Source organism: Pseudomonas sp. PONIH3 (genome assembly GCF_002934345.1).
GTDB classification, from domain to species: Bacteria; Pseudomonadota; Gammaproteobacteria; order Pseudomonadales; family Pseudomonadaceae; genus Aquipseudomonas; species Aquipseudomonas soli.
In genome coordinates, this window is sequence record NZ_CP026386.1 from 2161743 (window position 1) to 2216537 (window position 54795).

General features: G+C 62.9%; 62 protein-coding genes, 3 tRNA genes and 1 pseudogene (2 of these 66 running past the window's edge). 21 read left to right on the forward strand and 45 right to left on the reverse strand.

Annotated features, from left to right (window positions below; genetic code table 11):
- Positions 1-125: the 5' end (the start) of a Dps family protein gene (locus C3F42_RS09855; RefSeq protein WP_028690591.1), read on the reverse strand. It extends 349 nt beyond the left edge of the window; only the first 125 of its 474 coding nucleotides appear in the window; it begins with the start codon at positions 123-125; the stop codon falls past the left edge of the window.
- Between the two features lie 280 nt (positions 126-405).
- Between C3F42_RS09855 and C3F42_RS30090 the strand changes: the two genes are divergently transcribed.
- On the forward strand, positions 406-999 hold the full coding sequence (locus C3F42_RS30090; RefSeq protein ID WP_023628702.1) for a cold shock domain-containing protein: 594 nt from the start codon (positions 406-408) through the stop codon (positions 997-999).
- A 19-nt stretch (positions 1000-1018) separates the two neighbouring features.
- Here the strand turns inward: C3F42_RS30090 and C3F42_RS09865 are convergent, their stop codons facing one another.
- Both C3F42_RS09865 and C3F42_RS09870 read right to left on the reverse strand, forming a co-directional pair.
- Complete coding sequence (locus C3F42_RS09865) at positions 1019-1231, reverse strand: SlyX family protein (RefSeq protein WP_232888061.1); 213 nt, start codon at positions 1229-1231, stop codon at positions 1019-1021.
- A 2-nt stretch (positions 1232-1233) separates the two neighbouring features.
- Positions 1234-1653 (reverse strand): HIT domain-containing protein, encoded by a 420-nt coding sequence (locus C3F42_RS09870; protein ID WP_104444364.1) that lies wholly within the window; start codon positions 1651-1653, stop codon positions 1234-1236.
- Positions 1654-2396: 743 nt separating this feature from the next.
- On the opposite strand from C3F42_RS09870, the gene C3F42_RS09875 reads away from it, so the two are divergent.
- The 4 genes from C3F42_RS09875 (at position 2397) to C3F42_RS09890 (ending at position 7683) form a co-directional block, all read left to right on the forward strand.
- Positions 2397-3425 carry an IS30 family transposase gene (locus C3F42_RS09875; protein ID WP_100774681.1) on the forward strand — a complete coding sequence of 343 codons (1029 nt, stop codon included), beginning with the start codon at positions 2397-2399 and terminating at the stop codon, positions 3423-3425.
- 106 nt (positions 3426-3531) lie between these two features.
- Positions 3532-4836 (forward strand): OprD family porin, encoded by a 1305-nt coding sequence (locus tag C3F42_RS09880; RefSeq protein WP_094010092.1) that lies wholly within the window; start codon positions 3532-3534, stop codon positions 4834-4836.
- A gap of 156 nt (positions 4837-4992) precedes the next feature.
- On the forward strand, positions 4993-6708 hold the full coding sequence (locus C3F42_RS09885; RefSeq protein ID WP_038705582.1) for a proline--tRNA ligase: 1716 nt from the start codon (positions 4993-4995) through the stop codon (positions 6706-6708).
- A gap of 21 nt (positions 6709-6729) precedes the next feature.
- Positions 6730-7683, forward strand: coding sequence for a hypothetical protein (locus tag C3F42_RS09890; RefSeq protein WP_031314425.1), 954 nt, complete (start codon positions 6730-6732; stop codon positions 7681-7683).
- A 35-nt stretch (positions 7684-7718) separates the two neighbouring features.
- Here the strand turns inward: C3F42_RS09890 and dinB are convergent, their stop codons facing one another.
- On the reverse strand, positions 7719-8777 hold the full coding sequence (dinB, locus tag C3F42_RS09895; RefSeq protein ID WP_167335925.1) for a DNA polymerase IV: 1059 nt from the start codon (positions 8775-8777) through the stop codon (positions 7719-7721).
- Between the two features lie 210 nt (positions 8778-8987).
- Here dinB and C3F42_RS09900 point away from each other — a divergent pair.
- The 5 genes from C3F42_RS09900 to C3F42_RS09920 all read left to right on the forward strand — a co-directional run bounded on the left by C3F42_RS09900 (position 8988) and on the right by C3F42_RS09920 (position 13660).
- Positions 8988-9064, forward strand: a tRNA-Met gene (locus C3F42_RS09900).
- 136 nt (positions 9065-9200) lie between these two features.
- Positions 9201-9277: transfer RNA gene (locus tag C3F42_RS09905), tRNA-Met, on the forward strand.
- A 123-nt stretch (positions 9278-9400) separates the two neighbouring features.
- A tRNA-Met gene (locus C3F42_RS09910) sits at positions 9401-9477 on the forward strand.
- A 248-nt stretch (positions 9478-9725) separates the two neighbouring features.
- The gene (gene mprF / locus C3F42_RS09915) at positions 9726-12368 is read left to right on the forward strand and encodes a bifunctional lysylphosphatidylglycerol flippase/synthetase MprF (protein ID WP_094010094.1); all 2643 of its coding nucleotides are present in this window, start codon (positions 9726-9728) and stop codon (positions 12366-12368) included.
- The gene (locus C3F42_RS09920) at positions 12368-13660 is read left to right on the forward strand and encodes a virulence factor family protein (protein ID WP_094010095.1); all 1293 of its coding nucleotides are present in this window, start codon (positions 12368-12370) and stop codon (positions 13658-13660) included. Before mprF ends, C3F42_RS09920 begins: the two co-directional genes overlap by 1 nt.
- A gap of 102 nt (positions 13661-13762) precedes the next feature.
- Here the strand turns inward: C3F42_RS09920 and C3F42_RS09925 are convergent, their stop codons facing one another.
- Positions 13763-15673, reverse strand: a complete 1911-nt coding sequence (locus tag C3F42_RS09925; RefSeq protein WP_023631037.1) for a potassium transporter Kup — start codon at positions 15671-15673, stop codon at positions 13763-13765.
- Between the two features lie 235 nt (positions 15674-15908).
- Between C3F42_RS09925 and rimO the strand changes: the two genes are divergently transcribed.
- The 5 genes from rimO (at position 15909) to tsaA (ending at position 19827) form a co-directional block, all read left to right on the forward strand.
- The gene (gene rimO / locus C3F42_RS09930; protein ID WP_031315328.1) at positions 15909-17240 is read left to right on the forward strand and encodes a 30S ribosomal protein S12 methylthiotransferase RimO; all 1332 of its coding nucleotides are present in this window, start codon (positions 15909-15911) and stop codon (positions 17238-17240) included.
- Between the two features lie 85 nt (positions 17241-17325).
- Positions 17326-17784 (forward strand): GNAT family N-acetyltransferase, encoded by a 459-nt coding sequence (locus C3F42_RS09935; RefSeq protein WP_104444365.1) that lies wholly within the window; start codon positions 17326-17328, stop codon positions 17782-17784.
- A gap of 121 nt (positions 17785-17905) precedes the next feature.
- Positions 17906-18616, forward strand: coding sequence for an rRNA pseudouridine synthase (locus tag C3F42_RS09940; protein ID WP_023631040.1), 711 nt, complete (start codon positions 17906-17908; stop codon positions 18614-18616).
- A gap of 110 nt (positions 18617-18726) precedes the next feature.
- Positions 18727-19128 (forward strand): DUF1456 family protein, encoded by a 402-nt coding sequence (locus tag C3F42_RS09945; protein WP_371920589.1) that lies wholly within the window; start codon positions 18727-18729, stop codon positions 19126-19128.
- Positions 19129-19134: 6 nt separating this feature from the next.
- Positions 19135-19827, forward strand: a complete 693-nt coding sequence (gene tsaA / locus C3F42_RS09950; protein ID WP_094010098.1) for a tRNA (N6-threonylcarbamoyladenosine(37)-N6)-methyltransferase TrmO — start codon at positions 19135-19137, stop codon at positions 19825-19827.
- Positions 19828-19905: 78 nt separating this feature from the next.
- On the opposite strand, the gene fpr is transcribed toward tsaA, so the two are convergent.
- Positions 19906-20685, reverse strand: coding sequence for a ferredoxin-NADP reductase (gene fpr / locus C3F42_RS09955; protein WP_011535180.1), 780 nt, complete (start codon positions 20683-20685; stop codon positions 19906-19908).
- A gap of 120 nt (positions 20686-20805) precedes the next feature.
- Here fpr and finR point away from each other — a divergent pair, with 120 nt between their 5' ends.
- A complete protein-coding gene (gene finR, locus C3F42_RS09960; protein ID WP_023631043.1) occupies positions 20806-21732 on the forward strand; it encodes a LysR family transcriptional regulator FinR in 927 nt (308 codons plus the stop codon).
- A 3-nt stretch (positions 21733-21735) separates the two neighbouring features.
- On the opposite strand, the gene C3F42_RS09965 is transcribed toward finR, so the two are convergent.
- From C3F42_RS09965 to C3F42_RS09975, 3 genes are all read right to left on the reverse strand, one after another.
- Entirely contained in the window at positions 21736-22101 is a 366-nt protein-coding gene (locus tag C3F42_RS09965; RefSeq protein ID WP_023631044.1) for a diacylglycerol kinase, read from the reverse strand.
- 77 nt (positions 22102-22178) lie between these two features.
- Positions 22179-22829, reverse strand: a complete 651-nt coding sequence (erdR, locus tag C3F42_RS09970) for a response regulator transcription factor ErdR (protein WP_023631045.1) — start codon at positions 22827-22829, stop codon at positions 22179-22181.
- 257 nt (positions 22830-23086) lie between these two features.
- Complete coding sequence (locus C3F42_RS09975) at positions 23087-23797, reverse strand: tRNA-uridine aminocarboxypropyltransferase (RefSeq protein ID WP_094010099.1); 711 nt, start codon at positions 23795-23797, stop codon at positions 23087-23089.
- Positions 23798-24011: 214 nt separating this feature from the next.
- On the opposite strand from C3F42_RS09975, the gene C3F42_RS09980 reads away from it, so the two are divergent.
- Complete coding sequence (locus C3F42_RS09980; RefSeq protein WP_023631047.1) at positions 24012-24431, forward strand: quorum-sensing-regulated virulence factor family protein; 420 nt, start codon at positions 24012-24014, stop codon at positions 24429-24431.
- Position 24432: 1 nt separating this feature from the next.
- Here C3F42_RS09980 and C3F42_RS09985 read toward each other — a convergent pair whose 3' ends face one another.
- On the reverse strand, positions 24433-24639 hold the full coding sequence (locus C3F42_RS09985; RefSeq protein WP_031315330.1) for a hypothetical protein: 207 nt from the start codon (positions 24637-24639) through the stop codon (positions 24433-24435).
- Positions 24640-24943: 304 nt separating this feature from the next.
- On the opposite strand from C3F42_RS09985, the gene C3F42_RS09990 reads away from it, so the two are divergent.
- Positions 24944-26062, forward strand: a complete 1119-nt coding sequence (locus C3F42_RS09990; RefSeq protein ID WP_094010100.1) for an LOG family protein — start codon at positions 24944-24946, stop codon at positions 26060-26062.
- Between the two features lie 69 nt (positions 26063-26131).
- Here the strand turns inward: C3F42_RS09990 and recX are convergent, their stop codons facing one another.
- The 24 genes from recX to C3F42_RS10110 form a co-directional block, all read right to left on the reverse strand.
- A complete protein-coding gene (gene recX, locus C3F42_RS09995; RefSeq protein ID WP_104444366.1) occupies positions 26132-26602 on the reverse strand; it encodes a recombination regulator RecX in 471 nt (156 codons plus the stop codon).
- Positions 26603-26611: 9 nt separating this feature from the next.
- Complete coding sequence (recA, locus tag C3F42_RS10000; RefSeq protein ID WP_028690616.1) at positions 26612-27688, reverse strand: recombinase RecA; 1077 nt, start codon at positions 27686-27688, stop codon at positions 26612-26614.
- A gap of 104 nt (positions 27689-27792) precedes the next feature.
- Positions 27793-28275, reverse strand: coding sequence for a CinA family protein (locus C3F42_RS10005; protein WP_038705579.1), 483 nt, complete (start codon positions 28273-28275; stop codon positions 27793-27795).
- Between the two features lie 59 nt (positions 28276-28334).
- Positions 28335-28796 carry a lysis system i-spanin subunit Rz gene (locus tag C3F42_RS10010; protein WP_052062245.1) on the reverse strand — a complete coding sequence of 154 codons (462 nt, stop codon included), beginning with the start codon at positions 28794-28796 and terminating at the stop codon, positions 28335-28337.
- 32 nt (positions 28797-28828) lie between these two features.
- On the reverse strand, positions 28829-29380 hold the full coding sequence (locus C3F42_RS10015; RefSeq protein ID WP_094010102.1) for a glycoside hydrolase family 19 protein: 552 nt from the start codon (positions 29378-29380) through the stop codon (positions 28829-28831).
- On the reverse strand, positions 29367-29576 hold the full coding sequence (locus tag C3F42_RS10020) for a Com family DNA-binding transcriptional regulator (protein ID WP_023632757.1): 210 nt from the start codon (positions 29574-29576) through the stop codon (positions 29367-29369). Before C3F42_RS10020 ends, C3F42_RS10015 begins: the two co-directional genes overlap by 14 nt.
- Positions 29577-29669: 93 nt before the next feature.
- The gene (locus C3F42_RS10025; protein ID WP_094010103.1) at positions 29670-30704 is read right to left on the reverse strand and encodes a phage late control D family protein; all 1035 of its coding nucleotides are present in this window, start codon (positions 30702-30704) and stop codon (positions 29670-29672) included.
- 16 nt (positions 30705-30720) lie between these two features.
- Positions 30721-30927 (reverse strand): tail protein X, encoded by a 207-nt coding sequence (locus C3F42_RS10030; RefSeq protein ID WP_023628890.1) that lies wholly within the window; start codon positions 30925-30927, stop codon positions 30721-30723.
- The gene (locus tag C3F42_RS10035; protein ID WP_094010104.1) at positions 30902-31747 is read right to left on the reverse strand and encodes a phage tail protein; all 846 of its coding nucleotides are present in this window, start codon (positions 31745-31747) and stop codon (positions 30902-30904) included. Before C3F42_RS10035 ends, C3F42_RS10030 begins: the two co-directional genes overlap by 26 nt.
- A gap of 11 nt (positions 31748-31758) precedes the next feature.
- Positions 31759-33513: a hypothetical protein gene (locus C3F42_RS10040; RefSeq protein WP_143067512.1), complete on the reverse strand. Its 1755-nt coding sequence runs from the start codon at positions 33511-33513 to the stop codon at positions 31759-31761.
- 336 nt (positions 33514-33849) lie between these two features.
- The gene (locus C3F42_RS10045; RefSeq protein WP_094010106.1) at positions 33850-34152 is read right to left on the reverse strand and encodes a phage tail assembly protein; all 303 of its coding nucleotides are present in this window, start codon (positions 34150-34152) and stop codon (positions 33850-33852) included.
- A 12-nt stretch (positions 34153-34164) separates the two neighbouring features.
- A complete protein-coding gene (locus C3F42_RS10050) occupies positions 34165-34674 on the reverse strand; it encodes a phage major tail tube protein (RefSeq protein WP_023628885.1) in 510 nt (169 codons plus the stop codon).
- A gap of 13 nt (positions 34675-34687) precedes the next feature.
- Entirely contained in the window at positions 34688-35854 is a 1167-nt protein-coding gene (locus C3F42_RS10055; protein WP_094010107.1) for a phage tail sheath family protein, read from the reverse strand.
- 102 nt (positions 35855-35956) lie between these two features.
- A complete protein-coding gene (locus C3F42_RS10060) occupies positions 35957-36664 on the reverse strand; it encodes a tail fiber assembly protein (protein WP_094010108.1) in 708 nt (235 codons plus the stop codon).
- An 8-nt stretch (positions 36665-36672) separates the two neighbouring features.
- Positions 36673-38307, reverse strand: a complete 1635-nt coding sequence (locus tag C3F42_RS10065; RefSeq protein WP_094010109.1) for a phage tail protein — start codon at positions 38305-38307, stop codon at positions 36673-36675.
- Positions 38300-38908: a phage tail protein I gene (locus tag C3F42_RS10070; RefSeq protein ID WP_094010110.1), complete on the reverse strand. Its 609-nt coding sequence runs from the start codon at positions 38906-38908 to the stop codon at positions 38300-38302. Before C3F42_RS10070 ends, C3F42_RS10065 begins: the two co-directional genes overlap by 8 nt.
- Before the next feature lies 1 nt (position 38909).
- A complete protein-coding gene (locus C3F42_RS10075) occupies positions 38910-39791 on the reverse strand; it encodes a baseplate J/gp47 family protein (protein WP_094010111.1) in 882 nt (293 codons plus the stop codon).
- Positions 39788-40114 (reverse strand): GPW/gp25 family protein, encoded by a 327-nt coding sequence (locus tag C3F42_RS10080; RefSeq protein ID WP_094010112.1) that lies wholly within the window; start codon positions 40112-40114, stop codon positions 39788-39790. The genes C3F42_RS10075 and C3F42_RS10080 overlap by 4 nt, the downstream gene beginning before the upstream one ends.
- A gap of 176 nt (positions 40115-40290) precedes the next feature.
- Entirely contained in the window at positions 40291-40935 is a 645-nt protein-coding gene (locus tag C3F42_RS10085) for a hypothetical protein (RefSeq protein WP_094010113.1), read from the reverse strand.
- 19 nt (positions 40936-40954) lie between these two features.
- Positions 40955-41515: a phage baseplate assembly protein V gene (locus tag C3F42_RS10090; RefSeq protein ID WP_038705573.1), complete on the reverse strand. Its 561-nt coding sequence runs from the start codon at positions 41513-41515 to the stop codon at positions 40955-40957.
- Positions 41512-42009 carry a hypothetical protein gene (locus tag C3F42_RS10095; RefSeq protein WP_094010114.1) on the reverse strand — a complete coding sequence of 166 codons (498 nt, stop codon included), beginning with the start codon at positions 42007-42009 and terminating at the stop codon, positions 41512-41514. Before C3F42_RS10095 ends, C3F42_RS10090 begins: the two co-directional genes overlap by 4 nt.
- Positions 42010-42071: 62 nt before the next feature.
- Positions 42072-42902: a putidacin L1 family lectin-like bacteriocin gene (locus tag C3F42_RS10100; protein WP_052062174.1), complete on the reverse strand. Its 831-nt coding sequence runs from the start codon at positions 42900-42902 to the stop codon at positions 42072-42074.
- Positions 42903-42912: 10 nt separating this feature from the next.
- Positions 42913-43101 carry a Com family DNA-binding transcriptional regulator gene (locus C3F42_RS10105; RefSeq protein WP_023631957.1) on the reverse strand — a complete coding sequence of 63 codons (189 nt, stop codon included), beginning with the start codon at positions 43099-43101 and terminating at the stop codon, positions 42913-42915.
- 24 nt (positions 43102-43125) lie between these two features.
- Positions 43126-43473 carry a phage holin family protein gene (locus tag C3F42_RS10110; RefSeq protein ID WP_038705571.1) on the reverse strand — a complete coding sequence of 116 codons (348 nt, stop codon included), beginning with the start codon at positions 43471-43473 and terminating at the stop codon, positions 43126-43128.
- A gap of 224 nt (positions 43474-43697) precedes the next feature.
- Between C3F42_RS10110 and istA the strand changes: the two genes are divergently transcribed.
- Both istA and istB read left to right on the forward strand, forming a co-directional pair.
- Positions 43698-45218: an IS21 family transposase gene (gene istA / locus C3F42_RS10115; RefSeq protein ID WP_081273177.1), complete on the forward strand. Its 1521-nt coding sequence runs from the start codon at positions 43698-43700 to the stop codon at positions 45216-45218.
- Positions 45215-45955, forward strand: coding sequence for an IS21-like element helper ATPase IstB (gene istB / locus C3F42_RS10120; RefSeq protein ID WP_064491510.1), 741 nt, complete (start codon positions 45215-45217; stop codon positions 45953-45955). The genes istA and istB overlap by 4 nt, the downstream gene beginning before the upstream one ends.
- Before the next feature lie 439 nt (positions 45956-46394).
- Here the strand turns inward: istB and C3F42_RS10125 are convergent, their stop codons facing one another.
- Positions 46395-47141, reverse strand: a complete 747-nt coding sequence (locus C3F42_RS10125; RefSeq protein ID WP_046856822.1) for an XRE family transcriptional regulator — start codon at positions 47139-47141, stop codon at positions 46395-46397.
- Between the two features lie 113 nt (positions 47142-47254).
- Between C3F42_RS10125 and C3F42_RS10130 the strand changes: the two genes are divergently transcribed.
- The gene (locus tag C3F42_RS10130) at positions 47255-47458 is read left to right on the forward strand and encodes a hypothetical protein (RefSeq protein ID WP_094010115.1); all 204 of its coding nucleotides are present in this window, start codon (positions 47255-47257) and stop codon (positions 47456-47458) included.
- Positions 47459-48247: 789 nt separating this feature from the next.
- On the opposite strand, the gene C3F42_RS10135 is transcribed toward C3F42_RS10130, so the two are convergent.
- From C3F42_RS10135 to C3F42_RS10180, 10 genes and pseudogenes are all read right to left on the reverse strand, one after another.
- Complete coding sequence (locus tag C3F42_RS10135; protein ID WP_104444367.1) at positions 48248-48784, reverse strand: hypothetical protein; 537 nt, start codon at positions 48782-48784, stop codon at positions 48248-48250.
- 307 nt (positions 48785-49091) lie between these two features.
- A pseudogene (locus C3F42_RS29620) lies at positions 49092-49588 on the reverse strand (lysis protein).
- A gap of 5 nt (positions 49589-49593) precedes the next feature.
- Positions 49594-50145 carry a glycoside hydrolase family 19 protein gene (locus C3F42_RS10145; protein WP_104444368.1) on the reverse strand — a complete coding sequence of 184 codons (552 nt, stop codon included), beginning with the start codon at positions 50143-50145 and terminating at the stop codon, positions 49594-49596.
- 62 nt (positions 50146-50207) lie between these two features.
- Positions 50208-50621, reverse strand: a complete 414-nt coding sequence (locus C3F42_RS10150) for a tail fiber assembly protein (protein WP_256586286.1) — start codon at positions 50619-50621, stop codon at positions 50208-50210.
- Between the two features lies 1 nt (position 50622).
- The gene (locus tag C3F42_RS10155) at positions 50623-52107 is read right to left on the reverse strand and encodes a hypothetical protein (RefSeq protein WP_104444369.1); all 1485 of its coding nucleotides are present in this window, start codon (positions 52105-52107) and stop codon (positions 50623-50625) included.
- Positions 52108-52113: 6 nt separating this feature from the next.
- A complete protein-coding gene (locus tag C3F42_RS10160) occupies positions 52114-52710 on the reverse strand; it encodes a YmfQ family protein (protein ID WP_256586287.1) in 597 nt (198 codons plus the stop codon).
- Entirely contained in the window at positions 52701-53741 is a 1041-nt protein-coding gene (locus tag C3F42_RS10165) for a baseplate J/gp47 family protein (protein ID WP_104444371.1), read from the reverse strand. The genes C3F42_RS10160 and C3F42_RS10165 overlap by 10 nt, the downstream gene beginning before the upstream one ends.
- Positions 53731-54129, reverse strand: a complete 399-nt coding sequence (locus tag C3F42_RS10170; protein ID WP_104444098.1) for a phage GP46 family protein — start codon at positions 54127-54129, stop codon at positions 53731-53733. The genes C3F42_RS10165 and C3F42_RS10170 overlap by 11 nt, the downstream gene beginning before the upstream one ends.
- Positions 54126-54635, reverse strand: coding sequence for a phage baseplate assembly protein V (locus C3F42_RS10175; RefSeq protein WP_104444372.1), 510 nt, complete (start codon positions 54633-54635; stop codon positions 54126-54128). Before C3F42_RS10175 ends, C3F42_RS10170 begins: the two co-directional genes overlap by 4 nt.
- Positions 54632-54795 carry the end of a phage baseplate assembly protein gene (locus C3F42_RS10180; RefSeq protein WP_104444373.1) on the reverse strand. Its footprint extends 949 nt past the window's final position, so the window shows 164 of its 1113 coding nt (coding positions 950-1113); its start codon lies beyond the right edge, outside the window; the stop codon is at positions 54632-54634. Before C3F42_RS10180 ends, C3F42_RS10175 begins: the two co-directional genes overlap by 4 nt.

Here is a 54795-nt window from a genome sequence, read left to right on the forward strand (position 1 = left end):
CCGGTGACGTTCCAATGGAAGTTGTGGGTTTTCAGATACAGCACATAGGTATCCGACAACAGGCGGGACAAGCCATCGACGATGGACTTGCGATCTTCTTCACTGATACCGATATCGATTGCCATGAAGCTCCCCTTTCCATAAGGCTTGATCATCAAGCGGGCAGCAAACACTCTAACAAGAGTTGGTTACCGGCGCATGCGGCACAAGGCTGCACTGACAGCCGTCGGCGCCAATCGGTTTGAGAAGCCCCCGCCTTTGCTGTTAAATAGGCAGTGTGCCACCCGTGCGGATTGTCAGTGCCGGGTGCATAGGCTGGCCCGTCACGTTTTCGCGCCTACAGTTCACGCGCACCGTGCGACCAGCTCATCCTGTGATCGGCCTTATCAACGTGAGCCAAACCCAATGTTCAAGATCGTCCATCTGGTGACGGGCGTGGCGGCTTTGCTGCTATCGCTCATACCCACCTTGAAAACTGACGCGACACCCTTCCTGCAGCAACCCGAGGCCGTCTACCTGGCGCTGCTCGGCCTGCTCAACCTGGTGATTGCCCCGGTACTGCCACAGTACTACAAAGGCATGCGCCAGCAGCTGCAACACGCCACCAGCATCCTGCTGGTCGTGGCCGTGGTCCTGCAGACCCTCACCCTGCTGGCCCGGCCGGAGCTTGGCAACCTGCCAGCACTGGCCTGTGCCTTCCTCGCCAGCGTGCTGCACCTGGTGGCTGGCTTCGTTCGCGGCACGCGAAAGGCCCGCGCCAGCCAGGGTAATCCCACGGAGGCCGGCCAGCGCGATACCGGCACAGTGAAGTGGTTCAACACCTCCAAGGGCTTCGGGTTCATCTCCCGCGACTCCGGTGACGATATCTTCGTGCACTTTCGCGCCATCCGCGGCGAGGGCCACCGGGTGCTGGTCGAAGGCCAGCGCGTGGAGTTCTCGGTGATGCACCGCGACAAAGGCCTGCAGGCCGAAGACGTGGTCGCCGTCGCGCGCCGCTGAACCCGTGCCGCCGCCGTGCTCAATAGTGAGGCGGCGGCGCTTCTTCTTCCCCGCCGCCCTGCTGGCCAGCCATCTCCTCGTAGCGTTTGATCAGCTCCGCCACCTGCAATTGCAGGCGCTCGATCACTCGACTCTGCTCGACAATCACATCATTTAGCGCTTGCAAGCTGTCATCCTGAAACGCCTGGCGGGTCTCCAGCTCGATCATGCGCATTTCCAGTTCCTGCGACATCCTCAAGCCTCCTTGAAGCTCTCACCCAGCAGCGCACGCACTTGCTGGCGAATATCATCGAGCTGCTCCTGGGTGTAGCCGATGGCCGCCACCTTGCCCCAGACCGGGGCGGGCCAGGCGGCATCACCACGGTGGCGCACGATCACATGCATATGCAGCTGGCTGACCACATTGCCCAGGGCTGCGACGTTCATCTTGTCGGCGGCAAAGGCATCCTTCAACGCCTCGGCCAGGGCGCTCGTCTCGACCCACAACTGCTGCTGATCCGCTTCCTCGAGCTCGAACACTTCAGTGATATCGGCGCGACGCGGCACCAGGATGAACCACGGGTAGTTGGCATCCTTGCTCAGCAGCAGGCGGCACAGCGGCAGGTCGCCCAATACCAGGGAATCCTCCTGCAGACGCGAATCGAGAGTGAACACGGCAAACCTCCTTACTAGCGATACAGCCCTTCCAACCGGCCGGGCACAGGGGCGCAAGGATACTCTGCTTCGGCATCTGCCACACCCGCCGACGCCGATTCGAACCATTTGTAGCACGCGAATGACAACATCAACGCCCCGCTTCGGTAACACAGCGCTACTTTTCGCACCAAAATGATGCCGCTCGTCAGACCTCCACCACACATCCGTCACATAAAACAGCCAGGATAAACAATCGTCGGTAACACCTTGACTTGGAAGGCAGCTTCACACACATACGCCAGAGACCGCCGTGAACTGCCACCGAAGCGGTCGCAGCCCGTGTTTTCGGAGGTTTTCCGGCTACAGGCAGGGTCTTTGTGAAAATTTCATCAAAGGTTCGTGATTTTGAGCATGCTTGTTGCATTCGTTACACGCCAAGTCGGCACGCTACCTGCACTGCAGGGTGAATGCGACAAATAACAACAGCGGCATCGGATAAACCAGGGAGTTTCACAAGCCGTACTTTGTATTTATACAAACATGACGGTTTCGAGACAGCGCTGGCGTTGTACGCCTCTATAAAACGGGCGTGATTTGCGACATGGAGACAACTGACAGCGACATGGCCATAAAGTTACCGAAAGGTTGTTTCTGCCCATATCGCCAAGAATAGTCCGCGTGATATACATTTTCGCCGACATAACAAGGCGGCGGCAAAAACTGAGTGCAACACCTGACCTTTCCGGTACGGTGCTGCCACTATGTCTTATACCGAACTCAGCGTTGAAGAGCGCGCCACCATTCAAATCGGTCGTACTCAAGGCTTCAGCCTGCGTAGGATTGCCTGCTTGATCAACCGATCCCCTTCGACCATCAGCCGGGAGCTGCGCCGCAATCGAGATGTCTGTGGCGGCTACTCGGCCCACGCGGCCCAGCAGCAGATGCAGGCTCGCCGCCAGGTGTGTCGACCGAAGCGAAAGCTGTTGCCGGGTGGTGAGCGCTTCGAGTTGGTGGCGCATATGCTCCGTGAGCGTTTGTCTCCCGAGCAGATTGCCGGCAAGCTGCGCAGCATGAACATTCCCAGCCTCAGAGATGCCTACGTCTGTCGCGAGACGATCTATAACGCGATCTATGCCCTGCCGGTCGGTGAACTGCGCAAGGAGCTGATCATCTGCCTGCGGCAAAGCAAGACGACACGCCGACCGCGCTCTGGTGGTGTGGATCGGCGCGGCCAGATCCCCGAGATGGTCAGTATTCATGTGCGCCCGCCGGAGATTGAAGACAGGCAGATGCCGGGGCATTGGGAAGGCGACCTCATCAAGGGTAAGGCCAACGCCTCGTCCGTCGGTACGCTGGTGGAACGCACCAGTGGCTACCTGATGCTGGTAAAGATGAACGACGCGACGGCGACTTCGGCGCTGGAAGGCTTCAGCGCCGCGCTCAATGGCATGCCGCTGGAGATGCGAAAGAGCATGACTTACGACCAGGGCCGGGAGATGGCGCGACACGCCGAGATCACCCAAAGAACCGGCGTGGCGATCTACTTCTGCGACCCGCACAGCCCTTGGCAGCGCGGTAGCAACGAAAACATCAATGGCCTGATCCGCCAGTACCTGCCCAAAGGCACAGACCTGTCGGTACACAGCCAGGAAGAACTGAATGCCATCGCACTGCAACTGAACATGCGTCCGCGTAAGCGCTTCGACTTCAAATGCCCAATCGAAGTTATGGGCGAGGTGATGCAGAAGGCCATGGCTATGCGGCATGATGCTCCAGTTTCAATTCAATGACCGTGTTGCACTCAGCTCCTGCAACCGCCCAAGAAAGAGCCGGCCCTATAACTAAAACACTTGGGTGCGGCGGTACTCTTCCTAAAAACCAAAGGAGCAAATCACGATGCGCGTGATGAAGTGGAGCATGATCGCCCTGGCCGTAGCGGCAGGGACTTCGCAGATGGCTGTCGCCTCTTCGCAGGATGAGTCGAAAGGTTTCGTCGAAGACAGCAAGCTGAACGTCAAGATGCGTAACCTGTACTTCAGCCGTGACTATCGCAACACCGAGTCGGCCGGCAACAAACTCGCCGGCCTGCGCCACGACCAGCGCGAATGGGGTCAAGGCTTCATCGGCACCTTCGAGTCGGGCTTCACCCAAGGCACCGTGGGTGTAGGCGTCGACGCCATCGGCCTGCTGGGCATCAAGCTTGACAGCGGCCGCGGCTACTCGGGCACCGGCCTATTCCCTACCGGATCCGACCAGCGCTCCCAGGATGACTACTCCAAGGGTGGCGCCGCCGTTAAATTCCGTATTTCCGACACCGTCCTGAAGGTCGGCGACCAATTTACCGCCCTGCCGGTGTTCGCCACCGATGACAGCCGCCTGCTGCCCGAAACCGCGCAAGGCGCATTGCTCACCAGCAATGAAATCAAAGGCCTGACCCTGCATGCCGGCCGCTTCAAGAGCATGAGAGCCCAAGCGGAAACCGACCGCGACAGTATCAGTGACGGTCTGGGTCGCCGCGGCCTGAAGGAAGCAGACGTCTTCGGTGGCTCCTACGCCTTCACCGACAGCCTGTCGACCAGCCTCTATTACTCCAAGGTCGAAGACTACTGGCGCAAGTACTACGCCAATGTCAACTGGGCATTGCCGATCTCGGACAAGCAAGGCCTGGTGTTCGACTTCAACATCTATGACACCAAAGGCGAAGGCGACAACCTGTACCGCGCCACCGCCGACGGCGACAAACTCGACAACCGCGCCTACAGCTTCTCCGGTGCGTACAATATCGGTGCCCACACCTTTACCCTGGCTTACCAGAAAGTCACCGGTGATGGCGAATATGCCTATGGCATCGACGGTGGCGGCAGTATCTTCCTGGCCAACTCGGTAGCCCGTTCGGACTTCAACGCCGAAGGCGAAAAATCCTGGCAGGTCCGCTACGACCTGAACTTCGCCGAGTTCGGCGTACCAGGCCTGACCTTCATGACCCGCTACGTCCGCGGCACCGGCGCCCACACTGCCGACACCAACGACGGCAAGGAATGGGAACGCGACGTGGACATCAAGTACGTCCTGCAGGAAGGCCCGGCCAAGGATCTGAGCTTCCGTGTCCGCCAGGCTACCTATCGCTCCTCCGACGCGGTCTACTCCAACTCGCTGGACGAACTGCGCCTGATCGTCGAGTACCCACTGAGCATCCTGTAAACCCAGGTTTGCGACGCCCCAAGATGAAGAAGCCCGGCGATCGCCGGGCTTTTTCTTGGCTGACAGAACCGCGCCAGTGCTGCATTCTGTACGCTTTCGTTTCGCCCCCGTACAATGCGGGGTCATTTCACATTCAGGCAATCGACACGGCTCACCATGCGCACCAGTCAATATTTGCTCGCCACCCAGAAAGAAACCCCGGCCGATGCAGTGGTCATCAGCCACCAGCTCATGCTGCGTGCCGGCATGATCCGCAAGCTGGCCTCCGGCCTGTACACCTGGTTGCCAATGGGCCTGCGGGTAATGCGCAAGGTCGAAGCCGTGGTACGCGAGGAAATGACCGCCGCCGGCGCCCTCGAGGTGCTGATGCCGAGCATCCAGCCGGCTGAACTGTGGCAGGAATCCGGCCGCTGGGAGCAGTACGGCCCCGAGCTGCTGCGCCTGAAAGACCGCCACCAGCGCGAATTCTGCGTCGGCCCGACCCACGAAGAGGTCATTACCGACCTTGCGCGCAACGAGCTGTCCAGCTACAAGCAGCTGCCGCTGAACATGTTCCAGATCCAGACCAAGTTCCGCGACGAGATCCGTCCGCGCTTCGGCCTGATGCGCGGCCGCGAGTTCATCATGAAGGACGCCTACTCCTTCCATGCCGACCAGGCTTCCCTGCAGGAAACCTACGACCGCATGCACCTGGCGTACTCCAACATCTTCACCCGCCTGGGCCTGGACTTCCGTCCGGTGCAGGCCGACACCGGTTCGATCGGTGGCAGCTACTCCCACGAATTCCACGTGCTCGCCTCCTCCGGTGAAGACGACGTGATCTTCAGCGACAGCTCCGATTACGCCGCCAACATCGAGAAAGCCGAAGCCATTCCCCGCGAAACCGTGCGCCCGGCGCCGACTGAAGAGTTGCGCCTGGTCGACACCCCGAACGCCAAGACCATCGCGCAACTGGTGGAAAACTTCGGCCTGGCGATCGAGAAAACCGTAAAAACCCTGATCGTGCACGGTGCCGAGGAAGGCAAGCTGGTCGCGCTGATCGTCCGTGGCGACCACGAGCTCAACGAAATCAAGGCCACCAAGCTGGAGCAGGTCGCCGACCCGCTGGTGATGGCCACCGACGCCGAGCTGCGTGCCGCCATCGGTGCCGGCGCAGGCTCCCTCGGCCCGCTGAATCTGCCGCTGGAGTGCATCATCGACCGCTCGGTCGCCCTGATGAGCGACTTCGGCATCGGCGCCAACATCGACGACAAGCACTACTTCGGCGTGAACTGGGAACGCGACCTGCCGGTTCCACAGGTCGCTGACCTGCGCAACGTGGTCGAGGGCGACCCGAGCCCGGACGGCCAGGGTACCCTGGTGATCAAGCGCGGCATCGAAGTCGGCCACATCTTCCAGCTCGGCACCAAGTACAGCGAAGCACTCAAGTGCCAGGTGCTGGGTGAGAACGGCAAGCCTGTAGTCCTGTCGATGGGTTGCTACGGCATCGGCGTGTCCCGCGTGGTCGCCGCCGCCATCGAGCAAAACCACGACGACAAGGGCATCATCTGGAATGACGCCCTGGCCCCGTTCCAGATCGCCCTGGTGCCGCTGCGCTACGAAACCGATGTGGTCCGTGAGGCTACCGACAAGCTTTACGCCGAACTGACCGCCGCAGGTTTCGAAGTCCTGCTGGACGACCGCGACAAGAAGACCAGCCCCGGCATCAAGTTCGCCGACATGGAACTGATCGGCATCCCACACCGCATCGTCGTCAGCGACCGCGGCCTGGCCGATGGCAACCTGGAGTACAAGCACCGCACCGAGTCGGAGGCCCAGGCACTGCCGCTCAATGAAGTGCTGACCTTCCTGCAGGCCCGCATCCGCCGCTGATAACCCGTTACGCGAGTGATCATGTCCAAGCGAAGTACCTACACCCTGGGGGGCGCCGCACTGTGCGGCGCCCTGCTCCTTGGCGGCTGCGCCAACCAGATGTCCCAGCGCAGCGATCATGAGGAGCGCGTCGAGCGCAAACTGCTCGAGCACAGTCTGCAGATCGATGTCGGCGAGCCGAAGGTGATGGAGCTTCCGCAGCGGCGCGTGCGCATTCATGAGCTCAAGCGTTTCGAAGTCACCGAGTTCGAAGTCACCCGCCGCTACGACCGCTACACCCCTTACCAACCCTGGCGGGAGATCTACGAGATCCCGCTGGGCGCGGTGGCTGTGGTGGCGGGCATCAGCGCCAACGTGGCCAATGTGTTCGCTTTGGGCAACCTGCCGGACAGCATCACCCACGACTGGCTCAGCTATGGCGTGGCGGGCGTCAACCCGTTCATGAACGTACCGTCCAACGGCCGTGCCCAGCAGAACCTGGCGGGCATCGACGAAGTCGAGAAAGGTAAGCGCGAAGAGTCCATCAGCCTGCCGTGGAACGAGCGCCTGGTCGAGGTCAAGGCTGGCAAGATGACCCACGAGCTGACCACCGACAAGCATGGCGTACTGCGCCTGAACCTGCTCGACAGCCCGTTCTCCGAGCAGAACCTCAACCATATCGGCACCCTGCACCTGCAGGTGGTGGATGAGGAAAACCAGGTACGAGGCGATGCCAGCTTGCTGGTCAGCGGCAATTTGCGTGGCAAGTTGCTCGAGGCCCACGAGCTGATTTTCGATGACCTCGAGGACGACGATGTCGGCCAGTGGGTACATCGGGTCAAGCGCCTGTCGGAACTGGGCCTGGAAGAAGAGGCCAGCGAACTCGAACAGAGCCTGATCGAACTGACGCGCAACGATCCTGAGCTGCAGCAGGAGTTTCTGCAGGCACTGACAAAGGCCACCGGGCGACTGGTTGCCGATCCGGGCGTGCAGTAAAACGAGAAGGGGCCGCTTGTGCGGCCCCTTCTTCTTTATATGTCCCGAAACAACTCCAACTGCTCAAGCGCCCCACGCAGGTCCCGCAGCCTCACCCCTACTCCCAGCAACCGCACCGGCTTGCCACCTCGGGCAAACGCCTGGCTGAGCAACTGCCGGTAGCTCTCCAGGTCTCGCCCCGCCCCCGCCTGCTCCAGCGTGGTCTGGCTGAAGTCATGGAACTTGACCTTGACGAAAGGCTTGTCGGGCCGATAGCTGCTATCCATGCGCGCAATCCGCTCATTCAGACTGGCGAGCAGGTCAGGCAGCTTCTCCAGGCAACTGCTCAGGTCAGGCAAGTCATGGTCGTAGGTGTTCTCGACACTGACCGACTGCCGCCGACTGTCGTTGTGCACCGCACGCTCGTCGATCCCTCGCGCCAGCCCCCACAAGCGCTCGCCGAAGCTGCCAAATTCGCGCACCAGCGCCAGCCTCGACCAGTCGCGCAATGACAGGCAAGTATCGATCCCCAATCGCGAAAGCTTATCCGCCGTCACCTTGCCAACGCCATGCAAGCGGGCAACCGGCAAAGCCGCGACAAATTCCTCCACTTGGTCAGGGGTAATGACGAACAATCCATTGGGCTTGCGCCAATCGCTGGCGATCTTGGCCAGGAACTTGTTCGGCGCCACGCCTGCGGACACCGTGATATGCAGTTGTTGGGCGACCCGACGACGAATGTCCTCGGCAATCCGCGTGGCGCTGCCGGCAAACCATTGGCTGTCACTGACATCCAGGTAAGCCTCGTCCAGCGACAGCGGTTCGATCAGCTCGGTGTAGTCCCGGAAGATCGCGTGAATCTCGCGGGACGCCTCACGGTAAGCCTCGAAACGCGGCTTGACGATTTCCAGGTCGGGGCACAGTTTCATGGCATGCCCCGATGCCATCGCCGAACGCACGCCATAGGCGCGCGCCTCGTAGTTGCAGGTGGCGATCACGCCACGCTGACCTGGCTGCCCACCCACCGCCATGGGGCGACCGACCAGGCGCGGGTCATCGCGCATCTCGATGGCGGCGTAGAAGCAGTCACAATCAATGTGGATGATCTTGCGCAAGGACATGGATGACAGCCACTACTGTAAATTCATACAGATATTACCGTACCGCCAACGGACGAGACAGCCTGGACCGGACAATCGGCCTGCAAGCCCCGTCGCCACTGCGCTGCGGCGCGATCTGGCACGCTAAGGGTTTGAACGAAAAAGGTTTTTCTTGAGGAAATGCTTGACAGGCAAGGGAAAATCCGTAGAATTCGATCTCACAGGCGCGGGATGGAGCAGCCTGGTAGCTCGTCGGGCTCATAACCCGAAGGTCGTCGGTTCAAATCCGGCTCCCGCAACCAGATTCAAGAAAAGGCCACTGTTCATACAGTGGCCTTTTTTATTGCCTCTATATTCACACCGAAAGAAAAACCCACGAAAAATCAAGTAGTAACGCTTGACAGCGGTTGGGAAATCCGTAGAATTCGATTCCACAGGCGCGGGATGGAGCAGCCTGGTAGCTCGTCGGGCTCATAACCCGAAGGTCGTCGGTTCAAATCCGGCTCCCGCAACCAGATTCAAGAAAAGGCCACTGTTCACGCAGTGGCCTTTTTTATTGGCCGCAGTTTTCCAATCGCAACCAAAGTCATATCAAGCCTTGACAAGCCATGGCAAATGCGTAGAATTCGCCCCTCTGACGCGGGATGGAGCAGCCTGGTAGCTCGTCGGGCTCATAACCCGAAGGTCGTCGGTTCAAATCCGGCTCCCGCAACCATATTCGTCAGAACAAACCCCGCCTGTCGCAAGACAGTGCGGGGTTTGTTGCATTCAGCCCCTACCCTTTCGATTCCTCCTCGCCAAGCCCTGGTTCCAGCCCTTGTAGACGGCTGAATGAACTATCTTTAACTATCCTGAAACAGATTAAGCCGCCGGCGCGGAGTAATATTCGGATACGTTTTTCCAAAGGGACTTTCACTTGGCCGCACCTTGCCTTCACCTCGCGCGCTGCGCACGAGGCACTCCATGACCCCCCCCACTCCCGAGCCCCAGGCACCGTTGACCACGGCCTTGCCGGCGGCGGCGCAGCGCCTGCCCTGGCTGGAACGCCTGAGCAAGTACCGTCAGCCGCTGGGTTTGGCGCTGACATTGCTGTTGTTCGCCATGGGCCTGATTGCCTGCCGCCATCTGTTGAGCGAACTGGATATCTACGCCCTGCATGATGCGATGCTCAGCGTACCGACCCAGTCGCTGCTCGGCGCGCTGCTGGCCACGCTGGTCGGCTTCGTGATCCTGCTCGGTTACGAATGGTCGGCCAGCCGCTATGCCGCCGTGCAACTACCACCCCGCACTCTGGTGCTCGGTGGCTTCAGCGCCTTCGCCATTGGCAACGCGATAGGCCTGTCGATGCTGTCGGGTGGCTCGGTGCGTTATCGCCTCTATGCCCGTCAAGGCTTGGGCGCCGCAGAGGTCGCGCGCATGACGGTGTTCGCCAGCCTTTCGCTGGGCTGCGCGCTGCCGCCGCTGGCGGCACTGGCCACCCTGAGCGACCTGCCGGCAGCGGCAACGGCGCTGCGCTTGCCTGCGCCGCTGCTGGGCGGGATTGCCATCGCCGTGCTGGTCGCGGCGGTCGCCCTGGTCATGGGCCTGTACCGCCGTCGCCTGCCTGAGCAGCCGCTGGCCGACAACCTGCTGGTGCAGTTCGGGCGCCGCACCCTGCGCCTGCCAGGCGCGCGCCTGACTGCGTTGCAACTGCTGATCACCGCCCTGGATGTCGCCGCCGCGGCCACCGTGCTTTATTTGCTGCTGCCCGAAGCCCCACCCTTTGGCGCGTTCGTGTTGGTCTACCTGCTTGCCCTCGCCGCCGGGGTGCTGAGCCACGTGCCGGGTGGCGTCGGGGTGTTCGAGGCGATCCTGCTGGCCGCGTTCGCCAACCAGCTGGGCGCGGCGCCACTGGCGGCCGCCCTGCTGTTGTACCGGCTGATCTACGTGGTGCTGCCGTTGCTCGTGGCCTGCGTACTGCTGCTGGCCAACGAAGCCCGCCGGCTGATGGTCGCCCAGCAGGCGATCCGCGCAGCCTCGGGCCTGGCCGCGCCGGTGCTGGCGATCCTGGTGTTCCTTTCCGGCGTGGTGCTGCTGTTCTCCGGCGCTACCCCGGAGATCGACAGCCGTCTGGAGCACATGGGCTTCCTGATCCCACACCGCCTGATCGATGCCTCGCACTTCGGCGCCAGCCTGATCGGCGTGCTCTGCCTGCTGCTCGCCCAGGGCCTGCGCCGGCGCCTGTCGGCTGCCTGGCTGCTGACCACCGTGCTGCTGCTGGTGGGCGCGGTGCTGTCGCTGCTCAAGGGCTTCGACTGGGAAGAAGCCAGCCTGATGTGCTTCACCGCTGCTCTGCTCGCCCTGTTCCGCCGCTCGTTCTACCGTCCCAGCCGCCTGCTGGAGCTGCCGTTCTCGCCGGTGTACCTGGTGGCCAGCGCCTGCGTGGTCGGCGCCTCGGTATGGCTGCTGCTGTTCGCCTACCAGGACGTGCCCTACACCCACAAGCTGTGGTGGCAGTTCACCCTTGATGCCGATGCGCCGCGGGGCTTGCGCGCCGCGCTGGGCAGCGCCGTGCTGCTGGTGATCGTCGCCCTGACCTGGCTGCTGCGCACCGCCCGGCCCGTGATCCATCTGCCCAGCGAAGACGAGCTGCAGCGCGCCAATCGCATCCTGCTCGCCTCCGACCAGCCCGATGGCGGGCTGGCCCTGACCGGTGACAAGGCGCTGCTGTTCCACCCCAACGACAACGCCTTCCTGATGTATGCCCGTCGCGGCCGCAGCCTGGTAGCCCTGTACGACCCGATCGGCCCGGCCCAGGAACGCGCCGAAATGATCTGGCAGTTCCGCGACCTGTGCGACCTGCACCATGCCCGCCCGGTGTTCTACCAGGTGCGTGCGGAGAACCTGCCTTTCTACATGGACATCGGCCTGACCGCGATCAAGCTCGGCGAGGAAGCGCGGGTCGACCTGCGCCGCTTCGATATCGATGCCAAGGGCAAGGAGATGAAGGACCTGCGCTACACCTGGAACCGCGGCGGCCGCGACGGCCTGGCCCTGGAGATCCATGAGCCTGGTCACGCCCCGCTGGAGGCACTCAAGGAGATCTCCGACGCTTGGCTGAGCGGCAAGAACGTGCGCGAAAAAGGTTTCTCCCTCGGCCGCTTCAGCCCCGAGTACCTGCAGCATTTCCGTATCGCGCTGATCCGCTTCCAGGGCCGCCCGGTGGCCTTCGCCAACCTGCTGGAGACCCACAGCAACGAGCTGGCCAGCCTCGACCTGATGCGCGCGCATCCGGAAGCTCCGAAGCTGACCATGGAGTTCATGATGGTCGGTCTGATCCTGCACTACAAAAGCCACGACTACGGCCGCTTCAGCCTGGGCATGGTCCCCCTTTCAGGCTTGCAGCCGCGGCGTGGCGCCCCCTTGACCCAGCGCCTGGGCTCGATGGTGTTCCAGCGCGGCGAACAGCTCTACAACTTCCAGGGCCTGCGGCGCTTCAAGGACAAGTTCCAGCCGGACTGGGAACCCCGCTACATGGCCGTGCCAGCCGGGCTCGACCCGTTGGTGGCACTGGCTGACACCGCCGCCCTGATCGCTGGCGGCCTGACTGGATTGGTGAAACGTTGATGATCCGACGCTATTGGCTGTACGTACTGATTCCTCTGTTGCTGGCCGTGCTGGCCGGTGGCGCGGCCTTCTGGCTGTGGACCCGCCCGGCCCCCGAGGCACGTCTGGAGCACCTCACGCTCGACGACGGCAGCGCCCTGACCCGCGCCACTCCCGGCGTGCATGCCAAGGCCTGGGTGGCCATCGGCGTGCCCCAGGACCAGGCCCTGACCGACAAGCAACTGCTCGACCTCAGCCAGGCCGGCGAGGCCCAGCTGGTGCAGGTGGTCCTGCCGCCGGCCGACTGCGCCAAGCAGCAGGCCGCGATGGACCAGGCCCTCGCTCGACTGGCCGACAAACCGACCCTGGTTGCCGGTATCGGCCCAGGCGCCGCCCAGGCCTGGCGCTGGCTGGCCGCGCAAGGCGACGACAAGGCACGAGCCATCTCGGTGGATTTCACCGTCGAGCAGCCCGGCTGCCAGGCCGCCTTGCCCAAGTCCGCCGCCCATGGCCACTGGAATGTGGCCTGGAACGACAACCCGGATGACGCCAGCGCCGCCTTCGTGCGCGACCAGGCCAACGCCGAGACCAGCATCGCCGACTACGACATCCACCTGCCCCAGGTACTCAAGGCGCAGTTGACCCAGGCCCTGGTCGGTCACGATGGCAACGCCCTGGCCATCCCGGTGGTGGAAGTCCCGGCCGGGCAGACCACCGACACCGTCACCCTGTTCCTTTCCGGCGACGGCGGCTGGCGCGACCTGGACCGCGATGTAGCGGGCGAGATGGCCAAGCTTGGCTACCCGGTGGTCGGCATCGACACCCTGCGCTATTACTGGCAGCACAAGACCCCGGAGCAAAGCGCCGCCGATCTCTCCGAGCTGATGCAGCACTACCGCCAGAAATGGGGTACCAAGCGTTTCGTGCTGACCGGCTACTCGTTCGGCGCCGACGTGCTGCCGGCTATCTATAACCGCCTGTCCGCAGACGACCAGAAGCGCATCGATGCGGTGATCCTGCTGGCATTCGCCCGCAGTGGCAGTTTCGAGATCGAGGTGGAAGGCTGGCTCGGCAAGGAAGGCCAGGAAGCCCCAACCGGGCCGGAGATGGCCAGGTTGCCGGCGGCGAAGGTGGTGTGCATCTATGGCGTGGAAGAGACTGACGAGAGCGGCTGCACCGACAAGACCGCCGTGGGTGAGCGCATGAAACTGCCTGGCGGCCACCACTTCGACGAAAACTACCCGGCGCTGGCCAAGCGTCTGATCGGTGAGATCGAGACCCGCCAGGGAAAGGCCAACGTCGCTGAGAAATGATAGGGAAAGGGGCCGCTTTACGGCCCATCGCGGGGCAAGCCCGCTCCCACAAGGATCACACAAGCCTTGTGGGAGCGGGCTTGCCCCGCGTTGTTTGTGCCATCAGATCTCGACCTGCGTCCCCAACTCGATCACCCGATTGAGTGGCAGGTTGAAGAACCGCAGGTTGCCGTTGGCATTCTTCAGCAGGAACGCGAACAGGTTCCCGCGCCAGCGCGACATCCCCTCCAGGCGCGAGGCGATCACCGTCTCCCGGCTGAGGAAATAGGTGGTGCGCATCGGGCTGAAGTCCAGCTCATCCAGATGACACAACTTCAGCGCCGCCGGTACGTCCGGTTCGTCCATGAAGCCAAAGTGCAGCAGCACCCGGAAGAACCCGTCACCATAGGCCTCCACCTCGAAACGCTCATGCTCCGGCACCCGCGGCCGGTCCTCGCTGACCACCGTCAGCAGCACCACCTGGCTGTGCAGCACCTGGTTATGCAGCATGTTGTGCAGCAGCGCGTGGGGAACAGCATCGGAGCGCGCGGTCAGGAACACAGCAGTGCCCTCGACCCGATGCGGCGGCTGCACGCGGATGCTGCTGATGAACAGCGGCAACGGCAACGCGCCTTCATCGATGCGCTCGACCAGGATCTGCTTGCCACGCTTCCAGGTACTCATCAACACGAACAGCACGATACCCGCCAGTACCGGGAAAGCGCCGCCCTGCACGATCTTCGGCACGTTGGCGGCGAAGAACAGCCCGTCGACGAACAGGAAGCCCAGCAGCAGCGGTACCGCCAATACCGGCGGCCACTTCCACAGCAGCAGCATGACCGCCGAGACCAGGATGGTGGTCATCAGCATGGTGCCGGTCACTGCCACGCCGTAGGCCGCCGCCAGGGCGCCGGAGGACTCGAAGCCGATCACCAGCAGCACCACACCGACCATCAACGCCCAGTTCACCGCGCCGATATAGATCTGCCCCTGCTCGTCGCTGGAGGTGTGCTGGATCTGCATGCGTGGCACATAGCCCAGCTGGATGGCCTGGCGAGTCAGCGAGAAGGCCCCCGAAATCACCGCCTGGGAGGCGATCACCGTGGCCATCGTCGCCAGGCCCACCAGCGGCAGCAACGCCCAGGATGGCGCCAGCAGGTAGAACGGGTTGCGTGCCGCCTCGGGGTTCTGCAACAGCATGGCGCCCTGGCCGAAGTAGTTGAGCACCAGCGCCGGCAGCACCAGGGCGAACCAGGCGCGGGCAATAGGTTTGCGGCCGAAGTGGCCCATATCGGCGTACAGCGCCTCGGCACCGGTCAGCGCCAGCACCACCGCACCAAGAATGGCCACGCCCATGCCGGGGTGGACGATGAAGAAATTCAAGGCCCAGCCCGGATTGAACGCCTTCAGCACCTCCGGGCTCTGCGAGATCCCATGCACGCCCAGCGCTGCCAGCACCAGGAACCAGGCGACCATAATCGGGCCGAAGGCCTTGCCGATCTTTTCCGTGCCGTGCTTCTGCACCAGAAACAGCGCCACCAGCACCACCAGCGCAATCGGCACCACCCAGTGATCGATACCCTCGAACGCCAGGCCCATGCCCTCCACCGCCGACAGCACCGACACCGCCGGGGTGATCATGCTGTCGCCGTAGAACAGCGAGGCGCCGATCAGGCCGCAGCCCACCATCAGCATGCGCAGCCGCGGATACTGCGCCGTGGCCCGCCGCGCCAGCGCGGTCAGGGCCATGGTGCCGCCCTCGCCCTGGTTGTCGGCACGCAGGATGAACATCACGTACTTGAACGAAACCACCCACAGCAGCGACCAGAGGATCAACGACAGGATGCCCAGCACCCCGTCATGGTTGACCTGTACGCCATAACCGCCGGTGAAGACCTCTTTGAGGGTGTACAGCGGGCTGGTGCCGATATCGCCATAAACCACCCCAACGGCCGCCACGAGCAGGCCCAGCGGTCGTGCCGCTCCCTGCTTCCCCGCGTGCCCGCCTTCGGCATGACTGCTTGCCTGAACCATCGACCACTCCCGCAGACGGCCTGTTAGACCGGTTGAATGCCTACCCGCGCCGGACCCTCCCGGATACCCCGGCGCAACGGCGCGAAGCATAGCGCAGCGTTCGTCGTATTTCTGCTGGTAAAGCGACCTTGTGCTCGCTAGAATTGCGCACTTTTTGATCAGAGGCGCCGAAAGCGCCCGCCAGGATCGCCCCCGTTACCGACCGGGCGACCTGTATTCAATACCGAGGTTAGCCATGTCCACCACTCCCGCCACCCCAAAGGTCGGCTTCGTCTCCCTGGGTTGCCCCAAGGCCCTGGTCGATTCCGAGCGCATCCTGACCCAGCTGCGCATGGAAGGCTATGAAGTCGTGCCTACCTACGAGGATGCCGACGTGGTGGTGGTCAACACCTGCGGCTTCATCGACAGCGCCAAGGCCGAGTCGCTGGAAGTGATCGGCGAAGCCATCAAGGAAAACGGCAAGGTCATCGTCACCGGCTGCATGGGTGTCGAGGAAGGCAGCATCCGTGACGTGCACCCCAGCGTGCTGTCGGTCACCGGCCCGCAGCAGTACGAGCAGGTGGTCAATGCCGTGCACGAAGTAGTGCCACCGCGCCAGGACCACAACCCGCTGATCGACCTCGTGCCGCCCCAGGGCGTCAAGCTGACCCCGCGTCACTACGCCTACCTGAAGATTTCCGAAGGCTGCAACCACAGCTGCAGCTTCTGCATCATCCCGTCGATGCGCGGCAAGCTGGTCAGCCGCCCGGTCGGCGAAGTCCTGAGCGAGGCCGAGCGCCTGGTCAAGGCCGGCGTCAAGGAGATCCTGGTGATCTCCCAGGACACCAGCGCCTACGGCGTGGACGTCAAGTACAAGACCGACTTCTGGAACGGCCGCCCGGTCAAGACCCGCATGCTCGAGCTGTGCGAGGCGCTGAGCAGCCTGGGTGCCTGGGTGCGTCTGCACTATGTCTACCCGTACCCGAACGTCGACGACGTGATTCCGCTGATGGCCGCCGGCAAGATCCTGCCGTACCTGGACATCCCGTTCCAGCACGCCAGCCCCAAGGTGCTCAAGTCGATGAAGCGCCCGGCCTTCGAAGACCGCACCCTGGCGCGCATCAAGAACTGGCGCGAACAGTGCCCTGAGCTGGTAATCCGCTCGACCTTCATCGTCGGTTTCCCCGGCGAAACCGAGGAAGACTTCCAGTACCTGCTCGACTGGCTGACCGAAGCCCAGCTCGACCGCGTCGGCTGCTTCCAGTACTCGCCGGTCGAAGGCGCCCCGGCCAACGACCTGGGCCTGGAAGAGGTGCCGGACGACGTCAAGCAGGATCGCTGGGACCGCTTCATGGCCCACCAGCAGGCCATCAGCACTGCTCGCCTGCAACTGCGTATCGGCAAGGAAATCGAGGTGTTGATCGACGAGGTCGAGGAGCAGGGCTCGGTGGGCCGCAGCTTCTTCGACGCGCCGGAGATCGACGGCAGCGTGTTCATCGACGGCGACCACGGCTTCAAGCCGGGCGACAAGGTCCGCTGCCGTATCGTCGACGCCGACGAGTACGACATGTGGGCCGAGCCCATCTGAGCGAAACCCGCCTGAAAATACCCCGCCAGCTGGCGGGGTATTTTTTTGCATCTATGTTTTCCTCAATGGCTCCGAGGATCACAGGATGTCGCCCACCGTCACGCTGCAAACACCTCATCTGAGCGATTACCCCGAGCTGGTCCGGGTGTGGGAGGCGTCGGTGCGGGCCACCCACGATTTTCTCCCCGAGGGCTACATCGTGCTGTTGCGCGAGCACGTGTTGCGCAAATACCTTGATGCCGTGATGCTGGTGTGCTGCAAGGACAGCAAACGGCGCATCCTCGGTTTTACCGGGGTGGCCAACGGCCGGGTCGACATGCTCTTTATCGCGCCTGACTACCGTGGCCAGGGCATCGGACGGCGCCTGCTGCGCCACGCGGTGAACGAATTGAACGCCGAGCGCCTGGACGTCAACGAACAGAACCCGCAAGCCCTGGGTTTCTACCTGCATGAAGGCTTCGAGATCTATGGCCGCTCGGAAACCGACGGCCTAGGGCAGCCCTATCCCCTACTACATATGAGGCTTGTTCGTACAACGTCCTAGTACGCAAGCTCAGGAAACCACTACCCCGCTCCGAAATGGCGCAAATGACATCGATTTGCAGCCGCTACCTCGCCCAGGCAGGTACAATGAAGGCTTTCCCTACCGCGTGATGCCCGTGTCCATGTCCGAACCCATTCGTCTCTCCAAACGCCTCATCGAACAGCTTGGCTGCTCCCGCCGCGAGGCCGAACTGTACATCGAGGGTGGCTGGGTCACGGTCGACGGCGTGGTGGTCGAACAACCCCAGTTCAAAATCACCGAACAGCAGGTCGAGCTGCTGCCGGGCGCTCGTGCCGATTCACTCGAACCGGTCACCCTGCTGCTCAACCAGCAGGCCGGCCAAAACAGCGCAAGCGCCCTGGCCAGCATCAGCATGGCCAGCCTCAGCGAAGCGCACCGCGAGGGCGTGCGTCCGTTGCATGGACATTTCGCCCGACAGGCCTGCATCGTCCCGCTGCTGCCCGGCGCCAGTGGCCTGCAGCTGTTCACCCAGGACTGGCGGGTAACCCGCAAGCTCGAGGCCGACCTGCGCCGCATGGAGCAGGAATACATCGTCCAGGTCAGTGGTGAAGCCAAACCCGGCGCCCTCGAGCGCCTGGCCCGTGGCGTGGAGCGCAAGGGTGTCGAACTGCCGAAGGCCAAGGCCAGCTGGCAGAACGAGCAACACTTGCGCATCGTGCTGAAGAACCCACAACCGGGCTTGATTGAACAGCTTTGCGAAACCGCCGGCCTCAAGGTGCTGGCGATGCGCCGCATCCGCCTTGGCGGGGTGTCGATGGGCAAGCTGCCGCTGGGCCAATGGCGCTACGTGGCCGCTACAGAACGCTTCTAGCATTACCGCCGCGCAATGACTGACGCGGCAACAGAACAGGATTCGCTGCAATGAACCACAACGATGTACTGCGCAGCCTGCGCTACATGCTCAAGGCCAACGACCAGAAAATGGCCGAGATCATTAAGCTCTCGGGCCTCGAGGTTTCCGTCGAGGCCATCGCCACCTATGTAAAAAAGGAAGAGGAACCCGGCTTCGTGCGTTGCCCGGAAAAGGTCATGGCGCACTTCCTCGACGGCCTGGTGATTCACCGTCGAGGCCGCGACGACAGCCGCCCGCCGCAGCCGATCGAAGTGCCGGTGACCAACAACACCGTGCTCAAGAAGCTGCGGGTGGCCTTCGAGCTGAAGGAGGACGACCTGCACGCGGTGCTCAAGTCCGTCGACTTCCCGGTGTCCAAACCGGAGCTGAGTGCGCTGTTCCGCAAGGTCGGCCATGACAACTATCGCCCCTGCGGCGACCAGTTGCTGCGCAACTTCCTCAAGGGCCTGACCCTTCGCGTGCGCGGCTGAGCCAGGATGCAGCATACCGTCTCGCCGGTCGGCATCGTTCGCTCCTGTTTCAAGGAGAAGTTCGCCATCCCGCGCCAGCCCCAGCTGGCGCCGGCCGCCCGTGGCGTGCTGGAGCTGCTGCCGCCCTTTGACCAGGGCGATGCCGTCGAAGGCCTGGAACAGGTCAGCCATGTGTGGTTGCTGTTCCTGTTCCACCAGGCATTGGAAGACAGGCCACGCCTGAAGGTGCGCCCACCGCGCCTGGGCGGCAACAAGAGCATGGGGGTGTTCGCCACCCGTGCTACCCATCGGCCCAACGGCATCGGCCAGTCGGTGGTACGTCTGGAGGGAGTCGAACCGGGGCGCCTGCTGCTGTCGGGGATCGATCTGCTGGACGGCACCCCGGTGCTGGATATCAAGCCTTATGTGCCGTATGCGGACAGCGTCACCGAGGCATCGAACCTGATGGCCAGTGAGGCACCGGAGCCGATCAGCGTGCAATGGAGCGAGGGCGCACTGCCTCAGGCCCACACCCACGCACTGCGCCTGGGCGAACCGCTGGTCGAGCTGATCGAACAGTGCCTGGCCCAGGACCCACGACCTGCCTACCAGGTGCCGCCGCCCGAGCGGGTATATGGGGTGAAGTTCTGGGATGTGCAGGTGCGATGGCATTATGCGCAACCGGATGTGATCCGGGTGCTGGAGGTGGCCCCGGAGTGATGTAGCGTCGATAAGGCGCACATGCCAGGCATAAAAAAACGCAGGCCAAGCCTGCGTTTTTCTTTCAAGCCGCTGGCTTTACTTCTCGACGAACGCTCGCTCGATCAGGTAATCACCCGGCTCGCGCATGCGTGGGGAGATCTTCAGGCCAAAGCTATCCAGCACTTCACTGGTTTCATCGAGCATGCTCGGGCTACCGCAAATCATCGCGCGGTCGTCCTGCGGGTTGATCGGTGGCAGGCCGATATCGCTGAACAGCTTGCCGCTGCGCATCAGATCGGTCAGGCGGCCCTGATTCTCGAACGGCTCACGGGTCACGGTCGGGTAGTAGATAAGCTTGTCGCGCACGGACTCACCGAAAAACTCATTCTGCGGCAGGTGTTCGGTGATGAACTCGCGGTAGGCCACTTCGTTCACGTAGCGAACGCCGTGTACCAAGATCACCTTCTCGAAACGCTCGTAGGTTTCCGGGTCCTGGATAACGCTCATGAAGGGCGCCAGGCCAGTGCCTGTACTCAACAGGTACAGGTGCTTGCCCGGGTTCAGATCATCCAGCACCAGGGTGCCAGTGGGCTTCTTGCTGATGATGATCTCGTCGCCTTCCTTCAGGTGCTGCAGCTGGGAGGTCAACGGACCATCCGGCACCTTGATGCTGAAGAACTCCAGGTGTTCTTCCCAGTTCGGCGAGGCGATGGAGTAGGCGCGCATGAGCGGACGGCCGCTGTCCTGCTGAAGGCCGATCATCACGAACTGACCGTTCTCGAAGCGCAGGCCCGGATCACGGGTGCACTTGAAGCTGAACAGGGTGTCGTTCCAGTGGTGCACACTGAGGACACGTTCGTGGTTCATGTTGCTCATCGATGGGGCTCCTGAAGGAAAACGCGGCGCGCGCAAGACGCGCAGTTGCGCGATAGTTTAGGGGCAGCGACAATATCTGTTAACTGAATTATCAAGATATGTGTTATCGGTTATATAGATATGCGATTCACACTTCGTCAGCTCCAGGTCTTTGTCGCCGTCGCCCAGCACCAGAGTGTGTCCAGGGCTGCGGGCGTACTGGCCTTGTCGCAATCGGCAGCGAGCACCTCGATCACCGAACTGGAGCGCCAGTCCAGCTGCCAGTTGTTCGACCGTGCCGGTAAACGCCTGAGCCTCAATGCCCTGGGCCATCAACTGTTGCCCCAGGCCGTGGCCCTGCTCGACCAGGCCAAGGAAATCGAAGACCTGCTCAACGGCAAGTCGGGGTTCGGCTCGCTGGCGGTCGGCGCCACCCTGACCATTGGCAACTACCTGGCCACCTTGCTGATCGGCAGCTTCATGCAGGTGCACCCGGAAAGCCAGGTCAAGCTGCACGTACAGAACACTGCGCATATCGTGCAACAGGTTGCCCATTACGAAATTGACCTGGGTCTAATCGAAGGCGACTGCAACCACCCCGATCTGGAGGTGCAGCCCTGGGTAGAGGATGAGCTGGTGGTGTTCTGCGCGCCGCAGCATCCGCTGGCCAAGGCCGGTCATGCAGATATCGAGCAGCTCTCCCATGAAGCCTGGATCCTGCGCGAACAGGGCTCAGGCACGCGCCTGACCTTCGACCAGGCCATGCGCCATCATCGAGCCAACCTGAACATCCGCCTGGAACTGGAACACACCGAAGCAATCAAGCGGGCGGTGGAGTCGGGCCTCGGTATCGGCTGTATCTCGCGCCTGGCGCTGCGCGACGCCTTCCGCCGCGGCAGTCTGGTGCCGGTGGAGACGCCGGCGCTGGACCTGTCGCGGCAGTTTTATTTCATCTGGCACAAGCAGAAGTACCAGACCTCGGCCATGCGCGAGTTCCTCGAGCTATGCCGCAGTTTCACCGCTGGCGTGCAGCGCAGCGACGAGATCGTGCTGCCGCCGATCGCCTGAGCGTCAGCCGAGCAGGATCACGCCCCAGACCAGCGCGACCATGCTCATGGCCACCAGTTGAGCGGCGCTGCCCATGTCCTTGGCGTTCTTGGACAGCGGATGACGGTCAAGAGAGATGCGGTCAATGGCCGCCTCAACCGCCGAATTGAGCAACTCGACGATCAGCCCCAGCAAGCATACAGCGATCAGGATCGCCCGTTCGGCACGGCTCACCGGCAGCCAAAAGGCTGTGGGGATCAACAACACGTTGACCAGAACCAGCTGGCGGAACGCGGCTTCACCCTTGAACGCGGCGCGCAGGCCGTCCAGCGAGTAGCCGGCGGCATTGAAGATACGTTTGAGGCCGGTCTGGCCCTTGAATGGCGACATGTGTGTCAGTCACTTCACCGAAAAAAGGCCAGCAGGCTAGTTCAACCGCAGTCAAAAAAGCGTGAAGGCGCAGGGATTTAGCTGGCCGAAACCGATTCAAGTTGTTGCAACAACAGCGCGGCCTGGGTCCGGGTGCGCACGCCGAGCTTGCGGAAGATCGCCGTGACGTGGGCCTTGATGGTCGCCTCCGACACACTCAGCTCATAGGCAATCTGCTTGTTCAGCAAGCCTTCACAGACCATGGTCAGCACGCGGAACTGCTGCGGGGTGAGGCTGGCCAGACCTTCGCTGGCGGCTTTGGCCTCGGCAGACACATCGACCTTCTCGAACGCCTGCGGCGGCCACCAGACATCGCCGTCGAGCACATTGCGCACGGCTTCCTGGATCTTGCTCAGCTCGCTGGACTTGGGGATGAAACCGCTGGCGCCGAATTCGCGGGACTTTACCACGACCGCCGCCTCTTCCTGCGCCGAAACCATCACCACCGGGATCTGCGGGTATTGGCCACGCAGCAGCACCAGCCCGGAGAAACCATAGGCACCGGGCATGTTCAAGTCCAGCAGGACCAAGTCCCAGTCGGCTTTTTCAGTCAGGCTGGTTTCCAGTTCGGCGATGCTCGCCACCTCGACCAAGCGCACATCCGGGCCCAGGCCGAGGGTAACGGCCTGGCGCAGTGCGCTGCGAAACAGCGGGTGGTCATCGGCAATCAGGATTTCGTATGTGGCCATCGATCTAGGGATCCTGTTCTGTACCAGGCGCAGGGGGTACGGGAGACGCCTGGCGGGCAACTCATGGCGCGAACGGCAGGGCCGCCGGCCGGGATGGCACGGCGAAGTCCGGGGTAACAGCAGCTTCGTCGTGCCCGAAGCGGCGCCAAGGATGCCGAGCACGCCCCGGGTGGTCAAGCCAATTGCCCGGTCGTCCCCGCCTACCCTGGCTGCCAGCCCCGACAGTATGTACCAATCCGCCGCGCCTGCCCCTTGGACTATAGGAAGGTATGCAAACGCTGGTGAACCTCGTCCTGCTCATCCAGCGCCAGGCGCCGCTTGCCGCTGAGGTAGTGCAGGCTGAACACATCCAGGTAGGCATCCAGGGCCTGTGAGGCCTGGCTGTCGCCGGCCAGCTCAAGACACATGGCGGCGACTTCGGCGGTACAGAAGTGATCGTCACGCTTGGAGCGGCGCAGGCGGTAGCGCGACATCTGCTCGGCCTGCAGGCTCAACACCGGGAAACGGTCGAGGTAGGGGCTCTTGCGGAACATCTTGCGCGCCTCGGTCCAGGTGGCGTCGAGCAGGATGAACAGCGGGCGCTTGCCCGGTTCACGCACCACCTCGCTGACCACACGGTCCTCTTTGACGAACTCGCCGGGGAAGACGATGTAAGGCTGCCAGCGCGGATCGTCCAGCAACGCCAGCAGGCCTTCGTCCACCGAAGTACGCAGCCAGCCGAAGGCTGAAGTGTCCTCGATCACGTCGGCAATCAGCCAACCCGTGTTGGTCGGCTTCAGTGGCTCGGTGTCATGCATCAGCAGGCACATGCCGGCGTCTGCCGGCACCCGCGGTTTCCACGCGCACAGGCAGTGCGTGGCGATCACCCGGCAATCCGGGCAGCGCTCGGCTCGCGAGCCGCGGGCGACAAAGGGTTTGATGCTGCGCGCCAGGCGCTCGGCGCGCAGCCGCGCTACCGCGTGGCTCATGGCTGCAGGCCTTGGCAGGAAGATGGAATGGGCACGACGACGACTCGGTAAAAACAAAATGCGAGTCTACCAGAGCGTACGTCATTTGCCGTGCAGCCCCTACGGCCGCTCCTTTATAATCAGCGGCTCAGGCGGCCGGGGAACCCCAGCAGTTTCATGGAACGCCGCCCGCCGGCGCAGGTCAAAGCGCCAGTCATCGAACCAGGAGAGATTCATGCTGCGTCTTATCGTCCCGACCCTGAGCCTGTTGCTCGCCCTGCCCCTGGCCGCCCAGGCTGCTTCCAAGCAGGAATACGAGCTGACCCAGATGCTGCAGAAGGTCGCCAAGGAAAGCAGCATCGGTACCCCGCGGGCCATCAACGAAGACATCCTCGATCAGGGTTATACCGTCGAAGGCAAGGCGCTGGTCAATCACCTGAGCGTGCGCCAGGAGCATGCGCAGAGAATGCAGGCCAACCCAGCGCAGGTGCGCAGCCAGCTGGGTGACAGCGTGTGCCGTAACAATGGTTACCGCCAGTTGATGTCCAAGGGCGCCGTGATGGTCTACCGTTTCACCGTGTACAAGACCAACCAACCGGTCATGGACCAGGCGTTCGACGCTGCCAGCTGCGCAGCTGGCAACAAGAAAAAGTGATTCAGGCACCCTGATCGCTGCCTCTGGCGCGCCGCTGCTCATCATCGGCGCGCAACTCCGCCAACAGTGCCAGCAGGTAAGGCGAGTGCCCCTCGCCCCCCTGCAGCCGACGCAAGCACTCCCCCTCCAGGCTCAGGTGATGAACCTTCGCCTCGCGCTCGAGCAACTGCAACAGTTGCCCGTCCACCTCGATCACCAGCCGGTGCATACCGCCACCTCGCTGCATCACTCTTCCGCCTCCAGTTAACCAAAGCGCTGCCATCATCGGATCCAGTCTGACAGGCGGTATTGCACGCCTGTGGCGGCACGAGTGCGCCCCAGCGTCTAGATTGATAACGAGTACCCATAACAACGACAACGCGATGGAACTGCCACTGCAACAATGGCCTTGAAGGCCTACTGCAACGCTCGGGGGGCACACTCGAGCCACAGCAGCCAGCGACACACGCAGTGTCGCGGCCGGGACCTGCCATCGACCCGGTCAGAGGTTTTGCTGCAGAAGGAGACGTTGAATGCCTTACCAATCGAACGAGCTGCTGTTCAACCATTTCAGGGACCACGGCATCGACCTGAGCAAAATCGACGAGCAACTGCAACTGGTTGCCCCGAACAGCCCCAACCTGCCGCTGTACCGCGACATGCTGCTGACCGTGCTGCGCATGGCCCACGACGACCGCAACCGCTGGAACGCCAAGATCACCCTGCAGGCCCTGCGTGAACTCGACCATTCGTTCCGCACTCTCGAGCATTACAAGGGGCGACGCAAAGTTACCGTGTTCGGCTCGGCACGAACGCCGTTGGAGCACCCCATGTATGCGCTGGCTCGGGAGCTCGGCGCAACGCTGGCACGTTCCGACCTGATGGTGATCACCGGCGCCGGAGGCGGCATCATGGCCGCCGCCCACGAAGGCGCCGGCAGCGATCACAGCCTGGGTTTCAACATCACCTTGCCCTTCGAGCAACATGCCAATGCCACCGTCAATGGCACCGACAAGCTGCTGCCGTTCCATTTCTTCTTCATTCGCAAGCTGTTCTTCGTCAAGGAGGCCGATGCGCTGGTGCTCTGCCCGGGAGGCTTCGGCACCCTTGATGAGGCGCTGGAAGTGCTGACCCTGATCCAGACCGGCAAGAGCCCGCTGGTTCCGGTGGTGCTGCTCGACTCGCCCGGCGGTAGTTTCTGGCAGGACGCCCTGGCCTTCATCAGCCGCCAGCTGGAAGAAAACCGCTACATCCTGCCCAGCGACCTCAAACTGGTGCGCCTGGTGCACAGTGCCGACGAGGCGGTGGAGGAAATCAACCAGTTCTACAGCAATTACCACTCCAGCCGATGGTTGAAGAACCAGTTCGTCATCCGCATGCATCACCCCTTGAGCGAGGCCGCGCTGCATGACGTGGAGGAAGGTTTTGCCGACCTGCGCCTGAGCGGCAGGTATCACCAGCAGCCTGACAGTGGCGCGGAGCATGAAGAAGGCAACTTCAGCCACCTGACACGCCTGACCTTCGCCTTCAACGGCCGTGACCAGGGTCGCCTGCGCGAACTGGTGGACTTCATCAACCTGTCGGAGAACTGGGCCAAACCCCAGCCAATGCACACCACCCAACGAGCGCGTGAGGCCTTGCGAGTGAACTGAACGCAAAATGGCCCACATGGCTGGCCCCGGTCGGGGTCAGCCATGTGGGCCATCAATGCTGGTCACGCTTCAATAATCGTCAAGATCGCGCCCGCTAAGCAGCCGGCCGATCATTTCCATGGAAAACCCACGGTAGGCAAGAAAGCGCGTTTGCTGTGCGCGGCTGCGTGGTTCATGGGGAAGTTGCCCCGAGAACTTGCGCTGCCACACCTCTTTCAACCGCAACGCCCAGTCCACTTCGCTGTCACGCAGTGCCTGGTCGATATCGCCACGGTCCAGACCTCGCTGACCAAGCTCCTCACGGATACGCCCAGGGCCATAGCCTGAGCCGGAACGATAGCGTATGAAGCTTTCAAGGTAGCGGGCCTCGCTGAGGAGCCCCTCCTCGGCAAGCCGATCGAGCGCAGGCTCGATCAACTCATCGGTAGCACCGCGTTGACGCAACTTGCGGGTCAGCTCCACGCGACCATGCTCGCGGCGTGCGAGCAGGTTCATGGCTGTCCGCCGAACGGCGACGGGGGTGTCGAGTACGACAGACATGGAGGCAGATCAATAACCGGCGTCGGCGTCAGCCAGATCATCGGCATCGGCTTCGGCAGCACCGGCCTTGGCGGCCGCTGCTGCAGCGGCGGCGGCACCGGCGGTCAGCAGCTTGTCGCGAATCTGCTTCTCGATCTCGCTACCAATGGCCGGGTTCTCTTGCAGGTACTTGGCGGCGTTGGCCTTGCCCTGACCGATCTTGTTTCCCTGGTAGCTGTACCAGGCACCGGATTTTTCAACCAAGCCCTGGGAAACACCCAGGTCGATGATTTCGCCGTTGCGGTAAATACCCTTGCCGTAGAGAATCTGGAACTCGGCCTGGCGGAACGGCGGCGAGACCTTGTTCTTGACGATCTTGACGCGGGTTTCGCTACCAACCACCTCATCACCTTCCTTGACCGCGCCGGTACGGCGAATGTCCAGGCGCACGGAGGCGTAGAACTTCAGGGCGTTACCGCCGGTGGTGGTTTCCGGGCTACCGAACATCACGCCGATCTTCATACGGATCTGGTTGATGAAGATGACCAGGCAGTTGGCGTTCTTGATGTTACCGGTGATCTTGCGCAGCGCCTGGGACATCAGGCGGGCCTGCAGGCCGACGTGCATGTCGCCCATCTCGCCTTCGATCTCGGCCTTGGGCACCAGCGCGGCCACGGAGTCGACGATGATCACGTCGACGGCGTTGGAGCGCACCAGCATGTCGGTGATTTCCAGGGCCTGCTCGCCGGTGTCCGGCTGCGAGACCAACAGGTCGTCGACGTTGACACCCAGCTTGCCGGCGTACTCAGGATCCAGGGCGTGCTCGGCGTCGACGAAGGCGCAGGTGGCGCCGTTCTTCTGGGCTTCGGCGATGACCGACAGGGTCAGCGTGGTTTTACCCGAAGACTCCGGGCCGTAGATCTCGACGATACGGCCTTTCGGCAGGCCACCAATGCCCAGGGCGATGTCCAGGCCCAGGGAACCGGTGGAGATGGCGGGGATCGCTTGGCGCTCGTGGTCGCCCATGCGCATGACCGCGCCTTTGCCGAATTGGCGTTCGATCTGACCCAGGGCCGCAGCCAAGGCGCGCTTCTTGTTGTCGTCCATTGAAATCCTCACGTGTTCGACGTGGCCCTGACGGCCGGAATAACTGTATAAGTAGCCAGTATTATTCCACAGGGATTCGTTTCCGCAAACCCCCGTCGGGCGAATTACTCCGCGCCAAGCTGTAACAAGCCGTCTAACGCGGCGATCACCGTCTGTCGCCGCACCGCTTCGCGGTCACCGTCGAAGTGGCGCCGCTCGCTGCTCACGTGGTCGCCGTCGGCCCAGGCCAGCCACACCGTGCCCACCGGCTTGGCCGCTGAACCGCCGTCGGGGCCGGCCACGCCGCTGACCGCGACCGCAAAGCGCGCGCCGCTGGCAGCCCGGGCGCCGCGTACCATGGCCTCGACCACCTCCTGGCTGACCGCGCCCACCTCGGCGAACAACGCTTCGGGTACATCTAGCTGGCGGGTTTTCTGGGCATTCGAGTAGGTGACGTAGCCGGCCTCGAACCAGGCCGAACTGCCGGGGATACGGGTGATGGCCTCGGCGATGCCGCCACCGGTGCAGGACTCGGCGGTGGTCACCTGGGCATTGAAGCGCCGCAGGTGTTCACCCAGGCGGGTGGAGAGAACAGTGATCGGGTCCATGGTGGGCTCCTGGCAAGACTGCGCCCTACCCTACCACTCCCGCCCCTTCTGGCAAGCGCTCAGGGGGCCAGTGCACGGATATACGCCTGACACGCCCGCAAGGCGATCAGTCCACGGTCGCCCTCGTCGGTGATGGCGACAATTCGTCGAGCATGCGCCGGGTCAAGTCGGGCGCGTACGGGGCCATGATCCACGCCGCCGGCGCCGGTGGCGGCAGGCACTGGGGCACAGGTGGTGTCGCGCTCGACCAGGACCGACAGGCGCAGATCGGCAGTAGCAAGGCGGTCACGCAGGCGAGCCTGAGCGTGCTGGGCATCGGTCAACTCCTGGAAATGTTTCGCTTCATTGTCGTGCAGGCGTTGTTCGAGGCCCTGGCGCTGCTCGCGCTCGGCCAGCAGCATGCCGTGCAGCGCCTCGGCCTGGTCCAGGCGCTGCTGCACCAGAGCTTGTTCCTGTGTGGCCAGCTGGCGACCAAGGCGCCAGCCCTGCGCCTGCCAGGCCACGGCAGCAGACAACACCATCAGCCCGATGCACACCGCCAGTTGCAGGCGGCTCAGCACAACACCTCCCGCGCCCGCGCCCACAGTTCGAGGCGTTCGGACAAACCGTTCAGGCCGCCATTGATATGCCGGGTGATGCGGTTGAACTCACCCTGGTCGGCCAGGGCGTTGAGCCCACGCGAGTGCCAGAACCAGGCCGCCGATTCGCAGGCCCAGCGCGGCTGCTCGAGCATCTGCGGTTGCGCCAGTAGGCGCTCGTCACCGAACAACGCACGGCTACAGGCCTGGTAGTTGTTACGCCCGGTCACCTGGATCAGGCCACGGCCACAGTAGCGCTGGCCATCGCCGTCAGCTTCGGGCGTATTGCCCAGGCGCAGGGCCAGGATGCCGGTGTCGTAGCGGGCCAGGTACTTGTCGTTGCCCAGCTCTTTCACATAGCGCAATTGGCCGGACTCATGGCCGACCTGGGCCAGGAACGCGGCAATGCGCTTAGGGTGGTCGATCTCCCAGTTGGCCATGGCCGTGTTCAGCGCCGGCAAGAAAGTGGCGACGCGCGCGCCGGCAAGTGGGTAGATCTGCTTGAGTTGCTGTTCAGTGAGCGGCATCGGCGCATTCTCCATTGCGATCGGATCGAACGGCAGCCAATGCCGCCAGTGGCTCGCTCATGGGCGATGGCTCGAAGCGCGCGGCTTTCACATGATTCAAGGTACGGCAGCGGCCGCACTTGATCTGGAGCTCGGAAACCGGGGTGATGCGGGCCAGCAGCTTGCGGCACTGGCCACAGCGAAGGTCGATGAACATATGACGGTGATCCTGAAGCGCGATTGAGTAGCAAGAAGCGACTATAGGAAGCGCGTTTGCCCGCAGGCACCGGGAAACCGTCTCCACCACGCCTCAGGCATTGAGCGTCCCCACCCGCCTGGGCGCGGAGCCCTTGGCCCTGGCCTTGCCCTGGCGCCCACCATTGCATTGCACGGTGGTGCGCCAGCCACTGCTGGTGAACACCTGCTCGACCGACTCGATCAGGTAAAGGCCATCGAGCCCGGCGAGGAAGCCTTGGACATCGATGGCGCGCTCGGCGAACAGGTCGGTGCGCCCAGGCATGTCGAGGCGCACGCTGGCAGTGTCGCGGTTGAAGCTGGCCAGGCGGGCACGGGCGGCCTGTTCCGCCGCCGCCCGGTTGGGGTACAGGTGACGGTCGGTGTAGACCGGCTGCAGGCCGTCGGGGGCATCGCCATTGACCAGCTCCACCGCCTGCAGGCGCCCGCTGGCGCTGTCCTGGTGGCGGGTCCTGACGGCCTTGTGGGTGCTCTTGTCGGCCAGGCGGAACTGCCACTGGCTGACCTGGTTGCGTGTAATGCCCACCACGTCCAGCGGCTTGCCGCTGGCGCTATGTCCACCCTGGCGCGGCAGCACCAGCAGCTGCCCATTGGCGAGCTTGGCGGTGCAGTCGTGCAGGCGCGCCAGGCGGGTGACAAAGTTGAAGTCCGACTCGCTGTACTGGTCGATCCGCGGCACCTGCACGGCCACCGGGCACACCGCCTGCCAACCGTTGCGGGCACCGATCTCGGCGACGATGCCCTGCAGCGTCGTATTCTCCCAACTGCCGCTGCGGATGGTCTTGCCGCTGCCACGCAGGTCGCTGGCCTTGCCGCGGATCACCAGGGTGTCTGGCGGGCCCGACAGCTCGACCTCATCGACGGTGTAGCGACCCAGGCGGCTCAAAGGCTGGCCGGCGTAGCCCAGGTGCACCTCCAGCAGCGCGCCCCTGGCCGGCAGCGCCACGTTGCCGTCACGGGCATCGATGCGCAGTTCGAATTCGTCCGACTCGAGGCCAGGTTTATCAGTGGTGCGCAGCAGCAGCAGACGGTCGTTGATCAGGTTGGTGATGTCATTGCCGTCGGCGGTGATACGGAATTGGGGTTGCACGATTGAGGCTCCGATGTCAGTCCCACAGTTGCAAGGTTTCGCTCGTCGTCATCGGCAGTTCCGGCAACAGGATCCTCACCCCGGCGCGAAACGGCTGCGCCTCGTCCGCCAGCCCCTGGTTGGCATCCAGCACGGCCTCGACCGTGCCGGAAAGATGGCCGTAATAGTGCTGGCAGAGAGTATCGAGCAGGTCGCCCTCAGACGTTGTGCAGGTCTTGGCCATAGCTCACGAACTCCAGTGAAAATCCTTGTTTGCGCGGAATGCCGCCAGCCAGCAGGACACTCTGCTCTTCCTCGATGCTGGTCAGGCACCAGGTACCGAGCACCTCGCCGTAGCCAGTGGTCAACGACAGTGGCAGCAACTGGCGGCCAATGCTGCGCAGTGTCTGCAACTGGCCAAGGCCACCCTTGAAACCGGGGAAGATCGCCCCTCGAATGCTGATGGTCTCTTCACCCAGGCTCACCGCCTGCTGCGCGGTGTCGCGGCTCAGCCGCTCCTGGCCGGCCCAACGGAAACGAGTCTGCCGGCGCAACTGGTCGAAGGCGGCGGTGTCGAGGTTGAAGTAGTAAGGCGCCGCGCCCGCCTTGAGCGGTTGCAGCACCAGCAGGTGCGGGAACGGCTTTATAGCTTCGGCAGCCGGCGTCGCCTCAGGCGCGAAGCCCAGTGTCGACAGCATGCCGTTGACGGCCGAGGGTAACTCCTTTACCAACCGCTTTATGGCGGTGCCGGCCTTGGCGATATGCCCGGCGAAGGTATCGATGCGATCACGTACCTGGCGTACCACGGCCAGCGTCTGCTCATACCTGGCCGCTACCTTGGCAACCCGAGACTGGGCATTCGTGATCGCGCGCATCGTGCGCTGGAGTTTGGCGGCGATGAACGGGCCAACCACTGGCAGCCCCTCCAGCACGACGACCGCGCCCTGTACATGGCCGATCGCGTCGTTCATCGGATCAAGCATGGCGCCGGCATGCCGACGCCCTGCTTCTCCTGCCTTGACCAGGGCGTGCAGCGTGGCTTGCAGCTGCTCCATATAGGTCATGGATCCTCCTGTCAGAATGGATTGGGATGATCGGCCAGCTGTGCGTTGTAGGCCTGCCTTTGCAGGTCCTGCATGACACGTCGGACCGCCTCTTCGAGTTGCTGGGTGAGCTGGTTGGGTGCGTCCACGCTGCCCTGCACGGTGATAGGCATGTTCGCGGTGAACGTGAGCTGCTGGCTGACGGGCTGCGTGGCCAAGCCTTGGCTATGCACCGGGCGCGGCCCTGCATCGGGCAGCGCCAGCGGCCCAGCAGGTACGCTGGTTTCCTGAGGTTTGAACTCGGCGGCGCGCTCGGAGAAATACTTGCCCACAGGTGCACCAATCAGCACTCCAGGCCCTATCGCCAGCGGCACCTCGACACCACCAGCGGGGCGCGCATCGACTGCCGCCCGAGGCTTGGAATGCGCCACCTGCGATGGCGCCAGTAATTGTCTGGCAATCCGTGTGCCGACCTGCCCATCGAGCACCTCGCCCTTCGGAGCGAGGGTGATCTGCCGCGGATCGCCCAGGGAAATTGCTTGCCGGGGACTCTTGCGAAGTTCGTCAGAGGCGCTAAAGAATGTCTTTCCAGCCCATCCCCCGATCACACCACCGATCTTGTCGCCAACCATGTTGCCGATCAGCATCGCAACTGGCGGACCGACAACGCCACTGAGAAGCATCCCCCCCAGCACCGTACCCACCGCTCCGCCAATCGCACCACCATAACCCGCCCCCTTCTCCTCGGGCGTCTTGGCCGTGGCATAGGTGTATGCCCCCTTTACCCCGGCCTCCAGCCAAGGCAGCTTGCCAGCCGCCTTGAAAGCTCCCGTCAGCCTGGCCCAACGCCCAGGTGGTGGATTGATACCGGAAGGTGACGGTCCGGCATCCGCCCCTAGCGGATAAGGTTCGTCCAGACCAACCCCACGTCCGGGACGGCGTAAACGGCCACGATGCTTGTAGGCTGCAGCCCCCACGCCTATCCCCAGGGCGCTGGCCAAGGTGCCCCACGATGTACTCGACGCCGATGGCGGCGCAGCGTCTGCTGACGGCGTCGACTGCCCGTTGCCTACGCCCGCCACGGAAGCACTGTGCGCTGCGCTGTCGGGCCTGGCCATCAGCTCCTTGCCCACCACACCGCCAACCTTGTCGCCGGCAAAGCCGAGCATCATCGAGGCCGTAGGGGCGCCCAGCTTGAGGCCCGCGCCCAATATGGCCCCTGACACGGCCCCCAGGAAACCACCGGCGGCGGCACCCTCCCCCTCCCCCCTCTGCTCCGGAGTGGAAGCCGTGGTCGCCGTAAACACCAACTTCGTCAACGCATCCAGCCCAGCCATGCCGGTAGCCGACTTCCCGGCCTGTAGCGCCTGCGCCCAACGCCCTGGTCCATCACTCCGCGGCAGCGGGGCCGGCATCGCGTCCGCGCCAAGCGGGTAATCCTCGCTGCCTGGCGCACCATCGGTACTGCCAATGACCAAGGCTGGCAGGTACAGGGTACCCGGACGGACAGATGCGCTGCCCTGGGCGGCGCCAGGTTGTCCATTGCTGTCAGTCGAGCCGACCAGCCCATTTCGAGCCTTGCCAATCGCCGCCTGAGCCTGTGCGACTCCCTTCGCCGCCAGGTAACCACCGCCCGCGATCAGGAGCGACGAGGCGACATCGCGCGCCGCCTGGCCGACCAGGGGCAGTAACTCAGGCCCCGGCTGGGTCGACCGGGCGCCCTGGGAGCGCTCCAGAAGTGCCTTGTGCTGCTGAAGCAGCCCGACCTGCTGTTGCTGTACTTTCAAGGACTCGGCCTGCGTATCCTCGCCCTGTAGCGCCATCGCCCCTTGCGGGGGCGGGGCAGTGCTTCCCCCGCCGCCGACTTCGGCAAGCCGCTGAGTCCTTCCCAGCTCTCTCATGGGTACCGTGCGGCCAGGTAGCCCTTCCAACGACCCCGCATGTTCCGGGACGTTTACACCGACTGCGCCAAGCGCTGTCGTTGATCTGTTCGCCATCCGTGTCTCCCCTTTCAATCCGCCAGCCACCAGACCATGTCGCTGAACGACATGGTCATGATCTCACTGGCAGAAAAGTTCAGCTCCTTGGCCAGCCGCCTGGCGGCGGCCTTCTGCCGCGCAGGGTCAAACCTCGTCGTCCTGCACCAGGCGAAAGTAGCCCGTCTGCAGGCGGCTGTAATCCTTCAGGGCCAGGCCCTCGAGGTCCTTGACGCCAACCTCGGCGAGTGAAGCGAACAAGTTCAGTTCGCGCTGCTCGTCGTCAGCCACGCCACCAGCCTGTGCGTTGCGGATGTCTCGCACGGTCGGCGCGCGTAGAGACAGGCTATCGACCTGCACGCCATTGGTTTCGCTGGGGCGCGACAGGCGCACGGTCACGCGCTCGGCGTTGACGGTCAGCCATTGCGGCAGTTTCTTCGCTTGAGCCATCGAGCGTTCTCCTTAAAGACCCAGGGCGGCGCGCTGGGCGGCCAGCTGGTCGACACCGTCGATCACCCGCTTCATGCCCAGGGCGTCGATTTCGTAGACCAGGCGGCCATCGACTTCGAGCTTGTAGTAGGTAACGGCGACGCTGTGCTTGATTTCAGCCTTGTCGCCGGACTTCCAGTCGCCCATGTCAATCTCTTTCAGCGAACCGCGCAGGGTGACGATGACCGGGTTGATCTTGCCCTTGAGGCCCTTGAAGGCACCGCGGAAGGTGCCGTTGAAGGCGGTGCCGTCGGCCAGGCCGAAGAACTTCAGCGACTCGCGGCGCACGCCGGTGGTGGTGAAGGCGGCTTCTTGCTTCTCCATGCCCTGGTCCATCTCGACCGGCATGTCCATGCCGCCGGGGCGGTGCTCTTCCATCTTCAGGGTGAGCTTGGGCAGGGTCAGGCTGGGCACGTCGCCCTGGAAGCTGACGCCATCGACGAACAGGTTCAGGTTGGCCAGTGTTTCGGGAATCATTGCCATGTAGGTGCGCTCCTTAAGCGGCGGAATCGAGGACTTCGGTCAGCCACTGGTTGGTGACTTCGACGCGGAAATTGGGGTTTTCGGCAGGCGGCACATCGGTGAAGCGGATGTTCCAGTACACCTTGCCCTGCTCCAGCTGGCTGGCGGTGTTCAGCTCCGGATCGGCGAAGACCTCGAAGTTGATGATCGCGCCCTGGTTCTTCAGATCGCGCATGAAGGCCTGCAGGCCCTCGGTGACGTCCTTGACGTAGGTGGCGGTGATGGAACGGTCGACCGCCCACTTGTGGCCGTAGAGGATCGCGTCCATGACGATGTCCATGGTGCGCACGCGGGTGACGAAGGCCCATTTCGGGTCGCTCGACAGGGTGCGGTTGCCCCACAGGCGGAAGCCGTCGTCGCGGATGATGGTGGCGATGTTGGCGTTGTTCAGCAGGTTGGCGCGGCAGGTGTCGTCGCCATCGAGGAACTCCACGGCGCGGGTGGTGCCGGTGATGCCGACTAACTCCTTGTTCGACGGCGAGGCCCAGAAGCCGTACTCACGGTCGGTGTAGGCGAACAGGCCGGCGACCCAGGCCGACGCCGGTGCATCGACGGTGGCCTGGGCCTCGTTGTCCCAATAGCGCACGCCGGGGTCGACCATGAAGGCCCGCTTGGCGCCAAACTGCTTGGCGTAGGCAAGCACTTGCTCTTCGGTGGTGTTGGGACCATCCAGGATGGCGATCCCACGCAGTTTGTCGGCCAGGGTCACCAGGGCTGTGGCGATGGTGTCGACCGAGCTGTAGCCCGGTACTATCAGCAAGCGCGGCTGAGCGTTGAATCGGCTCTTGCCATCGAGCAACGCTTGCAGGCCGGTACGCTTGCCGTTGATACCGACGGTACCGATGATCGCCGAGATCTGTTCGGCGGTGTCATCCAGCTTGGCCACGCCACAGGCGACGATAACCGCCTTGGCGCGAGCGAAGACGGCGCGGCAGGCCTTGGTGATGGCGGCATTGCCACCGAACGCAGCCACTGCTTCGCGCTCGCTGGTGATGAGCATCAGATCATTGGCCTTTGCGGTGACGCCCGGGCCTTCGGTGAAGGTATCGATCAGGCCGATGATCGAGGACGAAGGCAACGCGATGTTGCGGGCACCCGTGTCGACATTGGTCACGGTGACGCCGTGGAAGAATCCACTCATGTAGGTTTGCTCCAGGTTCAGGTGTGAAAAGGCCCTGCGCGTGCAGGGCCTGGAAGGGGTGGATCGGTGTAGGAAAACACCCGGCGCTGCGGGCGCTCAGATTTAGGCGACTTCTTCGAAGCCTTGGCTGATCAGCCAGTCGGCAGCCGCCGTCTCGTCAGGGCAGGACGGCCAACTTTCGGCAGTTGGCGCTGTGTCCGAGAGGTCCAACCGGTTCAGTTCGATCCGGTAGCGTTTCCAGGCTGTCAACGCCGTTGCTTCGGCATCTGTTGCCATTTCCAGCGCAACGGCGTCCTGCAAGGTGGAAATGCGCAGCGTGGCATATCGGACCAACAGTGCCTGCTTGTGGGCGCCCGATTGGCGTAGCGCCTTGCCTCTGGCCACGTGGTCGATAACCCAGGCACTGCCGTTCCAGATGTCGAAGTCCGAGGTCGGTGCTTGCAGCGTGAAGTCTTCAGGCAGCTCGCCCAGCCTGGACCAGGCCTGCGCCTCACCGTCGGCGGTGCGATACACCGTTACGCCTCGATGATCGACCACTTGGTCCCAGTGCTTGCCGTCTTGCGTGACGATGGCGGCGAAACCGGCCTTCAACTCAGGCGGTTGTATGGAATAGCTATGGGCCGGTATCAGCCAGATTCCGGGTTCGAGCGGGCTGGGATCGGCCGCGCAGGCTCCGAGAAACTCACCACTGGCAGGGTCGACGTTGCACACCAGGGGGGCAACGACACCGGCCTGTTGCCACCAAGCGGCGGCGACAGCTTGGTAGAACTGCACCGCAGCCACTGCGCCTTGATTGATTTGATCGGTCATGGGCACTCTCAATATTTGATACAGGCCAGATAGGCCCGGTTGAACGGCCTGGATTCGTTGCCGCCGCTGACGCTGGTGACGAAGCTGTGGGCATGGGCCGGCGCCGTGTCGGTGTTGACTGCGTTCACGCCATCGCCCATCTCATCACCGAGCACGGCGTTACCGCCACTGGTGACCATTGCCGCAGCGATACGTTCTCTCACCAGCAGGGACACGTGCGCGTGGGCGCCTGCGGCCGAAGTGGCCCCGGAGTGGGCGTGCTCGAGGTTCTGGCTGGCCTGGTCGGTGAACAACGCCCGACCAGGGTCAACATTGCGGCCGTCCGACCAACCACGGTCGAAATAGCCACGGTCGTCAGGCAGGTTGAACGTCGTCGAGCCATCACCGGCGCCAAACTGGGTACCGATGACCGCGAACAAGCGCGCATAGGTCACGCGCGAAACCGCAGCACCGTTACGCTTCAGCCAACCCGCTGGTGGCACGCTCATCGCGAAGTGGGCGACATGGCCGGCAGTCAGGCCAGCAATGGCATTGACCTGCTCGATGGTGGCCTTCTTCGACAGCTCGTTGACCATCGTGGCAGCAAAGTTCGGATCGTTGCCGATCGCGGCCGCCAGTTCGTTGAGCTGGTCCAGCGCGGCCGGTGCCGAACCAACCAGGGCCGCAACCGCCTGCGCTACGGCATTCGAGGTTTCCGCCCGGGTGAAGACTTCGTTCTTGGTATAGGCGTCGGTGATGCCGTAATCCGCCACGGTGGTCGGATTGCCCGCCGAAACCACACGACCATACTTATCGACCTGCACGCTCCGATACGTACCCTCAGCTACACCAGTGCGGCCAAACGCCATCTCGAACGCCAGGGCCGTCACACCCAATGTGATCGTTGCATCGGTGACCAGCTGCCAACCGCTGTCGCCATTGACCGTGCCCTTCTCCACCAGCACCAGCAAGCCAGGTGTGACCTTGGCATCGGTATTGGCATCGCTGCTGCGAACCCAGGCACTTGCACCGACCTGGTACAAGCCGTTGTCCTTGGCTGCTGCCTGATTTTTCACCAGTACCCGGGCCCCAGCCAGCAGCGCGACCCCATCAATGGTCTGCAACCCATTCAAAGTGATGGGACCGGTGGTGGCAGCCTGCACCGAATACTTGAAGTCCTGCCTGGCCAGCTCCTCAGTGACCCATTCACGGGTAGCGAGGACAACCGCAGGATCGATCTTCAGCTGTACCAGGCTGGCGGTGCTGACGATCAGGTTCAGGCGTACCACCTGGGTACGGCCCGAGCCCTGGCTAAGCAGCGGTTTGTAGGTGGGTGCGCAGTTGGCCACGGCGACCATGTCGCCGTCAGCGTCGTACAACGCGACTTCGCGGATCCAACGCCCTCCTACTTCTGCGGGGATGACCTGCTCGGCGACGATCACCGAACTGTCCTTGTCGTCCACCTTGAGCTGATTCAGCGGTGCGCGACGCCATTCGTTGATCAGGCTGGTCTGGGTGGCATTAGGCGTGGGGTCGAGGCCATTGGCGTCGCCCACCCCCATCTGGGTGATTTTCCACGGAATGCCCAAGGCATCCGCGTTGGCCTGCTTTGCCGCGCCCACTTTGGTGAGGATGGCGTAGAACTGTGAATTCTGGTCAACCATGTGCAATGTCCAAGGTATCGATTGTGTGTTCCCGGCCACCGCGTCCGATCGCACCGCTGACGATGAGGTCAGGGGGCGCCGGTGGGTAGACGTCGAGTTCATCGCCGTCCTGCAACGCGCAGCCCAGGTAGAAGGCGCCACGGCTTTCGAGGCTGATCACCAGGCCGGTCAGGTGGCGGCTGACCGGTCGGGCATCGTCGATCTGCGACGACAGTTCGTTGTATGTTTCTTCGCTGATGCCGGCGTCAGTTACCCCGAGTTTCAAGGCAAATGTTCCTGGCACCCCGGCAGGCTGCGTCTGCCACCACTCCTCGACTTCGATCAGGTAGCCGAACGGCTCGACCACCCGCCTGAGAGCGCCGAGGGTGCCCTTGTGGGCGTGGACGAAGAACGCCGAGCGGATCACCGAGCGTTTGATCGACTCGCTCCAGCGGTCGTCCCAGCGATCCACCGACCAGGCCCAGGCCAGCTGGTACAACAGGTGCGCCGGGCAGGTATCCGGGTTGTAGAGGGTACGCAGGCTGACCTTGAGGTCTTCGTCTGCAGCCGCCTGCAGAGCGTATTCCAGTGGCGTATGGTTGAGCGGCAAGAGCGTATCCATGTCAGCCACCGCGCTTGAGGTCGATGCCGGTGCACCAGGCTGCTTGTGCCTTGGTGGGGCGAATATCGGTCCAGTTCACCAGTTCGACCCGGCTCACGCCCTCGATGTGCAACTGTGCGTCGACACCGGAGCGGGCTACCTCGACGCCCAATCGTCGCCGTGGGTTGACCCACAGCTCCAGGCGCCGTCGGCATTCGTCGAGTATCGTTTCGTACTCCGGGCCACTGTCAGCCATGTGCAGCACCGCCTCGACGCGATAGGGCAAGATCTCTGCACTGCGCACGTTGACCCGATCAGCAACCGGGCGGATATCGTCGTCGTTGAGGTAGTTGGCGACTTGCGCCAGCAGTGGCGGGCCGGCCATACCATTACCGTCCAGACTCAGTACCGTGACGTCTACCACCGCAGGCGACGGGCTTTCGGCGGTGGCGTCGGCGACCCGTCCCGAGGCGTTGCGGGCATGGAGGATGTAACTGTTGCGCGGGCCGGCCGTGGTCAGCCCCTCGTATACCAGTTGCACCCTTTCGCGTAGCGCGTCGTCGGACTCGAGGAGGAGCTCGGTCGGCGGGATCGTGTTCGGGTTCGCGGCCCGGATAACCAGGCGTTGCAGGCTGACATTGGCTGCCAGCTGGTCGAGGTCGCCTTCCTTGGCGTAGGCCAACAGCAAAGCCTTGGCCGCGTCGTTGACCCGCGCCCGATTGAGCAACTTGCGGTAAGCGCCAACCTCCAGCAGCTTGATCACTGGATCGCTTTCTAGTTTGGCGGTCCAGCGATTGCCCATATGGGCGCGAAAGCTGGCAAGGTCCTCCAGATACAGAGCCTCGAAGTCGAGATCTTCGAGCAGTTGAGGAACGGGCAATTTCGACAGGTCGACCTGGCTCATACAGTCACCTCCACCAGGGCGTCATCGCCTAGATAACGGCCGCTCAGGGCCAGGCTGACCTGGCCGTCGAGCACGGCTACGACCTTGACCCGCTCCAGCTTCAGGCGCGGCTCCCAACGCCCCAGGGCGCGGGCCACTTCGGCCTGCACTGCGCTCTTCCAGCCTTCGTTGACCGGCAGGTCGACGTAGCGGCGCAGCTGGCTGCCGTACTCCGGGCGCATGCGCCGGCTGCCCAGCGGCGTGGTGAGGATGTCTTCGATGGATTGACGCAGGTGGGCCACGCCCGACAGGGGCAATCCCGTGCGGCGGTCCATGCCGATCATGACGCACCGTCGGTCACGGGCATGGCCCGTGGAAAGGTAGGCATAGTGTTCTCCTTGATGAGAAGGCCAGTTGCGGCCTTGGGCTGTCCAGAAACCACACGGCCTTCACGCAACAGCTACCGGACCGCAGGATCTGGTGCGCGGGCGGCGCATTGACTGCATGCCCGCCGCGGGAGTCAGTTGGTAACCAGCAAATCCAGACTGGTAGCGTCACACGCATTGCTGACCTTCCTGTCAATCACCAGATAGAGCATCGAGGTGGTGGACACCTCGACGTCGCTTGCCTTGATGACAGCGCTGCCGCCGTTGGCCAGATTGCCCGACTGCAACACGCTGTCCCCGAGATTGAGTGACCATGTGATGCCATCGCCACAAGCGTTGTGCAGGTCGTTCACACGGCCAAGCACGTTGATCTTGCCGGCGATCGGGCTGGCCCAGCGCACGATGCTCTGGCTTTCGGCTCCCGGATGGGTCGCCACCTCACCTTGCTTGAAGACGAAACTGCCACCAGAGCCGGTGAACGTGAAACTCTTCTTGATAACACTCACGTAGGCACCCGTTGCATCGTCCCGCCAGCAGGTGACGTTGGCGCCGCTGCAGGAGTCTGCAACGAAGGTCGGCATCGGGGTGTAGTTGGCCGCGGCATTGACGGCGGTCTTGTTCTGCATGAACGACCAGGGCGAATCGGGTGCTGCATTCTGCGTCGCGATGTACATGTCCCGGGCCAGGTTCCACGACTGGGCAGTTACCGCCCAGGCAGCGGGAGCCATGACGCTACACAGCAGGGTGAGCGCGACTAGAGTGGGTTTGAATTTTTTCATGGTCTGATCAGATCCTTGTTCAGTGCTTGTGATTGGCGGTGTTGCCGGCCGTATCGATGATCCGGCCACCGCCGTTGATGTCACCGCTGACCGTCAGCGGGCCATTGATGGCGACCGTGCCGGTCAGGGTGATCGACGCAGCGTCGAGGGTGATGGCTTTGTCGCTGACCACCACGGTGCTGGCGCCGACCTTGACCGTGGCCTGGCCGCTGGGCAGCTGGATGTCATAGCGCTTGGCCTGCCAGTCGTAGATCAGCGAGCCGCCGTCGTCGAAGCGCCAGACCTCGACATGGTCGCGGTTGTCCGGCGCCGTGCCGGCATTGCCGTATAACCCCGGGACGAAGGTGCCCAGTGCCGGTTCGCCGCTGGCGCTGATCAGCACCCCCTGCTCGTCCAGGCTCGGTACTCGCCAGTGGCGGGCCTTGCCGGCAGCCTGGGCATGCCAGCGCACCCAGGCGCTGGTCCAGCCGCCGCCGTCGGACACCCGCACCCGGGCTGCGGCCAAGTCGACCGCGACCACCCGACAGGGGATCACCAGGCTGGCCAGCATGCGGTCGTGCATGGCACTGGCGTAGCTCATGCCAGATCCTCCGGTGACAGGTATTTGTCCTGGTTGCCGGGCCCGGTGTCCGGGGCAAATCCCAGCATCAGACTGCTCGCCGGCTGGTCGGGCCAAGGCCACTGGACAGTGCCCAACAGGATGGGTTGTTCCCATTGCACCCGCCAGGTGGAGCCCTCGGCTTCGGCGAAGATGTCCCGTGCGCCCTCTACGTAATCGAGCCCCCAGGATTGCTGGCGCAGCACATCGATCATCTGCGCCGCCAGCACACCGGCCTGCGTCCGTGCCTGCGCGGGGGTGCCCTGGGCGGTGACGCGGGCCTCGAAGGTCGCCATCAGCAATGAGCGACCGTCACGCAACGCCTCGTCGCCACGCATGCGCAACACGCCATGCACCAAGGCCGGCAGGGGCGGCTCGGTAATGTCGTCGCCCTCCGTGGCGACCGTGGCGAAGGCCGGCAACGCCGCCCGCAGGATGGTGGTGACGGCCGCGTACAACTGGGCCAGTTCGCTCATGCGCGTGCTCCTTGAACGATCGGTTCGGCGAAGGCCGGGCCCGCAAAGGCCCGGCACGCGACTCAGAAGTGCCAGGTCCAGATGTCGATCGGCTTCTGGTCAGGGTTGATCTTGCGGATATGGCGATAGGTCGGCTGGAAGCCGAAGCGCGCCCACACCGGTTTCTCGTCGAGAATGGCGATGCTGCCGTTGGCCTGCAGGCGCAGCACCGCGCTGGCATGGCCGCCGGTGTGCGAATGCCACAGCACCGCGTTGCCGGCACCGTAAACCACCAGGTTGCCGTCACCCTGGAACACCGCGCGCACCGCGCCCTTGCCTTGGGTACCGGCGTTCCAGGTGGCCGCGCCGTTCGGGCCATAGGCCACGAGATTACCGTCACCCTGGAACACCAACTTGCTGGCGCCCGCGCCGTACACCACGCCCTGTACCAGCTCGGAGCCAGGTGCCAGCAGCAGCGAGTCGATCGCGCCAGGCACCAGCGGGATGGCCGGCGTGCCGTTCCACAGCGCCAGCGAGTCGACCAGCACGATATTGCCGTCGTCTTGCAGCACCAGGTGGGTACGGTTCCACTGGTCTTTGCTGGTGAAGGTGCTGTTGTCAGTCAGCCACACCCGACGTCGCGAGTAGTCGTCGAGGAACGCGCCGTACTGCACGTAGAAGGCCAGCGGGGCTTTCTTGTTGCGCAGGGGAATGGTCGAGCTGAAGGGTTGCTGTTCATTGGCGACCCAGACGGTGGCGCCACCATCTTGGATCACCAAATTGCCATCGCCCTGCAGCAGCAGCTTGAAGCGCTGGTTGGGCGATAGCAGGTACTGGCCTGCCGACAGGGTCTGGTAAGCGGGCAGCACCGAAGTACCGACGCCGTTGAAAGGAATGCGGGTACGACCTGCCATGGTGTTTCTCCTACTGAATCGATTGAAGGGGAGCCGGGCTCTGCGGCCCGTCCTGATCGCTCGTCGGCACGTTGTCGAGGCCCGTGGCCTTCATGTGGTTCAAGGTCGCGCACCGCGAACACTTGATCTGGACCAGCGCCGGTCCGCCGATGCGTGCCAGCAAGCGGTTGCATTTACCGCAGCGAAACTCGTTGAACATCGCCACTCTTCCTTGTTAACGCGTTCATTCTTCATCCTGGCGCACGGTTGCAGGCTGCTCGTCCAACCCCAGCCGCCGAGCGGCCCAGCGCTCGTAAAGGCCGATGGCCACGTCGGCGCCGGCCATGGCGGTAAGGCAGCCGAAGGCGCTGGCACTCCAGATCGACATGCCACTGGCGTAGAGCAGCATGACCGTCGACACCCCGCAGACCATGCAGGCCCCGGAGCGCAGCGCCAGCCGCCTGAGCAGCCCCCAGCCGCGGGCGCCAGCCTTGTCGGCGCGCCACATCTCGCCGGAAAGACCGCCCAGCAATGCCAGGACGATCACCAGCCAGAGCGGCATTTCCAGCAACGTCTGTTGCTCGTTCGTCACTGTCCTGTCTCCTGTGTGATGCCCGCCAGCGGCATGCTGGCGGGGCGTTGTTTATCGTTTGACTCGGCATTCCAGAAAGCCCGCGTCGCAGGTGTTAATGGCCAATTAAACTGACCCACCTCTGGCCAACAATTTTGACCCACCCATAGTGGCATTGGCCACCGACCATGTAGCGTCACCCGCCTTATGCACAGGCCGGGGACAGATCATTGAAGGAGTGGGTTGTGATTCACAAGATCAAGGGGTTGTATGACCAGGGCCGAGGCCTGTCGGTCCGTGCCATCAGTCGTGAGCTGGGGATTTCCCGGAACACCGTACGCAAGTATCTCCACCTGGATGAGATGCAGATCAGCGCTACCATTGCTGACCCTTCACGCACCAAGGTGCTCGACGAGCACCGCGATTATCTGATTAATCAGTTGGGTCAGTTTCCAGCCCTGAGCGCAGTCAAGCTGGCCCGTCGCCTGAGGGAGCGCACCACCGAGCTGGCGGTGTCAGACCGGAGCATTCGCCGCTATGTGCAAGCGCTCAAGCAGCAGGTTGCCAGTGGCCAGTTGCGCTATTACGAGCCGGTCGTTGAGTCAGTGCCTGGCGTGCAGTGTCAGGTCGACCCCGGTGAGCTGCGAGGCGTCATGATTGGCGGCCTGGAGCGTGTCGTTCATTTTGTGGTGTTTGTGCTGTCCTGTTCACGGCTGATGTATGTCGGTCTGAACTTCCGGCCGCTGGATACCGAACGGTTTATCCAGATGCACGACGAGGCCTTCCGCTACTTCGGCGGCGTCACCGAGGAGTGCATCTACGATCAGACCAAGATGGTGGTGATCAACGAGCAGTACCGTGAGCTGACGCTGAACCAGCGCTTCCACCAGTATGCGACTACCGTCGGGTACCGCATCCATGCCTGCGAGGGCTATGACCCGGAGAGCAAGGGCAAGGTGGAGGCCGGGGTCAAGTACGTCAAGCGTGACTGCTTCTACGGCGAGCACTTCCAGGACGAGGCCGCCGTCCGACAGCACCTGAATGATTGGCTCGAGACTGTCGCCAACGCACGCGTGCACGGCACGACGGGGCAGCATCCAAGAGCGCATTTCGAGGCACTGGAGCGTAGTCAGCTCAAGCCCTATCTCGTCCCGCAGAACCTGCTGCACGTGGCGCCGACAAGGGAGACCCGCAAGGTCGACAAGACCGGCTTGATCTCATGGCAGGCCAACAAGTACTCGGTACCCATGGCCTGGCAGCAAGCCCGTGTCGGTGTCAGCGCACAGGACAACCAGTTGCTGATCCATGACCTGGAGAGCGGTGAACTCATAGCCACCCATGACCTGTGCAAGGCCAAGGGCCGGATGATCAAGAACAACAACCATTACCGAGACCATGCCCAGCGCATTACCGACCTGGAGCGCGGCATCGACTCGATCCTGCCCGATGCCCTTGGGGCAACCCTGTGCCAACTGCTCAAGCGTACTTCGCCGCGTATCTACAAGGATCAGCTGGTTGCTGCACGCGACCTGCTCATGGCCCATGCGCCGGTTGATACGGCGTTGCTCGGCGAGTTGTGCGAGCGCAGTGAACTGACCGCCACCGGGCTCAAGCGCTACCTCGAAGCATGGCAGCAAGCCAAGGCGCGGGGCCGGATCATCGGCGACCATGACTATGCGCCAGAGGCCGGTAGCCAGGTTAGTCACGCCGACCTGAACGCTTATGCCCGCATTGGCCAGTCGACTGGCCACGGGGTGACCCAATGAGCCTGCTCGACAGCACTATCGCGCAGTACCGAAGCCTGCGCCTCAGCGCGACCGCGGGTGAGCTGGCCACCCTGCTGGCCAGAGCCGAAGCCAATGAACTGTCCTACCTGAGCTTCGCCCAGTCACTGGTCGAGCATGAGCTTAACGCCCGCTCCAGTAGCCGCGTAAGCCGCAACCTCAAGCAGGCGCAGTTCCCCTCGGAGAAGCATCTGGAGGCCTTCGATTACCGGCACCAGACCACCATCACCAAGCGCCAGGTCAGCACCTTGCTGGACTTCAGCTTTATCGACAACCGCGACAACCTGGTGTTCATCGGACCACCGGGTGTGGGCAAGACCCACTTGGCCATTGGGATTGGCCACAAGGCGGTTCAGGCGGGCTACAAGGTGCTGTTCCGCACGGCTCTGGCGTTGGTCGAGGATCTGGAGCTGGCGGAAATGAAGGGCGAGCTGAAGAAGCGCCTTAATCAGCTGAGCAAATACGACGTGCTGATCATCGATGAGCTGGGCTACCTGCCGATGACGCGCCAAGCCCGGTACAACCTGTTCCAGTTAATCAACAACCTGTACGAGTACCGCTCGGTCATCCTGACCACCAACAAGGACTTCACCAGCTGGGGCGAGTTCTTCCATGACGACAACGTGGCCGTGCCCATCATCGACCGCGTGATCCACCATTCACACATCTTTATGCTGGGAGGTGAGAGCTATCGTTTGAAGCAGAAAACCGGCGGTTAGCGGTGAGCAAGTGGGTCAATTCTATTGGCCAAAAGTGGGTCAAAATTAATGGCCATTGACAGCAGGCTTTCCAGTAATGCGCTGTCTAACCGCCGGCCACGACTGGTGACGCCGTGCGGTTGCGCTTCAAATTGGTGACTCCGACCGCGGCCGCCTGCCCGCCGGATAACTGATCGTGGTGCTTTACGCTGCACACCCGGGCCAGTTGCCAACCCTCTGAACAGTCGAGGCCTGTTCATCGCTGCCTGTGTAACAACCGGTTGCTGACCGGCTTGAGACACAGATTATGCATGTATGCATATGCAGTCAATGCATTTTCAGAAATATTTATGCATTGGAATTTGCCGAAATGCATGAAGGCCTTACCGGATGCGGTGTGTAGGGCTTTTCTGAGGGCGAAAAAAAACCCGCCGAGGCGGGTTTTTATCGATGGTCGGTATCAACGAGCGTACATGCCCCACCAGAAGACATGCCCGAGGAGGCTGATCTGTTCTTCCTGCATTTGCTGGAAGCTGTAGTCCTCGTCAGGGTGTTCGTCGCGGTTGAAGCTGCGCAGGCGAATGCCGGTAGGCAGGCGGTACACCTGCTTCACCCGCAACTGGCCGTTGTGGTTGATGGCATAAAGGTCACCGTCGATGATGTCACCGATGGTACATTTTCCGGTGTTGACCCCGACCGTGGCGCCGTCGCGCAGCACCGGCAACATGCTGTTGCCACGCACCGTCACGCACTTGGCATGGTCAAACTGCACGCCATTGTGGCGCAGGCTGCGTTTGCCGAAACGCAAGCGAGCATTCTCGCTTTCCTCGATGACGAATCTTCCTGATCCTGCTGCCAACTCGACCTCACGAAGAAAAGGCACGGACACCTCGTCGTCCTCGACGGGTGTTTCATCGTCCCACAAGCTAATGTCGCTCAGGGCCGCATGGCCTTGAGTGAGAGGGGCCGCGTCACGGGATTCGCCCAGTTCGACACGGCCGCGCAACTGGTCGGTGCTCACGCCGAAGTACTCGGCGATCTTCGAGACATGCTTGTCCGAAGGATCGACGATCTTCTCGCTGAGAATCCGCGACAGGGTGGATTGAGGCACGCCCGTGCGCCGATGCAGCTCTGTGGGGGACAGGCCGTGGCGGGCGAGCAGTTCTCTGAGTACGGAGGCTACGTTGCGTTTTTGCATAATGCGCATAATGCATCCGTGGCAGCGCAAATGCAATGGCCAGGCAAGCGCAAAACAAAGGTTGCCCCTCTCCCCGGGCCATCGCTATCGTCGCGCTTTCTCACCATGGATCGGAAAACGGCATGGACCTTTCGCCGCGACGCCGCTGGCCCACCTGCCTGCTTGTCGGGTTGATCATTGCGTTGATGGCGGCCCTGAATATCCAGGACTGGCCGTCCCTTGAACGGCCACGACGGGTCTTTAGCCGAGGTTTCGTGATGTTCTGCGTGCTGGTGGTGATCATGGAACTGATTCTCCTCAACCAGTTCTTCGGCCAACCGGGCTGAGGTCAACGCCTGACAGCCCGCGCAGATTTGCCCCCCCCATCCAACCTGCGCCCACCGAAAAAAGCCTGTACCATTGACGGTTTCGAAATTTGCCACCAGACCACCCGCTGTAAGGCCCTGAATGTCTGATCTCTCCGCACACACCCCGATGATGCAGCAGTAGCGTTTAAAACAGCTCCAAGGCCTCGAATTACAAGGCCTATGCATTGAATTTGTCTAATATGCATTGCTGAGTTTTACATGGTTTCAGCCAGTAAAAACGGTAAGCTTTAGAGCGGTTTTAGACAGCCTACGCATTGCCCTACGCGGCCCCCGATTTGCCCTAAGCGGTGACGCGGGTTAGAGCTGATTTCGCCCACACTCAAATAAGAAAATCTTTGGTTGGACGGTCTTTTGTGGAGCGACGCAGATGCTCATGACGCTTTGAAACTGCCTGCAAATAGCACTGATCACAGCACGCATCTTCGGCAGAGCCGACTATGGCCGAGCTGCTTCGCATTGAATATCGACCACAGACGCAACGGCATACCCAGCGCCCTTTTCGGTCAGCTGAGAGGCCTATGACCGTGAACCGTCCAAATCGCTCTCCTGTGTGATTTTTGAACGACGGGTTCGCTTGCGCCGCATCGGGTATTGGTTTGACTGCTAAGGGCAGATCAGAATCTAGACTCGTGCTAGCTGCCTGGTATTCATACTGCTCCCCCTTTCCGACAACTCGTGCAGCAACAGCATCAACGGGCTTATCATGGCCTGCTTTCATGGAGGGTTTTCCTTTATCTCCGTTATGGTTCAGTGCGAAGCAGCGGGCTCATCGAAGAAGGAAGCCACTTTCCATAGATCGTCAAGTAGCCCAAGCTTCAGAAGCCTTTCCTGAAGAAATCTGGCCACTTTCCGGAACACAACGATTGCCGGTTGCTCGACGCCTCCATCACTCAGATAAATCTCGTGTTGAATAGTCCGGATCGGATCACCCGCTCTCAATTGCCCTACCGGGACAGAATGCATGCCGATAATTTCTCGTACTTTCAGGCTAGGCCCGTAAGTCGCAATTGCGTGCTTTCCGTTGTTAGTAAGAGCCTGACAAATACCGAGCTCAGGGCAGTCAAGAATCAGACCTTTCTTGAACTCATCAACCTTTCCAGTTGGACACACCAGTTTTTTCTGCTCACGCGAAAGAGCCGCCCACGCCCAATCGACGACATGCCATGCGGTTACAGCACTGTTGAAAGCACCGTAGGTCGCGGCCGTTACCGCCGATAGACCCTTACGGCTCTTACTCTGAGCGATCGCCAACTGCATTAGCTCCCAATGCAGCTTGAAAAGCATGTCGCCAACAGTCCTAACACCTATTACCTTGGTCCCAATATCTGCTTGATTAGCTTTCCTACTCATTCCGCCCCCATGAGCCGAGTAATTTTGCAAAGTTTCTGTCCAGACGAACGTACGAGCAAGCTCTCTCGCAAAGCAAAATCACATACGCTTTTCGTCGGCAGCTTGAGCCCGCTGCTTTCCGCAGTTGGGGCACGCGATCCACGCCATCACTCAGAACCCAACACACAGCGCTGCTGCGGCTCTCCCGCCACGGGTTCTGCCGGTCGGGCTGGCGGATGAGGCCACGTCCCGGCTCGCCATTTTACTGCTTCATGACTTCATGCACGTACGCCTGACAGGCCTTCAGCGCGATCAGTCCTCGGTCACCTTCTCCGGTGATGGCGACAATTCTTTGAGCATGCGCTCGGTCAAGGTCGGCGCGTATGGCTCCATGAACCATGCTTCCGGCGCCGGCGGTGGCTGGCACCCACAGCCACCACATTGGTCGGTGGTGTCGAGTAGGACTGACAACCGCAGATCAGCAGTAGCCAGCCGGTCACGCAGGCGAGCCTGAGCTTGTTGGGCATCGGTCAATTCCTTCCAATGTAGTTGTGTGGTGTCTTTCAAACGCCGCTCCAAGCCCTGGCGCTGCTCTCGCTCGGTCAGCAGCAGGCCATGCAGCGCCTCAGCCTGATCCAGGCGTTGCTGCACCAGCCGCTGCTCCTGCTCTGCCAGCAAACGCCCGTAGCGCCATGCCTGCCCATAACCACCCAGCACCAAGCCAAGCAGCAATGCGCAACCAGCAATACGCCAGGCCATCGCACTCACTGCAGCACCTCAAGCGCCCGCTTGTAGAGAGCTTCACGATCAGAAAGGCCATTGGTGCCGCCGTTGATGCGTTTCGTGATCGCCAGGAAATCCCCCTTGTCCGCAAGACTGTTCAACCCCGCTCGCTGCCAGAACCAACCCGCCGACATCGCGGCGTAGACCGGATGCTCAAGCAGCTCCGGCGTTGAGAGCAGCCGAGCGTCACCGAACAGCGCTTCGCTGCAGGCCGCGTAGTTGTCGCGGCCAGTCACCTGTATCAACCCTCGACCGCGATACATCTGGCCGTCGCCGTCGGCCTCGGGGGTGTTGCCCAGGCGCTGGGCCAGGCGCCCGGTGTCGTACTTGGAGAGGTATGCATCGCTGCCCAGCTCGCGCACGTATCGCAGTTGCCCTGACTCGTGGCCGACCTGGGCGATGAATGCGCCCATGCGCAACCGGGCGATGATCGAGTACTTACCCATTGCCGCGTTCAGGGCGGGAACAAAAACGCCGGCTTGGCGGCCGGCGTTCGGGAGGATCTGCAGCAGTTGCTTTTCAGTGACAGCCATCATTGGTTTCCTTGGTTGATATCAGAAATGGAGGCAAGAAAAAACCCCGTCACTGCGGGGCTTTAAGATAGGGCTGAGATTGCGTCGGGCGACGGCGGCCACTCGACTTGCACTGGGAAACCCGATTGCTGCTCGATTCGGTTCAGTTCTACGCGGTGGAGCTTCCAGGCTCTCAGCGTCGTTCGCTCCTGATCGGTGGCCGCATCCAGGTCAACCGCATCCTGATACGGCGCCATACGCGCCGTGGCAAGGCTCAACAGGCGGTCACGCTGGGCGAGCGCAGAGACGCGCAGCTCTTCGACCGTCGGCGGCACCTCTTCCGGAGGCGGCGGCCAGCCAACCGAGAAACCACCCTCGACCGATACCACCTTGCCCAGCACCATACCTTCGATGGCCTCTTGATACTGCTCGTCGCTGATTTCGATTCCGCCTGGCAGCGGGTCCGTGGAGACTGTGTTGTATTGCGCGTATGGCATATCACTTGATCCTCATGTAGTACGTTACGCCAATGTTTTTTGCACGGGTTTCCAGGCCCACGCGCGGCGTTCCGTTCACGCCATCACTCACCAGCGCCGTCTTGGTCGCGTTCATCGCTGACGCCCCCCAGCTGTCAAACGATGGCCCGTTGGCTCCGTTGCCGGTCGCTGCCGGCAACGTATGACCCTGAAACTGGTCCTGCTCCACGATGCCCGATTGACCGCCCCGCAACACCCGCCGCTCGGTGTTGATCAGGTAAACCGTATGAGTATTCATCGGGCTACCTGCAAGAGCGACGGATGCAAACGACACCAACAGCGGCGCCGTGCCAGACACGACTTCATTTGTCAGCACGCCGTTGTTGTAGGGGTCACCAGCTGTCAACTTGATGTATCGATAGGCGCGGTCAGTTGGCGGGATGGGAACCGAAGCGCTGCTGTCGAAGATCGGAATAGGTACACCAATAGGCATCGTCGCCCACGGGTCGTAGACCATGGCCTCCAGCGCCTGGCCCTGCGCCTTGGTATAGGCGTCGAGAATTCCATAAGCGGCCAACGTGGCCCCCTTGTCAGCCTTCCCCGCCACTTGGTTGATGAGGGTCGTAGCAAAGTTGGGGTCGTTGCCAAACATCGCGGCAATTTCATAGATGGTGTCCAGCGCGGCAGGTGCCGAGCCGACTAGAGACGCAATGGCCTTATCAACCGTGTTGGCCACGAACAGACAGTTGGCCAGCTGGGAGGTTCTTGTTCCCAGGTTAGCGGTCTCTGCGGTCGGCGTTCCGGAAAACGCCGGACTGGTCAGGGGCGCCTTGTTAGCATCAATCCATGACTTGGTGTAGGCATCGAGAATGCCGAAGCCGGCAAGCGTTGTAGGGTTCGCGCCCGCAGTAACGCGCCCGAATGCATCCGTCGTCACCTGCCGATAAGTGCCTGCGGCTACTCCGGTTCGCCCGCTGGTCATGGCGAAGGTCAGCGCCGTGGTACCGACCTGCGGCGGCATCGTGTTGGCCAGCTGCCACATGGTGCCGGCGTATGCGGTGCCGGCCTGGACGATGATCAGGTGACCCGGGGTGCACTCAGCGTCTTCGTTCGCATCCAACGCCCGTGACCATGCATTGGCGGACGCCGTGTAGATCCAGTTCTGCGCGGCGTTGGCCTGATCCTTCACCAGCACCCGGTCACCGGCCACCAGGGCCACGCCGTCAATCGTCTGCAGGCCGGACAGGGCAATTGGCCCCGTAGTCGCCACACGCACGGCGCGCTTGATGTCACTGGCAGCAAGGCCCTGAATCGCCTGCAGCAGCTGCGCGTTGTTGTCTTCACTCGGCACGAGGCCGGCGGCCTTGATCACAGCTAACAGCTCATCGGTAACTGCGTTGCCCCAGGCGGACGGGATCAGCGAGCCCGGCAGGCCCGTGCTGACGTTTTCGTCCACGAACTTGCCGCCGACCAGGCCGACATTGGGAATGCGTTTCGGGTAGTCCATATCGCGTTATCCGTAGGTAATGGTTTCAAGGGTGTGTGCCGGGGCGGCGCGGCTTACTAGGCACTCCAGCGCGCCGTTGGCTGCGCCGCCGAACGTCTGGCCCCAATGGCTGAATCCGAAGCGGCTGCCCTGGGCCAGACGCGGCCCCGCCTCCAGGGTCCACATGAATTGCGCGCCCCAGGTGCCGAAGCGGGCCGAGCCGAAGCGCGACCGACCGAAGCGCGGCGCCCGGTGCTCGACCACGCGGGCATTGCGGTAGCCCAGCGAAAAAGCCAGCTCCACGAAGTAGGCCGGCGTCTGCCCGCCCACCTCCAGCAGCCGGCGGCGCACGGCCAGTTGCCGATCGGCAAACGTCGGCGAGTCGCCCATGCAGGGGTCGGGCAGGTACATGACCCGCTCCCAGTCGGGAACCAGCTCGCGCACCGTGGCGGGCTCACTCTCGGCCAGCAGGTCGGCGGCGCGGCGGTCCTCGGTGGCCAGCTCCTGGGCCGCCGCCTGCAGCACCTGGTCGACGCCTGGGTTGAACTCACGATCCCAGGCAGGCCCCGGCGGCAGCAGCGTGCACAAGTGGGCGTAGTAGTCCCGCTCCGTCCTCACAACCACAGCACACCCCCGTAAGTCAGCAGCTCATTGGGCGCGGCCTGCACATCGCCCACCGGGCTGACGACCTTGTGATCGCGCTCACCCGTGGCGCCGCTGATGGCCTCAGCGATGTGGGTGGCCAGTAACGTGGCGCCCAGCTCCGATTCACGGTTGTGTAGGTCCACCAGGGCGGCTTCCACGGTGCGGCGCACCGCGCTGCTGTCCGGGGTGACTGACAGCTGGTACTGCACCGGCCTCTCTGCCGGTGGCAGCACGTACACCTCGGCCGTGACGGGCCGCTCCTGCTCGATGTAGGCGGCCACGGCGGCGATGGCTTCGGCGTTCGGGATGATGTCGATATCACCGTCGCGCACGAAGAACACCCCAACCGTGCCCGGCCCCATCCAGTGCCGCACCACCCAGGCCCGGGTTACCCCGGCAACCTCCAGCGCCCAGGTTTCGTAATCGCTCTTGCTGCCGCCGTGGGCAATAACCCGGTACGAACGGATCACCCGAGCACGCAGCGCCTCGATACTCTCCTGCTCGGTGCCGCCGGTCAGGCCCGGTGCCGCCACGGTGAACGTGTCATTGACCCCCAGCACCGGCGACACCACGCGCAGCGGGGTGCCGGCCGGCGTGTTGCCCAGCTCGCCCGGCTCCAGGGCCTCGACCTGGGCCACGCCTTCGGTGCCGGTCAGCTTGACCGAAGCCCGCACCCTGAACAGCACCTGGTCATCGCGCTGCAGCAGCGTGCCGGCATCGAGCAGCGCCGAAGCGGCGCCGGTGAAGGTTGCCGCCCCGCTCGCCTTCACGGCCTCCAGGCGCCCCCGTTTAAGCCGCGCCTGGGCCATGCGCAGCAGGGTTTCGTCGTCGGCCGTGTCCGGCAGGATCTGGTCGGCAATGTAGCGCTGGTGACCGTAGCGGCCGGACGACGCCGCGCCCAGTACGCGGGCCAGTACCTCGGCGTCGGAGCGGACCAGGGCGCTACCGCCGGCCAAATCGGCCTGCGCCCTGGTCACCAGGGCGGGCAATGTTGGGATTTCAAACGGCATTAATCACCTGCCACAGGTTGTCTAGTTGAACATCGATCACCGGGCCGTCGCGCAGGCCGACCCGCACCTGCATGTCGAGGCGGTCGACCTTGCGCGACGCCGTTACCGTAACGGCGCTCACCCGGTCGTCATCCACCGCCCACTGCAACGCCTCGCGGGCGAACGCCTCGGCCGTGCGCACCGTGTCGTCGGTCAGCGTGCGCCGGCGCAGCTGCCACAGGCGGGAGCCAATCCGGTCATTGGCAAGGGTCGGGAACGTGTCGCCCCACCAGCCGTAACGCTGGTCATCGTCCAGCAGGTCGCCGGCCTCGGCGCGCCGCCAGGTCAAAAGGCTGATCACCACGGCGCGCTGCCAGGCGCGTTCGGACTCGGCATCGAGCAGCGTCATGCCGTCACCACCGGCTTACCGCTCTGCTGGTTACCCTTCGCCACGCCCTCATGCGGGTGGTTGACCTGGCTGACGCCGGCGGCGATCTGGTCGCCCTCGGAAACGATCTGGCCCGTGGTGCGGATCACCGGTGTGTCGAACTCCACGGCCGTCTCGGCCTTGACCTTGAGCGTCAGCGTCTGGATCTCGATCAAGCGGCCACGCTTGAAGTGCAGGCAGTCGCCCTCGTCGGTGTAAATCGCCACCTCACCGCTCTTAAGCGCCTGCAGGCGAAAGCGCCGGTCGGCGACGCAGACGACCACCCCATGGGAGCGGTCGCCGCCCAGGAACGCCGCCAGGGCCTCGGCGCCGGGCAGCGGGTTGGACGTAAAGCCGTAGGGCTCGAAGTGCTCCATGCCGTCTTTCACTTCGTCGGCGGTAAGGCGCATCTGCAGGCCCTGCAGCTTGCGGCCAGCATCGACCAGGGCGACCACGCCCCGGGCGAGAAAATTTCTCGTGGGTTTCATTGTCCTGGCTTCCAGTCGGCGGGGATCAGGTATTCGAAGTTGTCGGCCTTGCCGCCCTTCTTGAGCTTGCGCGACTTGTGCGGGTCTTTCGGCTCAGGGTCGAAGCCATCCGGCGGGCCTACCACGATGTTGGCCACCGTGCCGCCGTCATCGAGCACGT

Coding starts and splice junctions, on each gene's coding strand:
- C3F42_RS30090 (WP_023628702.1), top strand. CDS start 406: ATGTTCAAGATCGTCCATCTGGTGACGGGCGTGGCGGCTTTGCTGCTA.
- C3F42_RS09865 (WP_232888061.1), bottom strand. CDS start 1,231: ATGTCGCAGGAACTGGAAATGCGCATGATCGAGCTGGAGACCCGCCAG.
- C3F42_RS09875 (WP_100774681.1), top strand. CDS start 2,397: ATGTCTTATACCGAACTCAGCGTTGAAGAGCGCGCCACCATTCAAATC.
- C3F42_RS09880 (WP_094010092.1), top strand. CDS start 3,532: ATGCGCGTGATGAAGTGGAGCATGATCGCCCTGGCCGTAGCGGCAGGG.
- C3F42_RS09885 (WP_038705582.1), top strand. CDS start 4,993: ATGCGCACCAGTCAATATTTGCTCGCCACCCAGAAAGAAACCCCGGCC.
- C3F42_RS09890 (WP_031314425.1), top strand. CDS start 6,730: ATGTCCAAGCGAAGTACCTACACCCTGGGGGGCGCCGCACTGTGCGGC.
- mprF (WP_094010094.1), top strand. CDS start 9,726: ATGACCCCCCCCACTCCCGAGCCCCAGGCACCGTTGACCACGGCCTTG.
- C3F42_RS09920 (WP_094010095.1), top strand. CDS start 12,368: ATGATCCGACGCTATTGGCTGTACGTACTGATTCCTCTGTTGCTGGCC.
- C3F42_RS09925 (WP_023631037.1), bottom strand. CDS start 15,673: ATGGTTCAGGCAAGCAGTCATGCCGAAGGCGGGCACGCGGGGAAGCAG.
- rimO (WP_031315328.1), top strand. CDS start 15,909: ATGTCCACCACTCCCGCCACCCCAAAGGTCGGCTTCGTCTCCCTGGGT.
- C3F42_RS09935 (WP_104444365.1), top strand. CDS start 17,326: ATGTCGCCCACCGTCACGCTGCAAACACCTCATCTGAGCGATTACCCC.
- C3F42_RS09940 (WP_023631040.1), top strand. CDS start 17,906: ATGTCCGAACCCATTCGTCTCTCCAAACGCCTCATCGAACAGCTTGGC.
- C3F42_RS09945 (WP_371920589.1), top strand. CDS start 18,727: ATGGCCGAGATCATTAAGCTCTCGGGCCTCGAGGTTTCCGTCGAGGCC.
- tsaA (WP_094010098.1), top strand. CDS start 19,135: ATGCAGCATACCGTCTCGCCGGTCGGCATCGTTCGCTCCTGTTTCAAG.
- fpr (WP_011535180.1), bottom strand. CDS start 20,685: ATGAGCAACATGAACCACGAACGTGTCCTCAGTGTGCACCACTGGAAC.
- finR (WP_023631043.1), top strand. CDS start 20,806: ATGCGATTCACACTTCGTCAGCTCCAGGTCTTTGTCGCCGTCGCCCAG.
- C3F42_RS09965 (WP_023631044.1), bottom strand. CDS start 22,101: ATGTCGCCATTCAAGGGCCAGACCGGCCTCAAACGTATCTTCAATGCC.
- erdR (WP_023631045.1), bottom strand. CDS start 22,829: ATGGCCACATACGAAATCCTGATTGCCGATGACCACCCGCTGTTTCGC.
- C3F42_RS09975 (WP_094010099.1), bottom strand. CDS start 23,797: ATGAGCCACGCGGTAGCGCGGCTGCGCGCCGAGCGCCTGGCGCGCAGC.
- C3F42_RS09980 (WP_023631047.1), top strand. CDS start 24,012: ATGCTGCGTCTTATCGTCCCGACCCTGAGCCTGTTGCTCGCCCTGCCC.
- C3F42_RS09985 (WP_031315330.1), bottom strand. CDS start 24,639: ATGCACCGGCTGGTGATCGAGGTGGACGGGCAACTGTTGCAGTTGCTC.
- C3F42_RS09990 (WP_094010100.1), top strand. CDS start 24,944: ATGCCTTACCAATCGAACGAGCTGCTGTTCAACCATTTCAGGGACCAC.
- recX (WP_104444366.1), bottom strand. CDS start 26,602: ATGTCTGTCGTACTCGACACCCCCGTCGCCGTTCGGCGGACAGCCATG.
- recA (WP_028690616.1), bottom strand. CDS start 27,688: ATGGACGACAACAAGAAGCGCGCCTTGGCTGCGGCCCTGGGTCAGATC.
- C3F42_RS10005 (WP_038705579.1), bottom strand. CDS start 28,275: ATGGACCCGATCACTGTTCTCTCCACCCGCCTGGGTGAACACCTGCGG.
- C3F42_RS10010 (WP_052062245.1), bottom strand. CDS start 28,796: ATGGTGTTGTCTGCTGCCGTGGCCTGGCAGGCGCAGGGCTGGCGCCTT.
- C3F42_RS10015 (WP_094010102.1), bottom strand. CDS start 29,380: ATGCCGCTCACTGAACAGCAACTCAAGCAGATCTACCCACTTGCCGGC.
- C3F42_RS10020 (WP_023632757.1), bottom strand. CDS start 29,576: ATGTTCATCGACCTTCGCTGTGGCCAGTGCCGCAAGCTGCTGGCCCGC.
- C3F42_RS10030 (WP_023628890.1), bottom strand. CDS start 30,927: ATGGCCAAGACCTGCACAACGTCTGAGGGCGACCTGCTCGATACTCTC.
- C3F42_RS10035 (WP_094010104.1), bottom strand. CDS start 31,747: ATGACCTATATGGAGCAGCTGCAAGCCACGCTGCACGCCCTGGTCAAG.
- C3F42_RS10045 (WP_094010106.1), bottom strand. CDS start 34,152: ATGGCTCAAGCGAAGAAACTGCCGCAATGGCTGACCGTCAACGCCGAG.
- C3F42_RS10050 (WP_023628885.1), bottom strand. CDS start 34,674: ATGGCAATGATTCCCGAAACACTGGCCAACCTGAACCTGTTCGTCGAT.
- C3F42_RS10055 (WP_094010107.1), bottom strand. CDS start 35,854: ATGAGTGGATTCTTCCACGGCGTCACCGTGACCAATGTCGACACGGGT.
- C3F42_RS10060 (WP_094010108.1), bottom strand. CDS start 36,664: ATGACCGATCAAATCAATCAAGGCGCAGTGGCTGCGGTGCAGTTCTAC.
- C3F42_RS10065 (WP_094010109.1), bottom strand. CDS start 38,307: ATGGTTGACCAGAATTCACAGTTCTACGCCATCCTCACCAAAGTGGGC.
- C3F42_RS10070 (WP_094010110.1), bottom strand. CDS start 38,908: ATGGATACGCTCTTGCCGCTCAACCATACGCCACTGGAATACGCTCTG.
- C3F42_RS10075 (WP_094010111.1), bottom strand. CDS start 39,791: ATGAGCCAGGTCGACCTGTCGAAATTGCCCGTTCCTCAACTGCTCGAA.
- C3F42_RS10080 (WP_094010112.1), bottom strand. CDS start 40,114: ATGATCGGCATGGACCGCCGCACGGGATTGCCCCTGTCGGGCGTGGCC.
- C3F42_RS10085 (WP_094010113.1), bottom strand. CDS start 40,935: ATGAAAAAATTCAAACCCACTCTAGTCGCGCTCACCCTGCTGTGTAGC.
- C3F42_RS10090 (WP_038705573.1), bottom strand. CDS start 41,515: ATGAGCTACGCCAGTGCCATGCACGACCGCATGCTGGCCAGCCTGGTG.
- C3F42_RS10095 (WP_094010114.1), bottom strand. CDS start 42,009: ATGAGCGAACTGGCCCAGTTGTACGCGGCCGTCACCACCATCCTGCGG.
- C3F42_RS10100 (WP_052062174.1), bottom strand. CDS start 42,902: ATGGCAGGTCGTACCCGCATTCCTTTCAACGGCGTCGGTACTTCGGTG.
- C3F42_RS10105 (WP_023631957.1), bottom strand. CDS start 43,101: ATGTTCAACGAGTTTCGCTGCGGTAAATGCAACCGCTTGCTGGCACGC.
- istB (WP_064491510.1), top strand. CDS start 45,215: ATGAGCCTGCTCGACAGCACTATCGCGCAGTACCGAAGCCTGCGCCTC.
- C3F42_RS10125 (WP_046856822.1), bottom strand. CDS start 47,141: ATGCGCATTATGCAAAAACGCAACGTAGCCTCCGTACTCAGAGAACTG.
- C3F42_RS10130 (WP_094010115.1), top strand. CDS start 47,255: ATGGACCTTTCGCCGCGACGCCGCTGGCCCACCTGCCTGCTTGTCGGG.
- C3F42_RS10135 (WP_104444367.1), bottom strand. CDS start 48,784: ATGCTTTTCAAGCTGCATTGGGAGCTAATGCAGTTGGCGATCGCTCAG.
- C3F42_RS10145 (WP_104444368.1), bottom strand. CDS start 50,145: ATGGCTGTCACTGAAAAGCAACTGCTGCAGATCCTCCCGAACGCCGGC.
- C3F42_RS10150 (WP_256586286.1), bottom strand. CDS start 50,621: ATGCCATACGCGCAATACAACACAGTCTCCACGGACCCGCTGCCAGGC.
- C3F42_RS10155 (WP_104444369.1), bottom strand. CDS start 52,107: ATGGACTACCCGAAACGCATTCCCAATGTCGGCCTGGTCGGCGGCAAG.
- C3F42_RS10165 (WP_104444371.1), bottom strand. CDS start 53,741: ATGCCGTTTGAAATCCCAACATTGCCCGCCCTGGTGACCAGGGCGCAG.
- C3F42_RS10170 (WP_104444098.1), bottom strand. CDS start 54,129: ATGACGCTGCTCGATGCCGAGTCCGAACGCGCCTGGCAGCGCGCCGTG.
- C3F42_RS10175 (WP_104444372.1), bottom strand. CDS start 54,635: ATGAAACCCACGAGAAATTTTCTCGCCCGGGGCGTGGTCGCCCTGGTC.